The 57,671-nt window shown below is 41.4% G+C and carries 55 protein-coding genes, 8 tRNA genes and 1 rRNA gene (1 of these 64 running past the window's edge); 23 read left to right on the forward strand and 41 right to left on the reverse strand.

Annotated features, from left to right (window positions below; translation table 11 throughout):
* Positions 1 to 72: ribosomal RNA gene (locus ACSSVW_RS17250) — 16S ribosomal RNA — on the reverse strand; the annotation flags it as partial.
* Between the two features lie 610 nt (positions 73 to 682).
* On the opposite strand from ACSSVW_RS17250, the gene ACSSVW_RS17255 reads away from it, so the two are divergent.
* A complete protein-coding gene (locus tag ACSSVW_RS17255) occupies positions 683 to 2,101 on the forward strand; it encodes an alanine/glycine:cation symporter family protein (protein ID WP_036969309.1) in 1,419 nt (472 codons plus the stop codon).
* Positions 2,102 to 2,149: 48 nt separating this feature from the next.
* Here the strand turns inward: ACSSVW_RS17255 and ACSSVW_RS17260 are convergent, their stop codons facing one another.
* The 11 genes from ACSSVW_RS17260 to ACSSVW_RS17310 form a co-directional block, all read right to left on the reverse strand.
* Positions 2,150 to 2,581 carry a hypothetical protein gene (locus tag ACSSVW_RS17260; RefSeq protein ID WP_454179811.1) on the reverse strand — a complete coding sequence of 144 codons (432 nt, stop codon included), beginning with the start codon at positions 2,579 to 2,581 and terminating at the stop codon, positions 2,150 to 2,152.
* A gap of 181 nt (positions 2,582 to 2,762) precedes the next feature.
* A tRNA-Leu gene (locus ACSSVW_RS17265) sits at positions 2,763 to 2,849 on the reverse strand.
* Positions 2,850 to 2,883: 34 nt separating this feature from the next.
* A tRNA-Cys gene (locus tag ACSSVW_RS17270) sits at positions 2,884 to 2,957 on the reverse strand.
* Positions 2,958 to 2,975: 18 nt separating this feature from the next.
* A tRNA-Gly gene (locus tag ACSSVW_RS17275) sits at positions 2,976 to 3,051 on the reverse strand.
* Between the two features lie 46 nt (positions 3,052 to 3,097).
* Positions 3,098 to 3,184: transfer RNA gene (locus ACSSVW_RS17280), tRNA-Leu, on the reverse strand.
* Between the two features lie 34 nt (positions 3,185 to 3,218).
* Positions 3,219 to 3,292: transfer RNA gene (locus ACSSVW_RS17285), tRNA-Cys, on the reverse strand.
* A 12-nt stretch (positions 3,293 to 3,304) separates the two neighbouring features.
* Positions 3,305 to 3,380 (reverse strand) — tRNA-Gly (locus tag ACSSVW_RS17290).
* 140 nt (positions 3,381 to 3,520) lie between these two features.
* The gene (pgsA, locus tag ACSSVW_RS17295) at positions 3,521 to 4,066 is read right to left on the reverse strand and encodes a CDP-diacylglycerol--glycerol-3-phosphate 3-phosphatidyltransferase (protein ID WP_036969313.1); all 546 of its coding nucleotides are present in this window, start codon (positions 4,064 to 4,066) and stop codon (positions 3,521 to 3,523) included.
* Positions 4,067 to 4,107: 41 nt separating this feature from the next.
* The gene (gene uvrC / locus ACSSVW_RS17300; protein WP_065979584.1) at positions 4,108 to 5,931 is read right to left on the reverse strand and encodes an excinuclease ABC subunit UvrC; all 1,824 of its coding nucleotides are present in this window, start codon (positions 5,929 to 5,931) and stop codon (positions 4,108 to 4,110) included.
* A gap of 8 nt (positions 5,932 to 5,939) precedes the next feature.
* A complete protein-coding gene (uvrY, locus tag ACSSVW_RS17305; RefSeq protein WP_036971600.1) occupies positions 5,940 to 6,590 on the reverse strand; it encodes a UvrY/SirA/GacA family response regulator transcription factor in 651 nt (216 codons plus the stop codon).
* 108 nt (positions 6,591 to 6,698) lie between these two features.
* Positions 6,699 to 7,850: a dicarboxylate/amino acid:cation symporter gene (locus ACSSVW_RS17310; protein ID WP_036971603.1), complete on the reverse strand. Its 1,152-nt coding sequence runs from the start codon at positions 7,848 to 7,850 to the stop codon at positions 6,699 to 6,701.
* A 216-nt stretch (positions 7,851 to 8,066) separates the two neighbouring features.
* Between ACSSVW_RS17310 and ACSSVW_RS17315 the strand changes: the two genes are divergently transcribed.
* The 3 genes from ACSSVW_RS17315 (at position 8,067) to ACSSVW_RS17325 (ending at position 12,161) form a co-directional block, all read left to right on the forward strand.
* Positions 8,067 to 10,400: a DUF5916 domain-containing protein gene (locus ACSSVW_RS17315; protein ID WP_454179812.1), complete on the forward strand. Its 2,334-nt coding sequence runs from the start codon at positions 8,067 to 8,069 to the stop codon at positions 10,398 to 10,400.
* Positions 10,401 to 10,601: 201 nt separating this feature from the next.
* A complete protein-coding gene (gene cysK / locus ACSSVW_RS17320) occupies positions 10,602 to 11,570 on the forward strand; it encodes a cysteine synthase A (RefSeq protein ID WP_454179813.1) in 969 nt (322 codons plus the stop codon).
* A gap of 150 nt (positions 11,571 to 11,720) precedes the next feature.
* The gene (locus tag ACSSVW_RS17325; RefSeq protein ID WP_036969320.1) at positions 11,721 to 12,161 is read left to right on the forward strand and encodes a hypothetical protein; all 441 of its coding nucleotides are present in this window, start codon (positions 11,721 to 11,723) and stop codon (positions 12,159 to 12,161) included.
* Between the two features lie 49 nt (positions 12,162 to 12,210).
* Here the strand turns inward: ACSSVW_RS17325 and ACSSVW_RS17330 are convergent, their stop codons facing one another.
* Complete coding sequence (locus ACSSVW_RS17330; protein ID WP_454179814.1) at positions 12,211 to 14,490, reverse strand: acyl-CoA dehydrogenase; 2,280 nt, start codon at positions 14,488 to 14,490, stop codon at positions 12,211 to 12,213.
* Between the two features lie 208 nt (positions 14,491 to 14,698).
* Between ACSSVW_RS17330 and ACSSVW_RS17335 the strand changes: the two genes are divergently transcribed.
* Positions 14,699 to 16,543, forward strand: a complete 1,845-nt coding sequence (locus ACSSVW_RS17335) for a M2 family metallopeptidase (protein ID WP_454179815.1) — start codon at positions 14,699 to 14,701, stop codon at positions 16,541 to 16,543.
* Positions 16,544 to 16,600: 57 nt separating this feature from the next.
* On the opposite strand, the gene ACSSVW_RS17340 is transcribed toward ACSSVW_RS17335, so the two are convergent.
* The 11 genes from ACSSVW_RS17340 to ACSSVW_RS17390 form a co-directional block, all read right to left on the reverse strand.
* Positions 16,601 to 17,389: a putative porin gene (locus ACSSVW_RS17340; protein ID WP_454179816.1), complete on the reverse strand. Its 789-nt coding sequence runs from the start codon at positions 17,387 to 17,389 to the stop codon at positions 16,601 to 16,603.
* A 220-nt stretch (positions 17,390 to 17,609) separates the two neighbouring features.
* Positions 17,610 to 17,984, reverse strand: coding sequence for a PH domain-containing protein (locus tag ACSSVW_RS17345; RefSeq protein ID WP_036969326.1), 375 nt, complete (start codon positions 17,982 to 17,984; stop codon positions 17,610 to 17,612).
* Positions 17,985 to 17,986: 2 nt separating this feature from the next.
* Positions 17,987 to 18,895 carry an ABC transporter ATP-binding protein gene (locus ACSSVW_RS17350; RefSeq protein ID WP_065979344.1) on the reverse strand — a complete coding sequence of 303 codons (909 nt, stop codon included), beginning with the start codon at positions 18,893 to 18,895 and terminating at the stop codon, positions 17,987 to 17,989.
* The gene (locus ACSSVW_RS17355; RefSeq protein WP_036969330.1) at positions 18,892 to 19,710 is read right to left on the reverse strand and encodes an ABC transporter permease; all 819 of its coding nucleotides are present in this window, start codon (positions 19,708 to 19,710) and stop codon (positions 18,892 to 18,894) included. The genes ACSSVW_RS17350 and ACSSVW_RS17355 overlap by 4 nt, the downstream gene beginning before the upstream one ends.
* Positions 19,711 to 19,822: 112 nt before the next feature.
* Positions 19,823 to 21,001 (reverse strand): cystathionine beta-lyase, encoded by a 1,179-nt coding sequence (locus ACSSVW_RS17360; protein ID WP_454179818.1) that lies wholly within the window; start codon positions 20,999 to 21,001, stop codon positions 19,823 to 19,825.
* A 17-nt stretch (positions 21,002 to 21,018) separates the two neighbouring features.
* The gene (gene nudC, locus ACSSVW_RS17365; protein WP_075594117.1) at positions 21,019 to 21,936 is read right to left on the reverse strand and encodes an NAD(+) diphosphatase; all 918 of its coding nucleotides are present in this window, start codon (positions 21,934 to 21,936) and stop codon (positions 21,019 to 21,021) included.
* A 168-nt stretch (positions 21,937 to 22,104) separates the two neighbouring features.
* Complete coding sequence (gene nagB, locus ACSSVW_RS17370; RefSeq protein ID WP_075594118.1) at positions 22,105 to 22,899, reverse strand: glucosamine-6-phosphate deaminase; 795 nt, start codon at positions 22,897 to 22,899, stop codon at positions 22,105 to 22,107.
* Between the two features lie 215 nt (positions 22,900 to 23,114).
* Positions 23,115 to 24,245: a transmembrane glucosamine N-acetyltransferase NagX gene (nagX, locus tag ACSSVW_RS17375; RefSeq protein WP_454179820.1), complete on the reverse strand. Its 1,131-nt coding sequence runs from the start codon at positions 24,243 to 24,245 to the stop codon at positions 23,115 to 23,117.
* Between the two features lie 64 nt (positions 24,246 to 24,309).
* Positions 24,310 to 25,422: an N-acetylglucosamine-6-phosphate deacetylase gene (gene nagA / locus ACSSVW_RS17380; protein WP_036969341.1), complete on the reverse strand. Its 1,113-nt coding sequence runs from the start codon at positions 25,420 to 25,422 to the stop codon at positions 24,310 to 24,312.
* Positions 25,422 to 26,336, reverse strand: coding sequence for an N-acetylglucosamine kinase (gene nagK, locus ACSSVW_RS17385; RefSeq protein ID WP_036969344.1), 915 nt, complete (start codon positions 26,334 to 26,336; stop codon positions 25,422 to 25,424). The genes nagA and nagK overlap by 1 nt, the downstream gene beginning before the upstream one ends.
* 373 nt (positions 26,337 to 26,709) lie before the next feature.
* A complete protein-coding gene (locus ACSSVW_RS17390) occupies positions 26,710 to 27,204 on the reverse strand; it encodes a LabA-like NYN domain-containing protein (protein ID WP_081759726.1) in 495 nt (164 codons plus the stop codon).
* 156 nt (positions 27,205 to 27,360) lie between these two features.
* Here ACSSVW_RS17390 and ACSSVW_RS17395 point away from each other — a divergent pair, with 156 nt between their 5' ends.
* Together ACSSVW_RS17395 and ACSSVW_RS17400 are read left to right on the forward strand one after the other, a co-directional pair.
* Entirely contained in the window at positions 27,361 to 27,978 is a 618-nt protein-coding gene (locus tag ACSSVW_RS17395) for a hypothetical protein (RefSeq protein WP_074989714.1), read from the forward strand.
* The gene (locus tag ACSSVW_RS17400) at positions 27,975 to 28,721 is read left to right on the forward strand and encodes a DUF3307 domain-containing protein (RefSeq protein WP_180311495.1); all 747 of its coding nucleotides are present in this window, start codon (positions 27,975 to 27,977) and stop codon (positions 28,719 to 28,721) included. Before ACSSVW_RS17395 ends, ACSSVW_RS17400 begins: the two co-directional genes overlap by 4 nt.
* A 62-nt stretch (positions 28,722 to 28,783) precedes the next feature.
* Here the strand turns inward: ACSSVW_RS17400 and ACSSVW_RS17405 are convergent, their stop codons facing one another.
* Both ACSSVW_RS17405 and ACSSVW_RS17410 read right to left on the reverse strand, forming a co-directional pair.
* On the reverse strand, positions 28,784 to 30,190 hold the full coding sequence (locus ACSSVW_RS17405; RefSeq protein WP_065979349.1) for a DEAD/DEAH box helicase: 1,407 nt from the start codon (positions 30,188 to 30,190) through the stop codon (positions 28,784 to 28,786).
* A gap of 161 nt (positions 30,191 to 30,351) precedes the next feature.
* On the reverse strand, positions 30,352 to 31,194 hold the full coding sequence (locus ACSSVW_RS17410; RefSeq protein ID WP_036969353.1) for an isopenicillin N synthase family dioxygenase: 843 nt from the start codon (positions 31,192 to 31,194) through the stop codon (positions 30,352 to 30,354).
* Positions 31,195 to 31,430: 236 nt separating this feature from the next.
* On the opposite strand from ACSSVW_RS17410, the gene ACSSVW_RS17415 reads away from it, so the two are divergent.
* Complete coding sequence (locus tag ACSSVW_RS17415; protein ID WP_417698924.1) at positions 31,431 to 32,318, forward strand: MBL fold metallo-hydrolase; 888 nt, start codon at positions 31,431 to 31,433, stop codon at positions 32,316 to 32,318.
* A gap of 17 nt (positions 32,319 to 32,335) precedes the next feature.
* Here ACSSVW_RS17415 and ACSSVW_RS17420 read toward each other — a convergent pair whose 3' ends face one another.
* The 5 genes from ACSSVW_RS17420 to aspS form a co-directional block, all read right to left on the reverse strand.
* A complete protein-coding gene (locus tag ACSSVW_RS17420) occupies positions 32,336 to 33,043 on the reverse strand; it encodes an alpha/beta hydrolase (protein ID WP_454179823.1) in 708 nt (235 codons plus the stop codon).
* A gap of 27 nt (positions 33,044 to 33,070) precedes the next feature.
* Positions 33,071 to 33,655, reverse strand: a complete 585-nt coding sequence (locus tag ACSSVW_RS17425) for a GNAT family N-acetyltransferase (protein ID WP_074989717.1) — start codon at positions 33,653 to 33,655, stop codon at positions 33,071 to 33,073.
* 30 nt (positions 33,656 to 33,685) lie between these two features.
* Positions 33,686 to 34,288, reverse strand: a complete 603-nt coding sequence (locus tag ACSSVW_RS17430; protein WP_371915644.1) for a pentapeptide repeat-containing protein — start codon at positions 34,286 to 34,288, stop codon at positions 33,686 to 33,688.
* Positions 34,285 to 34,491, reverse strand: a complete 207-nt coding sequence (locus tag ACSSVW_RS17435; RefSeq protein WP_036969362.1) for a hypothetical protein — start codon at positions 34,489 to 34,491, stop codon at positions 34,285 to 34,287. Before ACSSVW_RS17435 ends, ACSSVW_RS17430 begins: the two co-directional genes overlap by 4 nt.
* Positions 34,492 to 34,598: 107 nt before the next feature.
* Positions 34,599 to 36,368: an aspartate--tRNA ligase gene (gene aspS / locus ACSSVW_RS17440; RefSeq protein WP_036969365.1), complete on the reverse strand. Its 1,770-nt coding sequence runs from the start codon at positions 36,366 to 36,368 to the stop codon at positions 34,599 to 34,601.
* Between the two features lie 227 nt (positions 36,369 to 36,595).
* On the opposite strand from aspS, the gene ACSSVW_RS17445 reads away from it, so the two are divergent.
* Together ACSSVW_RS17445 and ACSSVW_RS17450 are read left to right on the forward strand one after the other, a co-directional pair.
* Positions 36,596 to 37,444, forward strand: a complete 849-nt coding sequence (locus ACSSVW_RS17445; protein ID WP_065979353.1) for a DUF72 domain-containing protein — start codon at positions 36,596 to 36,598, stop codon at positions 37,442 to 37,444.
* A 13-nt stretch (positions 37,445 to 37,457) separates the two neighbouring features.
* Positions 37,458 to 37,952, forward strand: a complete 495-nt coding sequence (locus tag ACSSVW_RS17450) for a M48 metallopeptidase family protein (RefSeq protein ID WP_036969370.1) — start codon at positions 37,458 to 37,460, stop codon at positions 37,950 to 37,952.
* Positions 37,953 to 37,999: 47 nt separating this feature from the next.
* Here the strand turns inward: ACSSVW_RS17450 and ACSSVW_RS17455 are convergent, their stop codons facing one another.
* Both ACSSVW_RS17455 and ACSSVW_RS17460 read right to left on the reverse strand, forming a co-directional pair.
* A complete protein-coding gene (locus ACSSVW_RS17455; protein WP_065979354.1) occupies positions 38,000 to 38,395 on the reverse strand; it encodes a hypothetical protein in 396 nt (131 codons plus the stop codon).
* A gap of 132 nt (positions 38,396 to 38,527) precedes the next feature.
* Positions 38,528 to 39,544: a DUF5924 family protein gene (locus ACSSVW_RS17460; RefSeq protein WP_036969374.1), complete on the reverse strand. Its 1,017-nt coding sequence runs from the start codon at positions 39,542 to 39,544 to the stop codon at positions 38,528 to 38,530.
* Positions 39,545 to 39,792: 248 nt separating this feature from the next.
* Here ACSSVW_RS17460 and ACSSVW_RS17465 point away from each other — a divergent pair, with 248 nt between their 5' ends.
* On the forward strand, positions 39,793 to 40,185 hold the full coding sequence (locus ACSSVW_RS17465; RefSeq protein ID WP_454179824.1) for a hypothetical protein: 393 nt from the start codon (positions 39,793 to 39,795) through the stop codon (positions 40,183 to 40,185).
* A 46-nt stretch (positions 40,186 to 40,231) separates the two neighbouring features.
* Here ACSSVW_RS17465 and ACSSVW_RS17470 read toward each other — a convergent pair whose 3' ends face one another.
* The gene (locus tag ACSSVW_RS17470; protein ID WP_036969376.1) at positions 40,232 to 40,912 is read right to left on the reverse strand and encodes a DUF3334 family protein; all 681 of its coding nucleotides are present in this window, start codon (positions 40,910 to 40,912) and stop codon (positions 40,232 to 40,234) included.
* Between the two features lie 118 nt (positions 40,913 to 41,030).
* Here ACSSVW_RS17470 and cmoA point away from each other — a divergent pair, with 118 nt between their 5' ends.
* The 5 genes from cmoA to ACSSVW_RS17495 all read left to right on the forward strand — a co-directional run bounded on the left by cmoA (position 41,031) and on the right by ACSSVW_RS17495 (position 45,401).
* Entirely contained in the window at positions 41,031 to 41,756 is a 726-nt protein-coding gene (cmoA, locus tag ACSSVW_RS17475) for a carboxy-S-adenosyl-L-methionine synthase CmoA (RefSeq protein WP_036971611.1), read from the forward strand.
* A gap of 26 nt (positions 41,757 to 41,782) precedes the next feature.
* The gene (cmoB, locus tag ACSSVW_RS17480; RefSeq protein ID WP_036969378.1) at positions 41,783 to 42,751 is read left to right on the forward strand and encodes a tRNA 5-methoxyuridine(34)/uridine 5-oxyacetic acid(34) synthase CmoB; all 969 of its coding nucleotides are present in this window, start codon (positions 41,783 to 41,785) and stop codon (positions 42,749 to 42,751) included.
* A 193-nt stretch (positions 42,752 to 42,944) separates the two neighbouring features.
* Complete coding sequence (gene purM / locus ACSSVW_RS17485) at positions 42,945 to 43,997, forward strand: phosphoribosylformylglycinamidine cyclo-ligase (RefSeq protein ID WP_454179825.1); 1,053 nt, start codon at positions 42,945 to 42,947, stop codon at positions 43,995 to 43,997.
* The gene (purN, locus tag ACSSVW_RS17490; protein WP_065979357.1) at positions 43,997 to 44,644 is read left to right on the forward strand and encodes a phosphoribosylglycinamide formyltransferase; all 648 of its coding nucleotides are present in this window, start codon (positions 43,997 to 43,999) and stop codon (positions 44,642 to 44,644) included. Before purM ends, purN begins: the two co-directional genes overlap by 1 nt.
* Entirely contained in the window at positions 44,589 to 45,401 is an 813-nt protein-coding gene (locus ACSSVW_RS17495) for a DUF3108 domain-containing protein (protein WP_083422938.1), read from the forward strand. The genes purN and ACSSVW_RS17495 overlap by 56 nt, the downstream gene beginning before the upstream one ends.
* Before the next feature lie 19 nt (positions 45,402 to 45,420).
* On the opposite strand, the gene ACSSVW_RS17500 is transcribed toward ACSSVW_RS17495, so the two are convergent.
* Complete coding sequence (locus tag ACSSVW_RS17500; protein WP_036969389.1) at positions 45,421 to 46,185, reverse strand: class II glutamine amidotransferase; 765 nt, start codon at positions 46,183 to 46,185, stop codon at positions 45,421 to 45,423.
* Positions 46,186 to 46,521: 336 nt separating this feature from the next.
* Here ACSSVW_RS17500 and fadE point away from each other — a divergent pair, with 336 nt between their 5' ends.
* Positions 46,522 to 48,978, forward strand: a complete 2,457-nt coding sequence (fadE, locus tag ACSSVW_RS17505) for an acyl-CoA dehydrogenase FadE (protein WP_036969391.1) — start codon at positions 46,522 to 46,524, stop codon at positions 48,976 to 48,978.
* On the opposite strand, the gene ACSSVW_RS17510 is transcribed toward fadE, so the two are convergent.
* The gene (locus tag ACSSVW_RS17510) at positions 48,975 to 50,060 is read right to left on the reverse strand and encodes a DUF6136 family protein (RefSeq protein WP_454179826.1); all 1,086 of its coding nucleotides are present in this window, start codon (positions 50,058 to 50,060) and stop codon (positions 48,975 to 48,977) included. The genes fadE and ACSSVW_RS17510 overlap by 4 nt on opposite strands.
* Positions 50,061 to 50,068: 8 nt before the next feature.
* A complete protein-coding gene (locus ACSSVW_RS17515) occupies positions 50,069 to 50,659 on the reverse strand; it encodes an ATP-binding cassette domain-containing protein (RefSeq protein ID WP_036969395.1) in 591 nt (196 codons plus the stop codon).
* 147 nt (positions 50,660 to 50,806) lie between these two features.
* Between ACSSVW_RS17515 and ACSSVW_RS17520 the strand changes: the two genes are divergently transcribed.
* From ACSSVW_RS17520 to ACSSVW_RS17530, 3 genes are all read left to right on the forward strand, one after another.
* Positions 50,807 to 52,732, forward strand: a complete 1,926-nt coding sequence (locus ACSSVW_RS17520; protein ID WP_454179827.1) for a S9 family peptidase — start codon at positions 50,807 to 50,809, stop codon at positions 52,730 to 52,732.
* Between the two features lie 300 nt (positions 52,733 to 53,032).
* Positions 53,033 to 53,470 (forward strand): SulA-like leucine-rich domain-containing protein, encoded by a 438-nt coding sequence (locus ACSSVW_RS17525; protein WP_454179828.1) that lies wholly within the window; start codon positions 53,033 to 53,035, stop codon positions 53,468 to 53,470.
* A gap of 40 nt (positions 53,471 to 53,510) precedes the next feature.
* Positions 53,511 to 53,990 (forward strand): YchJ family protein, encoded by a 480-nt coding sequence (locus ACSSVW_RS17530; RefSeq protein WP_454179829.1) that lies wholly within the window; start codon positions 53,511 to 53,513, stop codon positions 53,988 to 53,990.
* A 171-nt stretch (positions 53,991 to 54,161) separates the two neighbouring features.
* Here the strand turns inward: ACSSVW_RS17530 and ACSSVW_RS17535 are convergent, their stop codons facing one another.
* Positions 54,162 to 54,461 (reverse strand): DUF6172 family protein, encoded by a 300-nt coding sequence (locus ACSSVW_RS17535; RefSeq protein ID WP_036969405.1) that lies wholly within the window; start codon positions 54,459 to 54,461, stop codon positions 54,162 to 54,164.
* A 158-nt stretch (positions 54,462 to 54,619) separates the two neighbouring features.
* Positions 54,620 to 55,135, reverse strand: coding sequence for a VC2046/SO_2500 family protein (locus tag ACSSVW_RS17540; protein WP_454179830.1), 516 nt, complete (start codon positions 55,133 to 55,135; stop codon positions 54,620 to 54,622).
* 112 nt (positions 55,136 to 55,247) lie between these two features.
* On the opposite strand from ACSSVW_RS17540, the gene ACSSVW_RS17545 reads away from it, so the two are divergent.
* Positions 55,248 to 55,332, forward strand: a tRNA-Tyr gene (locus ACSSVW_RS17545).
* Positions 55,333 to 55,380: 48 nt separating this feature from the next.
* A tRNA-Tyr gene (locus ACSSVW_RS17550) sits at positions 55,381 to 55,465 on the forward strand.
* Between the two features lie 313 nt (positions 55,466 to 55,778).
* On the opposite strand, the gene ACSSVW_RS17555 is transcribed toward ACSSVW_RS17550, so the two are convergent.
* On the reverse strand, positions 55,779 to 56,468 hold the full coding sequence (locus ACSSVW_RS17555; RefSeq protein ID WP_454179831.1) for a M48 family metallopeptidase: 690 nt from the start codon (positions 56,466 to 56,468) through the stop codon (positions 55,779 to 55,781).
* 98 nt (positions 56,469 to 56,566) lie between these two features.
* On the opposite strand from ACSSVW_RS17555, the gene ACSSVW_RS17560 reads away from it, so the two are divergent.
* Positions 56,567 to 57,547 carry an ion channel gene (locus ACSSVW_RS17560; RefSeq protein ID WP_036969411.1) on the forward strand — a complete coding sequence of 327 codons (981 nt, stop codon included), beginning with the start codon at positions 56,567 to 56,569 and terminating at the stop codon, positions 57,545 to 57,547.
* Here ACSSVW_RS17560 and ACSSVW_RS17565 read toward each other — a convergent pair.
* On the reverse strand, positions 57,544 to 57,671 hold the final stretch of the coding sequence (locus ACSSVW_RS17565; RefSeq protein WP_036969415.1) for a GGDEF domain-containing protein. Its footprint extends 943 nt past the window's final position; only the last 128 of its 1,071 coding nucleotides appear in the window; its start codon lies off the right edge, out of view; it ends in the stop codon at positions 57,544 to 57,546. The genes ACSSVW_RS17560 and ACSSVW_RS17565 overlap by 4 nt on opposite strands.

Here is a 57,671-nt window from a genome sequence, read left to right on the forward strand (position 1 = left end):
TTACCGCTCGACTTGCATGTGTTAGGCCTGCCGCCAGCGTTCAATCTGAGCCATGATCAAACTCTTCAATTAAAAGTTTTTTCTGTCCTTCCCATAAGGGAGCGGACATGCTCAATGAATTCTGAATTTATTTAACATCTTTCGATGTTGAATTGACTGTGCTGAAATAAGTAAACTTATTTCCGTTGGTCACTCAGTTCAATTGAGACTCTAAATTTGTTTGCGTTACTACCTAAGTAGCTTCGCTGTTAGAACTCAATCTGTACGAGTGCCCACACAGATGATTGCTTTATATTGTTAAAGAACGTTTCGAGTTGCTTTCGCGTCTCGAGGGATGCGTACAATACACCCTTAATTTTTCGAGTCAACACTTAATTTCAAACTTTCTTTCGAAGACTTAAAACCGAAGTTTTACTTAACTCTCTGCTACGTTGTTCAGCGTCTTTCGTTGCTGCCCGCCGTGTCAGTGAGGTCGCATTATAGGGAGATGGATTTTTTACGCAAGCACTTTTCTTACTATTTTTTAATTATTTTTAAATACGTTAGATACCCACTAAGTACCAACACCTTACCCACAAAACCCTGTGGATAACCCTGGTTTTTTAACAGAATTACTAAACTATCCCTCTATGTTGTGGTAAGTTGCGCCGCAGATTTTCCACTCGCTCACAAGGCATGTAAAATGACAGATATTATAAATAGTATAAGTGGCCTACTTTGGGGTCACATTCTGGTTTACCTATTAATAGCTGCGGGGCTATTTTTTACTCTTCGACTCGGTTTCATTCAATTCACCCAATTTCCCCATATGATCAAGGTTATGTTTCATAGCCGCCAAGGTTCAGGAGAAGGCATCTCCTCTTTTCAAGCTTTTTGTACTTCTTTAGCAGCTCGCGTTGGTACAGGTAATATGGCGGGTGTAGCAGTTGCACTTTATTTAGGGGGCGCAGGTGCTATTTTTTGGATGTGGTTGATTGCTTTAATTGGTATGGCAACCAGTTTTGCTGAAAGTACACTTGCGCAAGCTTATAAAACGGTCGATGAAGACGGTAACTTTCGAGGTGGTCCTGCTTATTATATGGAATACGGTTTAGGTAAACGTTGGATGGGCGTGATCTTTTCGCTGTGTTTGATCCTTGCCTTCGGCCTTGTATTTAATGCTGTACAATCTAACTCTATCGCTGCAGCGTTTGATGTCGCGTTTGGTATTCCAAAGTATATTGTCGGTATTACGCTTGTGCTTGGTTCAGGCATTATTATTTTTGGTGGTTTAAAGACAATTTCTCGATTCGCAGAGATGGTTGTTCCCTTTATGGCGCTTGCCTACTTACTCGTTGCACTTTATGTCTGTGCAATCAACTATGAATTATTACCTAATGTGTTTATGCATGTAATTAATAGTGCATTTGGACTTGAACAAGCAGGTGCAGGTGCTATTGGTTATGGCGTGATGCAAGCAATGATCCAAGGTATAAAACGTGGTTTGTTCTCAAATGAAGCAGGTATGGGTAGCGCCGCGAATGCTGCTGCAACAGCAACACCTAATCCGCCACACCCAGCTTCACAAGGTTATGTACAAATGCTTGGCGTCTTTGTTGATACCATTATTATATGTACAGCCACAGCGGCTCTTATTTTATTATCTCAACAATTAATCCCAGAATCAGGGGTTACGGGTATTGCACTGACACAAGCAGCACTTGAGGAGCATGTTGGAAGTTGGGGCGCAACCTTTGTTGCAATTGCGATTTTATTCTTTGCATTCACATCGATAGTTGCCAATTACTCATACGCTGAAACAAATCTATTATTTCTAGAACATAACCACGCTGCAGGTATGGTGATCTTCAGATTATTAGTGCTGGGTATGGTAATGTTTGGCGCACTTGGTGAGTTACCAATTGTCTGGACTCTCGCTGATATATCCATGGGCCTTATGGCTATCGTCAACGTTATTGCGTTATTTATGTTGTCAGGTGTCGTAATTTGGCTTGCTAAAGACTACAACACCCAACGTAAAGCGGGCAAGTTACCCACGTTTGATCCGTCACAAAACGAAAAATTAAATCAAACAATACCAAAAGGTGCTTGGCGTAAGTAAGCTTGATAGGTCTTTGCTTAATTTAGTGTCGTATTTTCAGGGAGCTGTTCAGCTCCCTTTTTTTGATTCTGCAAGCTTTTCAAAAACCGTGAGTAAGAATGTAACTTGCTGTTCGGTTAACGTTACTTTTAGCTTTTCTGTTAACTGAGCTTTGACTTTTGTTTTAAGGGCTTGCTTTTGTTCTGCCGAAAATAGCGGCTGAGTTTGTTGTTGGTAAGATTGCACTGCCGTGAGCACTTCCATCACCACTTCATTGTCAAAATCAACAAGTGCTGTTTTCGCTTTCTCGAGAGCTTGTTCTGTTTTATCAAATGCCGTTGAGACCTTTTTGACTAACACACTGACTTCATGAATCTTCAGTACGTCATTGATGTTAGACATGATAATCGCAACCGGAATAAGAACAAGCGCAATGGCGAAACATACACCAAACACTGCGCCTACCCAAAACTGATTTAAACCACGTTTAAATTGTTCCATTATCTGTCCTTGATACTTTATGAATAATACCACTGATAATGTAAGGAAATTTAACGCATACATTAATCAAGTAGCCATAAACAAACTATAAAGCTATTTTGGAAATAACAAAACTAATTAGAGTAAATAAGGAAATAGAAATAAATATGAAATAGAGTAGATATAAACTTTGAAGTATAAATGGTGCCCGGGGCCGGACTTGAACCGGCACGTCCTTACGAACGAGGGATTTTAAATCCCTTGTGTCTACCAATTCCACCACCCGGGCATCGGGTCGCTCTAAGAGCATGTGGAGTATTAAATGGAGGCGGAACCCGGAGTCGAACCGAGGTAGACGGATTTGCAATCCGCTGCATGGCCACTCTGCCATTCCGCCTTATCGCTTCCAAATAATTGGAGCGGCACACGAGGCTCGAACTCGTGACCTCAACCTTGGCAAGGTTGCGCTCTACCAACTGAGCTAGTGCCGCAAATTTAGTGTTTTATCCATACAATTTAAACTAAATAAAGTTTAAATGGTGCCCGGGGCCGGACTTGAACCGGCACGTCCTTACGAACGAGGGATTTTAAATCCCTTGTGTCTACCAATTCCACCACCCGGGCATCGGGTTGCTCAAAGAGCGTGTGGAGTGTTGAATGGAGGCGGAACCCGGAGTCGAACCGAGGTGGACGGATTTGCAATCCGCTGCATGGCCACTCTGCCATTCCGCCAAATTAGATAATTGGAGCGGCACACGAGGCTCGAACTCGTGACCTCAACCTTGGCAAGGTTGCGCTCTACCAACTGAGCTAGTGCCGCTTTTCTTTATCTTGTGGGCTATGCCCTCTCAACACGGACGCATTCTACAGAGATTATTAAACGCGTCAATATAAAAAATGCGAGTTTTAAACTGTTTGCTTATTTTTTATCTAAAATGGTGTGTAATTATACGTTTAGGATCAATTTTTGGTCAATTCTGACCAAGCAGCAAACAAATATTGCAGCATCGAACTCAATGTTAAGAACGTGGCAATATATAAAAGTCCATAACTTAAATAAATCATCCAGGTATCAAACTGCCAAATAAGTCCGATTATCGCCAACATTTGTGCAGCTGTTTTGAACTTGCCCATATTAGATACAGCAACGTTATCTCGTTTGCCCTGCTCTGCCATCCATTCGCGTAAGGCAGAAATAACTATTTCACGGCTAATGATAACAAGTGCGGGAATCGTCATATATAAATTCTGATAATGACTAGATAATGCCACTAATGCAGCACAGACCATTACTTTATCGGCAACAGGGTCTAAGAATGCACCAAAAGGTGTAGACTGATTTAAACGGCGTGCTAAATAGCCATCAAGAATATCAGTAATTGATGCAAGCCAAAAAACAAACGCGGCCGCGAAAAACGCCCATGAATAAGGTAAATAAAATATCACCAAAAAAATGGGGATAAGAAAAAGTCTAAAGGTTGTGAGTGTGTTTGGAATATTCCACATAACTACTTGGAGATGTCTTTTTTTCTATATTCGCATGAAGGCTACGCCTTGTCATGCAAATGATTAAATATCTTTTCAGCCATTTCAGGGCTGATCCCAGGAACTTGTTTTAGTTGTTCTATATTAGCAGCTTTTACCCCTTGCATGCCCCCTAAATATTTTAATAATGATTGTCGGCGCTTTTGCCCCACACCATTTATTTCTTCAAGTAATGATTGAGTCCGCTGTTTCTGACGCTTATTACGATGTCCTGCAATTGCGAAACGGTGTGATTCATCGCGAATATGTTGGATCAAATGAAGTGCCGGCGCATCTGAATCAAGCGGAATAGTCTTCCTACCGCCGTCAATCAATAAGGTTTCTAAACCGGGCTTACGGCTCGTGCCTTTTGCTACGCCAACTAACAGTGGCATTTTGCTATGGGGCCAATTTTCAAAATATTGCTCAGCACGCGATAATTGCCCCTTACCACCATCAATAAAGATAACATCTGGGATCTTGTCTTCATCAACAACTTTGTTATAACGCTTGTTTAACGCAAACTCCATGGCGGCATAGTCATCACCGCCAGTAATACCCGTCACATTAAAGCGACGATACTCTTTATTATTTGGCCCTTGTGAGTCAAACACGACACAACTTGCTACTGTGTTTTCACCCATTGTATGGCTGATATCAAAACACTCCATGCGATTAATGTCGTCAAGCCGAAGTGTTTCTTTTAATTGCGCATAACGCTTGTTAATTGAGTCTTGCGTGCTTTGTTTTACACTTATGCTGTTAAGCGCATTCTTATTTGCAAGCTTTAAGTATTGCGCTCTCTCACCTCGATTCGCTACTTTCAAGCTGACTTTACGTTCTGAAATTGTGGTAAGCGCATTACTCAATGGCTCACTTTCTTCAATAGCAAACGGCAAAATGATTTCTTTTGCAATTCGCCCTGTTGCACCCGGTGCTAAATAGTATTGCCCTAAGAAGGAGGTGAGAATTTCTTCTTGCCCTGAATCCTTAGGGACTTTCGGAAAATAAGTCTTACTGCCTAATACTTTATGATCGCGGATCATTAATAAATGTACGGCATTTAAACCGTTTAAATGTGCAAAGCCCACCACATCCATTTCAGCATGATTACCTGAAATAGATTGTTGCTCTTGCATTTTTCTAAGCAACAAAATTTGGTCACGTACTTTAGCGGCCAGTTCAAACTTTAGTGCTTTACTGGCCTGTTCCATTTTTGTAATCAAATCGGCAATAACTTCATGTGACTTGCCAAGTAGAAACTTACGAACAAAGTCGACTTCTTGACTGTACTCTTCATCAGATACTTTGTTGACACAAGGTGCAGAACAGCGTTTTAACTGATACTGAAGGCATGGGCGACTTCGTGCACGATAATAGGCATCTTCACATTGACGAACAGGAAAGATTTTTTGCATTAGCCGTAAGCTTTCTGATACCGCACCCGCACTTGGAAAAGGACCGAAGTACTCACCTTTAATTTTGCGACTACCACGATGAAACGCCAAACGGGGGTGTTTATGATTTGTCAGTAAAATATACGGATACGATTTGTCATCTCGCAGTAAAATATTGTAGCGAGGCTGATATTTTTTTATAAGGTTGTTTTCGAGAAGAAGAGCCTCAGTTTCTGTATTCGTCAGGGTAACTTCAATGCCACAGATATTGCTAACTAATACACGCGTTTTACTGTCTGTTACATTGCTGCGAAAATAACTTGTAACACGCTTTTTGAGGTTCTTTGCCTTACCGACATAGATAACTTGCCCTTCACTATCAAGCATTCGGTATACACCGGGTTCGCTTGATAGTGTTTTAAGAAAACGGGCGGAATCGAAATCAGACATTGAGCAAATTAATGCGAGCTATCAATGTCGATCATTTTATGACGTATCGCCAAATGGGTTAACTCAACATCGCCACCCACATTTAGCTTTTCAAACATACGATAGCGATAGCTATTGACTGTTTTAGAGCTGAGGTTTAAACGCTCTGCGATATCTTGTGCTTTTTCACCTTTGGTGATCATAAGCATAATTTGCAGTTCACGCTCAGATAAACTTTGGAAAGGGTTTTCATCAGTACGACCGCTAACTTGCGCAAGAGCAATCTGCTGGGCAATTTCAGGCGCAATATAACGCTGACCCGCATTAACAGCACGAATGGCATTAACCATTTCATCAGACCCAGCCCCTTTGGTTAGATAACCATGGGCACCAATTTGCATTACTTTACTTGGGAATGGATCTTCACAATGTACAGTAAGCACAATAATTTTTACATCAGGGCAGTAACGACAAATTTTCTTCGTCGCTTCTAAGCCGCCAATACCTGGCATATTCATGTCCATTAACACGATATCAGGTGAGTTTTGACGGCAAAATTGCACCGCTTCTTCACCGGTTTTAGCTTCACCCACCACTTTAAAACCACGAACATCATCAAGTATACGTCTGATCCCTGTCCGTACAAGCTCATGGTCATCAACTAAAAGTACATTAATCAATGGAACACCCTCAAATAACCCAAATACATGCTTTTGCACTATTTAATGTGCCACATTAGCACAGAAGAAGTGAAACGATAAATCAAAATATCGTTTCACTCGTTAATTTTACGCAGCGGCTTTCTCGCTAAAGCGATCAACCCACAACGCAATGATACCATCGCCTGTTACATTACAGGCAGTACCAAAACTGTCTTGCGCTAAATAAAGGGCAATCATTAATGCCACTGCACCTTCATTAAAACCGAGCATACTTGTTAACAAGCCTAACGCAGACATCACTGCACCGCCTGGTGCACCTGGTGCTGCAATCATTACAACGCCTAACATCATAATAAATGGCAACATACCAAACAACGACGGCACATCCATATTAGGTGATAAAAACATGACAGCCATCGCACAGGTAACGATTGTAATCGTCGAACCAGATAAATGAATGGTTGCACATAGAGGCACAGTAAAGTTTGCAACATCTTCTTTTACATTGTTGGCTTTACTAGAGCGTAACGAAACTGGAATCGTCGCCGCGCTCGACATTGTACCTAAAGCAGTAAAATAAGCTGGCAGCATATTTTTTACAAGCTCTAATGGGTTACGCTTTAATAATAAACCAGTTGTTACATATAAAACGGTTAGCCATAACCAATGCATTATAAGTGCGGCAAGTAACACAATACCGAAGGTTTGAAGGGTATCAACGACGGTACCAGCCACTGTCATTTCAGCAAACACACCAGCAATATAAAATGGTAATGCTGGAATAATTACTTTCGCCAACAAGCCATCAATAACATCGCGACCTTGATCTGACACTTTCTTTAAAGTATCTAGCTGCAACTGGCTCATACCAATACCAAACACAAATGCGGTTGCAAGCGCGGTCATCACACCCATTAACGGCGGAATTTCTAAATCAATAAAGCTACCCACTTCTGTGGCAACTTCAGCTTCAAATGTTAAGCCACCATCAAATAATGGGATCATGGCACTTACGAGTAAAAATGCCAATGTGCCAGCAATGATGGTAGAGCCATAGGCAAAGCCAACTGTTTTGCCAAGTAAGTGGCCCGAGCCTTTTGGCAAACCAGCAATACCTGATGCAATAAAAAATAAAATAATCAGCGGAATCGTAAAGGTGATCAACTGACCAATAATTTCTTTTGCTGTATAAAGGAGTTCAACACCCGTTAGTGGCACATACAAGCCCACTAAAATACCGGCAACAATACCGGCAATTAATTTAAGAATTAACTTCATAACGATCACTTCTTTTTTTTGGTGGTAACCTTTTACCACGTTTTGATTTACTTTTGTTATAAAACAGCCAAATTTGTGTTTGATTGCCTAATTTACCACCACGATTATCCTGAATCTAATTTGAACGTAAATATATGCACCCTATCGCGTTGCATTTGTTAACAAACTCGTAAATTAATAACATGCGCGCAGTTTTGAATACCAAAAATAGTACTTATGTATAAATCAATTTTAAGTGTGGCCCTTTTGTGTACGCCTTTTACAAGCTTGGCGACTAGCCTACCCATTCAACTTCCATTTATTGCTGAACCTGCAACAGTTGATGGTCAACTGGATGAACCTAGTTGGCAGCAAGCCAGAAAAATAGTAATCGATAATGTCACTTGGCCTTACGAGAATGCTAAGAGCCCAGTTACTACCTTTGCCTATGTCTATGAAGATGGCGAAACCTTATACATAGGTTTTGAAGCAAACGATCCGAACCCTGAACTTATTCGCGCTTTTTACCGTGACCGTGATGCTGCATGGAATGATGACCTAGTCGGCCTAAAAATAGATTCATATAATAATTCGCAGCTTGCTTATCAATTTTTTATTAATCCATTAGGTGTGCAACAAGACTCCATTGAAAATGAGCTTACAAAACATGAAAGCTCTTCATGGGATGGTATTTGGGATAGCGAAGGCGTTATTCATGACCGTGGTTATACCGTTGAAGTGGCTATTCCACTTCGCGTACTTAACTTCGATGACAGCATTAAAACCAAAACCATGGCTATGGAGTTTGTCAGATTCTTACCACGCAGCGAACGTTTGCGTATTTCTAATATGAAAATTGACCACGGCAATAACTGCTGGATTTGCCAAATGCCAAGCTATCAAGGTTTTGAAGAAGCCAAACAAGGGAATAACGTGGCCGTGATCCCCTCTATTGTATTAGGCAAAAATGAAACCCGAGAGATAGAGAATGCTCATATTGATGAATGGGAAAGTGAAAACACCACCGAAGCAAGCTTAGATTTGAAATGGGGTATAACACCGGATATCACATTAAATGCCACTATTAATCCTGACTTTTCACAAGTTGAGGCCGATGTAGCGCAGTTAAGTGTTAACAACAACTTTAGCTTGTTCTTTCCTGAAAAGCGGGCATTTTTTCTTGATAATGCAGACTACTTTGCTTCAACACTCAATTTAATCCACACCCGTAATATTGCTCAACCTGATTACGGCACAAAAATTACGGGTAGCAAAAATGGTCACACTTTCGCAGGCTTTATAGCCAACGACAATCAAACAAATGTGCTAATCCCTGGCAACTTGGGCTCGTCGCTTGTCTCTCTAGATAGTAAAAGTGAGAACGGTGCTTTGCGCTATCGATACGATTTTGAATCAGGTTTGTCATTAGGCTCCACAGCCACACACCGTCAGAGTGATGACTACAAAAACACGGTGTACAGCATCGACAGCAAATATAAACCAACGGTAAACGACACGTTTCTCGTACAAGTCCTGAAGTCGGAAACTCAGTACAGTCAAACATTTATCGATGAGCTTTGCGATGGCAATAACTGCACACAGCCAGAACAAGTGACATGTGAAATCAATCGCGACTGTGATTATAACGAAGGAGTTTTACGGGTACTCAACCAACAGGAGCAATCAGGGAACGGTTACTTTGTAAAATACCAACACGACGAAAAATATTGGCGTGCGTTTGCAGACTATAATTACCGCGATGCCGACTTACGCGCTGATTTAGGTTTTATCTCACAAGTTGATTTTAAAAAATTCACCACCGGTGGTGAATACCGCTGGTATGGCGATAAAGGTAATTGGTGGAATCGAGCTAACCTTTATGCCGATTGGGATATTACACATAACGAGAATAACGAACTACTTGAGAAGGAAGCGCAGTCAAGTTTTTCAGTCAGTGGCCCATTACAAAGCTTCTTTGAGTTATCAGTTGAACATCGAAACCGCAGAGGGCTTCGTCATGACAAGTCACGACTAGACATAGATGACAACACGGATCTATTTAGCGAAAACGGCATTGGCTTTTACAGTGACTTTAAGCCACAGGCAGGTTTGTTTGCCTCTCTATATATGTATACCGGAAATGCAGTCGATTTAGCGAATAACCGTGTTGGTGAAAAGCTGCATATTCGTCCTGTTCTAAATATGAACTTAGGTAAGCACTTTGAAGTACGATTACGTCATACATACGAACAACTAGAAGCTGATGGTAGCGATGTTTTCACTGCTAATTTAAGCGATGTACGTTTGACTTACCAATTTAACGTCAATAGCTTTTTACGTCTCGCTGTTATTTACACAGACCTAGAGCGCAATCAAGCTAACTATCAAGACGACGTAGACAGCCAATACAAAAAGCTCGCCACACAATTACTGTATTCATACAAATTGAACCCACAAACAGTCTTTTTTGCTGGCTATTCTGATAATGGCTACCAAGATGATGAACTGTCATCTATCACCCAAGAACAACGAACCTTATTTGCTAAGTTCAGCTACGCTTGGTTATTGTAGACTCATTAAGGGCACTCAAACGAAGTGCCCTTCTTTCCTTTAGTTTTAAAGCTTATTCCTAAATGCTATAAGCCTATTCGCTATATGTTATAGCCAAACTTTACTTTCGTTTTTTATTAGGCGAAGTAAAGTGTGACTATTACAGATCGATAGCCTAAGCTATTTGATCCCGATTGAATAAATTGCTTCCAAGGGAACATTATGTCTAACATTTTTGAAGATAATTCATTAACGATTGGTAACACACCAATTGTAAAGCTTAACCGCGTTACCACAGGTAATGTGTTTGCTAAAATAGAATCACGTAACCCGAGCTTCAGTGTTAAATGCCGTATCGGCGCTTCAATGATCTGGGAAGCTGAAAAGTCTGGCGTTTTAACAAAAGACAAAGAGTTAATTGAACCTACATCTGGTAATACAGGTATTGCATTAGCATTCGTAGCCGCTTCTCGTGGTTACAAATTAACTCTGACTATGCCAAATACAATGAGCTTAGAACGTCGTAAGCTATTAAAAGCATTGGGTGCAAACCTTGTGTTAACCGATGGTGCTAAGGGGATGAATGGCGCAATTGAAAAAGCGAAAGAAATTCAAGCGAGCGAGCCTGAAAAGTACATTCTTTTACAACAATTCGAAAATCCAGCCAACCCTAAAATCCACTTTGAAACCACGGGCCCTGAGATCTATGATGCAATGGATGGAAAAATCGATATCTTCGTAGCTGGTGTAGGCACGGGCGGTACAATCACTGGCGTGAGTCGTTACCTTAAGCTTGAAAAAGGCCTAAATGTGCAATCTGTTGCTGTTGAGCCAACAAACTCACCTGTTATCAGCCAAACGCTTGCTGGTGAAGAAATCAAACCAGGTCCTCATAAAATTCAAGGTATCGGAGCCGGCTTCATCCCGGGCAACTTAGACTTAGAAGTTGTCGATTCAGCGGAGCAAGTATCAAATGAAGATGCGATTGCAATGGCACATGAATTGATGAAAAACGAAGGGATTTTAGTCGGGATTTCTTCTGGTGCAGCGGTTGTTGCAGCTAAACGTTTAGCTGAAAAACCAGAAAATGCAGGCAAAAATGTTGTCGTTATTTTACCAAGTGCAACAGAGCGTTACTTATCTAGCCCATTGTTTGCAGAAGAATTTAGCGACAAAGAATTAGTACAGTAATCACACACTCAAAATCAAAAAAAAGGATGCATGTGCATCCTTTTTTATTACATAAAATTCAATATTATCCAATAAATTTACTGAGTTAACTTTACATCACTGCCATTTCGTCACACACTTAAAGTTATCTTGAACTGCCAAACAATAACAATGAAAAAAATACTCTTTATTTGTGCTCTATTAAGTGGCGTGCTGCTGTTCGGTTGCGGCTCTGAAGATTCTCCAAAAGGTGAAAAGAACACACCAGGAAACACGGCAACCTTATATTTCGATGCCCTTTATAATCAAAAAGATTTCGATCTTGCAATGCAATATGCCACCCCTAAAATGGCGCGCATTATGAAATCTTACGGCACAGCAAGCCAATTTGCACGTAACCTTATTAATATGCAATACGATGAAGTCGTGATTGAAGTCGATATGACAAATATGAGTCTACGCGAACAGTACGGTGATAAAGCGAATATAAACCTAATATTTACCGGCTACTTTAATGGTAAGAAAATAGATGATATGCGCAGTGTTCAAATGATACGTAAAAAGAGCAATTGGTATATCGAAAAAATTAATCCAGACCCATTTGCACGATAAATAACGTTTAAAAAAGCCTTGCTCTTGCAAGGCTTTTTTATGCTATGAGCTACAGCTCACCGGGGGCAAAGTTATCAACAGCAATGGCTCGTTTTCGCAGCGCATTTGCTTCATTCATTCGCTCAACAACCGTGTCGTTAATCAAGTTTTTCTCTGCCGCTGCCGCTATCGCATCTTCAAGCTCTAAATTACGGCCAATGGTGCCCTCTTTTTGCCACTTGCGCAGCTGCTTGAAGTCTTCATGAGTATCAATCATCGCCATAAAGGCATTTTCCATCACACCCGTACCCGCATTCTCATCTACATAGCACAAGTGTGTTAACCTATCTCTGAACACCCCAGGCTTACTCATGTGCTCACACATAGTTTGCGCCAGCTCATCACTTGGGCGGTGATAATGGTTGCCTAATGGAAACACAATACGTTTAAGTAAAAAGTTCACTACAGGGTTTGAGAAGTTTTTGAAAAAGCCATCAAATGCTTGGCCAATACTAAACAGTGAATGTTCTACTGCGTATTGAACAAACGGTAAATCGGCCTGTTGACGCCCTTCATCTTCGTAACGTTTAAGTACACAAGAAGCTAAATACAGGTGGCTTAGAACATCGCCTAAGCGTGCTGAAATCATTTCTTTGCGCTTTAACTCGCCGCCTAAAACTAACATCGCTACATCGGTGCAAAACGCTAAGCCTCGGCTCATGCGCCCTAATTGCTTATAATACACAGAAGTAGCACCACTCACAGGCGCTTTGGCAAAATAACTACGCGTTAAACCGTGTACAAAAGCCATCCCCGCATTACTGCCAGCAAACAAAATATGCTGTAGTAGTAGCGCGTCGAACTCTTTTAACGCTAAGTCGTGATCTTCCATTGCAGCAGCTTCCATTTCTTCAAGTACAAATGGATGACAGCGGGTTGCGCCCTGACCAAAAATCATTAAATTACGGGTAAGAATATTAGCGCCTTCTACCGTAATAGACACTGGGATCCCCATATAACCATGAGCTAGATAGTTATTAGGCCCGACTTGAATTCCCTTGCCTGAATGAATATCCATTGCGTCGTTCATAACTGTACGACCCATTTCTGTCATATGGTATTTGGCAATTGCAGTGACTACCGAAGGGCTCAATTTTAAATCAATGGCTCCTGCGGTCATGAGTCGAGCAGACTCAAGCGTGTAAGTTAACCCGCCGATGCGTGCCAAAGCCTCTTGCACTCCTTCAAATTGACCAATAGAGACACCAAACTGTTGACGAACAGTGGCATAGGCAGATGTCATCCGTGAAGCTAAATGCCCGGTTGCTGTGCTTAAGGCAGGTAACGAAATACCGCGGCCTGCGCTTAAGCATTCAACCAACATACGCCAACCTCGTCCTGCACCCTGCTTTCCACCAATAATCCAATCAAGCGGAATAAATACATCTTTACCGTACGTGGTGCCATTCATAAACGCCATATTCAATGGATAGTGGCGCTCACCTGTTTGCACGCCTTCGTGGTCGGTTGGAATTAACGCACACGTAATGCCCAGCTCTTTTTTATCACCGAGTAAACCATCGGGGTCATACATTTTAAACGCGAGCCCCAACACGGTCGCAATCGGTGCAAGCGTAATGTATCGTTTCGACCAGTTAAGTTTTAAACCAATGACTTCTTCGCCATTAAACTCACCTTTACACACGACACCCGTATCAGGAATACTCCCTGCATCTGAGCCGGCCTCAGGTCCTGTTAATGCAAAGCATGGCACATCATCACCTTTTGCAAGGCTTGGTAACCAACGCTCTTGCTGCTCTTTTGTACCGTAATGAAGCAGTAATTCTCCCGGTCCTAAGCTATTAGGAACCATAACCGTCACAGCGGCTGTTAGACTCTTAGTGGCAATTTTAGACACAATGGTCGAGTTAGCAATTGCCGAAAATTCACGACCACCAAACTTCTCTGGAATGATCAGTGCAAAGAAACCTTCTTTTTTCAGGTAATCCCATACTTCTTTAGGCAGGTCTTTATCTTTTTGAACAATTTGATAATCGTCGAGCATTGCCAGCAAGGTTTCTACTTGCTCAGCTAAAAATGTACGTTCTTTTTCGCTCAACTCAGGCTTGGGAAAGCGATGTAGCTTTTGCCAATCAGGGTTACCACTAAATAACTCACCATCCCACCAAACATCACCCGCTTCCATTGCTTCGCGTTCTGTTTGAGATAAAGGCGGTAATACCCTTTTAAACATACTAAATGTAGGTCGCGTGATCAGGTTTATGCGAATATCTTTCACAGCAAAAATCACAATCACAGCAACCAGTAACAGAATAATTACAGTAGTCATTGTGCAATCCTTTTATTTTAATCAACTGCCTCAAGTATGACTGATCGTGCCATAAATACAACGTGTCAAATCGTAACGGTGACTCAATTCGGCTCTTCGCTTGTTCTTTTTTTCGACACTGCTATTATGCCACTACCATACTAAAACTACTGACACATCAGAGCTCAGCCAGTAGTTCGATAACAATAACATTCTTTAGGGAAAAACTATGAAGACTCCATTTAAGCTCAGTGTAAGTGCTGTAATGGTCGCAAGTGCGTTGGCACTTTCTGGCTGTAACGACGAAGCGCCTACTGCGAAAACAACGACCACGCAAACACCACCCCAAGCAACAGCACAAGATGCAGATAAATTTATCGCAGAAACAGAAAAAGAATTAAGTGCACTGTTTTTAGAATCGAGCCGTGCTGAATGGATTTACGCAAACTTCATTACTCATGACAGTGCTGAGTTATCAGCAGAAGTTAATCGAAAAATGACTGAATCGGTTGTGCGACTCGCTAACGAAGCAGCCAAGTTTGACAGTATAGAGCTTGATTACGATGCGCGCCGAAAACTCGATAAACTAAAGCTAGCTCTCACATTGCCTGCACCTCAAGATGCAGAAAAAACTGCTAAGTTATCACAGCTTGTGGCTGAACTCGGCGGTATTTATGGTAAAGGGAAATATTGTAAAGAAGAGGGAAGTTGTTTAAGCCTAGGTGAAATGACCGCTAAAATGGCCACCAGCCGAGACTACAACGAACTACTCGATTTATGGCAAGGTTGGCGACAAGTATCAAAACCTATGCGCCCGTTGTATGAACAACAGGTTGTGCTAACCAATGAAGGCGCTAAAGAGCTAGGTTACGCAGATACAGGTGCAATGTGGCGAAGCAAGTACGATATGCCTGCTGATGATTTTGCCAAAGAACTCGATCGTATTTGGGGTCAAGTTAAACCACTTTACGAATCGCTTCATTGTCACGTTCGTGCAAAACTGGGTGAACAATATGGTGAAGATAAAGTACCCCAAGACCAACCAATCCCAGCACATCTATTAGGCAACATGTGGGCACAAACGTGGGGCAATATCTATGATGTTGTTGCGCCTGAAAACGCAGATCCTGGTTACGATGTGACAGCATTGCTTGCTGAACACGATTACGATGAACTAAAAATGGTTCGCGGTGCAGAAAAATTCTTTACATCAATGGGATTCGCACCACTTCCTGACACGTTCTATGAACGTTCATTATTTATAAAGCCTCGTGATCGTGATGTGTTGTGTCATGCCTCTGCATGGAACATCGATAGTAAAGACGATTTACGAATTAAAATGTGTATTCAACGCACAGGCGAAGAATTCTCAACTATTCACCACGAGTTAGGGCATAACTTTTATCAACGTGCCTACAACACTCAACCGGTTTATTATCAAGAAAGTGCGAACGATGGTTTCCATGAAGCAATTGGCGACACCATTGCCCTCTCGGTAACGCCGGGTTACTTGAAAGAAATAGGCCTGTTAAATGAAGTGCCTGATGAGTCTAAAGATATTGGGCTATTAATGAAAATGGCTCTTGAGAAAGTCGCCTTCATTCCATTCGGCCTGCTTGTCGACCAATGGCGCTGGAAGGTATTCTCTGGCGAAGTAACACCTGAAAACTATAATAAAGCATGGTGGGAGTTACGTGAGAAATATCAAGGTGTGCAAGCGCCAATCGCTCGAAGTGAATCAGACTTTGATCCCGGTGCAAAATACCATGTTCCAGGTAATGTGCCTTATACACGTTATTTCTTAGCTCATATTTTACAGTTTGATTTCCACAGAAGCCTTTGTGAAATTGCGGGCAACGAAGAAGCCATTCATCGCTGTTCTGTGTATAACTCTAAAGAGGCTGGTGAGAAACTAAATGCAATGCTTGAAATGGGCTCGAGTCGTCCATGGCAAGAAGCACTTGCCACCATTACCGGTAAAGAGCAAATGGATGCCACTGCAATCTTAGATTACTTTGCACCATTACAAAAATACCTTGATGAACAAAATAAAGACCGTGAGTGCGGTTGGTAAACAACCTAAAGCAAAAAGCCCGCATATGCGGGCTTTTTCATATAATCAAATAAATGATTAGAACTGCAGGCTAACGTTTGCGAAGTATGCATCGTAATCTGAGTCATCCCAGTTGTTTGCATAACCCACTTTTAAGCCCACATTTTTGTTGAAATAATGTTGAGCACCAAAGCTGTAATCATCTTCTTTGTTAAATGTAACAAATGCCGATGTTGCTTTTGAGAAATAGTAGTTAGAACCTAACTCCCATGAACTACCTGCATTATCAGTATCAGAGATAGTCCCTTCAACCGTTAAGTAATTACCTTGTTTAAGGTCCATGAAGTACTTCGCATTCACTGCGCGATAATCAAAGTCATCATCCGCTGTTAATGTGAAGCCCACGTAATCTGTGCTGTTTAGCTGGTGATTGTACTTAAGATCAAACATCACCGAATTTTCACCGTCTTCAACGTCGATGAATGTCGCTTTTAACAGTAGGTTCGGATTAAAGAAATAACCCGCAGATACGTTAAATACATCTGTGCTCGAACCATAGTCATAATTGCTATAGCCCGCACCAAATACGAAATCTTTTACAAAGTACTCACCGCCAAGACCCGTCACATCACCAAAGTCATCATCAGCATACGAACCATACACGTTGGTTGTTTTGTTGATGTATTCAAATTGATCATACGGACCTAATGTCGTCTTTGGAGCAAAGTAGTAAGTTGAATCAACACTCACAGTGTCGTTGCCATCGGTGTCCATATACCCTAAATGGCTAATTGATTGATAACTATCCGCAGCAGTCGCGGCAGTTGACAGAAGCATACTTGAAATAATAACTGCTAACTTTTTCATAAACAGATTTCCCTATTAACATTGTTTTATTGCTATTAAAAACTAGCCTGTTGGCTAATGTGGGCACATGCTAACGTGAGAAAACTGAACAACAACTTAACTAAGCGTTTGTTTTTACTATACTAATTGTAATAAAGTGTCGGCAAATGTAAAGAAAAAGTTGGCTTAAACGGATGTTCAAAGCCCCCTTTTTCCAGAAAAGAACAAGCAGTTCAGTACCTTATATAGAGAATTGGCTTATAATTTTATAAACTTCATTAATGTTATCTCCGGCTTTAAAGTCTTTAGTGATTGGTGTTGGATCTGACCCAACCCAAATTTTCAACTCCGCATCTAAATCAAAATGACCGGCACTTTCCTTACTAAACTTGGTGATTTTTGAATAAGCAATACTCAAAATTTCCATTTTAGAACCAGTAACACCTTGTTTATCAATAAGGATTAGTCTTTTATTGGTAAAGATAAACATATCGCGTACAACCTTGTAGGCTTTTTGTACGCTTTCTCCTTCAATTAATGTATTGGCAATTAAATGCTCTAAGTCACTGTTATCGACTTCGCTTGCATTCCCCATTAACCCACTTAATAGACCCATGATTAGCTCTCCTTATTAAATATTTGATTTTCAAGTGTATGACCATTAACCAATTGGCGATAGTGCCAACCTTGTTGATAACAAAAATGAAGAAGATTGATATCAAATGGGTCAGCGCCTTTTTCAAACTCTATAACATATTCTTTTGATTGACTCATATAGACATGGTTGACCTCTGGCAAACTTGATAGTTTGGTCTCTACCCCGTCGTATAATTGACTCAGTTGCAAAGTGATATAATGTTTGTTGTCCTGACTTGTTGAACGAGCTTGATGCTCGCTTAACACACCTTGGTCTAAATGCAGCACTTGAGAGCATAAACGCTCGAGTTCAGTTAAATCATGCGAGCTCAAAATAAAAGTCGCTTCATTGCTAAGTGTACTGACAAGCTCGCGCACTTCACGCGCATGAATCGGATCAAGGCCAGCGGTTGCTTCATCTAGCATCACGATTTCAGGTGTGCCTATTAATGCTTGCGCAATTGTGACGCGCTTGCGCATGCCATGCGATAAATCATCAGGGCGCTGTTTAGCTACCTCAGCCAAACCAACCAGCTCAAGTACGCGTGCGGTTTCTTTGTTGCGTACCGCATTGCTTAAGCCTTGTAATTGACCATAAAAATTAAGTTGATGGGCAATGCTAAAGCGCGGGTCCAGTTGAGCATCTTGTGGTAATGCAGTGAGCTTACCAAACAAGGCCGCACTGCCCGGTTTATGTCCCATTACCGATAAACTTCCTGCGCTAGGTAAAATGTAACCACAGAGCAAACTAAATAGCGTTGTTTTACCGGCTCCATTTGGCCCAACCAATGCCACTGGTGCCCCTTTACTAATTTCGAAACTGACATTATCGAGCGCGCGTTTGCTGCCATAATTTTTCGATAGACCTTCGCCACGAATTAATACGGTCATAATGAACTCCTTGCAAAAATACGCTCAGCCACAACTAACAAAACAGCTGTCTGCAGCAAAGGTAAACCGACACCTAACATCAGCCCTGCCCTTTGCCCTGCCATAAGGTCAATTTGATAACCTGGAAACAGATAATTTAACACCTCAAAAATAGGCCATTGCCAGCTTAAAAGACCAATAATAATGTTCCCTGCTGCAAAAAATAAAATAGCCAAAACAAAGGATAATCGCGCAGAACGTGCAAACGTATTTAAAAAACTCATTAACGCGATAAATGGCATAACGGTGATCACTAAATGCAGTAATAAAACAACACTGCGGCTAAGCCCAGATACAAATAAGCTTGGCTCTCGGTACGCTAACATAGAAACAGTGGCCATTAAGGTCACAAATAAAAGTACGGTGAGTATTAATAACTGCCCTAAAAAGCGACCTATAATTATTTCGCTACGCGTCGCTCTCAAGGATAAAAAGCGCAGTGTGCCGCGTTGTTTATCTCCCACGGTTTGGTCACTGCATAAAAATAAACAAAAACCAGGAAAACTAAACAAAGCAATAAGCCAATACACCGCAAGCTCTGATTCTGGCCAATCGAGAAGTTTACTAATTCCGATAGCACCAAACATTTGCCTCGCAAAATCGGCAAAATCTGGCGAACTTATTAAGCTAACAGATTGCGCTATGGGGTAGCGTAAAATTAATAACCAACAAATGGCAAATGCGGCAACGGCTAGTAACCCTCTTTTGGTTAAAAAGAGTCTTACAAGCTCAAATTGTGCAATTTGCGCAAGGCGTTTAGGATGTAACTGCGTCACTCATAATCCTTAATGAATTTTAATATTTAATTTACACTAAGGTGAAACAGCTTGAATTACCAGAAAAAAAGAGCCGATAAACGGCTCTTATGTAACAAAGTATATTTTTAAGTTAGAGGTGCTGCTCATAAATGGCGAGTGCTTGATCTAAATCGGCTAGCAAATCAGCCACATCTTCTAGGCCTATATGTAAACGTATCACAGGGCCTTGCGTCCAACCTGTTTCAGAACGCAGTCCTTTCATGGTTAAATTTGCCGTAACGAGGCTTTCATATCCTCCCCATGAAAAGCCCATTTTAAAATGCTGTAAGCTATCTAGAAATGCATCAATGGCTTGCTGATTACCTGCTTTCATTACAAATGAAAACAAGCCATTACTGCCATCAAAGTCACGCTTAAAGAATTCATGCCCTGGGCATGTTTCGAATGCAGGATGGCGTACATGATCAACCAATGGGTGGGTTTCAAGCCATGTTGCAACGTCAATTGCAGCTTGCTCATGTTGTTTTAATCTCACAGCCATCGTACGAAGGCCGCGCAATGCTAAATACGCATCATCTGCTGAGGTACATTGACCCAATAAATATGAGTTTTCTCTTAATGTTGGCCAATATTTTTTGTTTGAAACCGCCACACCCATCATTACATCGGAGTGACCAACAATGTACTTTGTTGCAGCTTGAATACTGATATCAACACCGTGCTCAAGTGGGCGATAATGCAAACCGTTCCCCCACGTATTATCAAGCATGGTCATCACACCACATTCGTTTGCTTTAGCAACCATCGCTGGCACATCTTGAATTTCCATGGTGATTGATCCCGGCGATTCTAAAAATAGCACGCGGGTGTTGTCTTTTATAAGCGCACTAATGCCCGCGCCAATGCCTGGCGGGTAGTAAGTGGTTTCTATGCCCAAGCCCGCCAGTATTTTATCGCAAAAGTCGCGTGTCGGCTCATAAGCCGTGTCGACCATTAAAATATGATCACCCGTTTTTACAAACGACAATAAAGCGTTACTAATAGCCGCAGCGCCTGATGGATAAAGCGCACAGCCTTCGCCACCTTCAAGTTCAGCGATGGCTTCTTGTAATGCAAAGTGTGTTGTTGTTCCTCGTCTGCCATAAAAAAGTGTTTTATCACCCCGTTTTTTTGCTGCTTCTTTTAACTCTGCAACTGAGTCGAATACCACCGTTGACGCACGTTGCACTACCGGGTTAACAACGCCTTGCGTATAGGCTTTCTTACGCCCTGCAGAGACGAGTTGGGTATTTCTATTTATCTTTTTCATTTTTTTTCCAATCTGCTTTACAGGTTGCGCCAGTGCTCAACCAAAAATCGTGAAATAGAATCTTGTCGTGTTAGCTTAAGGTGATTGCCTTGTTCATGCCATTGCCCAAATTCATTAAGTTCAGCACGACTAAACCATCTCGCATCGTCTAATTCGTCTTTATCAACTAAGATATCTTCTGACACGGCGGTTGCCATAAAACCAAACATTATAGAGGAAGGAAATGGCCACGGTTGAGAAGCAATGTATTGAATGTCTGTCACCTCAATCCCCGCTTCTTCCATTACTTCGCGTGCAACGGCTTGTTCTAACGTTTCGCCAGGATCAACAAATCCAGCAAGCGTTGAATAAACCCCTTCGGGCCAGCTGGCTTGGCGACCTAGTAAACAGCGCTCAACGCCATCAGCAAAGGTTTTTGTTACAATCATAATAACGGCAGGATCAGTGCGCGGGAATGTTTGATGTTGGCAGGTTTGATTTTCACATAAGCGTGAATGACCCGCTTCAACCATGTTATTTTCATGACCACATCGACCACAAAAACGATGCGTTGCATGCCAAAAGCATAAACCTCTGGCAAGGGCTGCAATAGAGCCTTGTTTAAGTTCAACTTGAGGGCCTAACTTGCGAATATCAACAAATTCAGCACCATCAAGTACGGGGGCTATTACCGATTCTGGAACGTCACTTACATCCAATGCAAAATGAGCAATGTCCTGCTCATCAAGGCCAAGCAAAATGCCTTTTGATAAGTCTAAATGATCCACTTGCGATAACCGTAAATAACATACTTGCGGCGTATCTTTTACGAATAAACTTTGATTTTTATTAACCAATAACCAGCGGCTTTGCGAATTTATTTGTGCCTTCAGCCACTTAGGATCTTTGCGACGATTTGATGCACGGTCCAATGGCATTTGAGAGTAATTCAGCATGACGTTCCTTTGAAATAATTTACATCTTCTACTCTAACCATTTAAAGAAACTACGTTTTAGTATCCTAAAAAGGTTCGTCTACGAAATTACCATAAGCTGATGATAAACCCAATTTATAACGGGCATAAAAAAAGCCCAAATGGGCTTTTTTATGCTCTCTCACAATTTTACAAGCTCGCTAGGTGTGCCTGTAATTTTTGGTTTTCAGCCTCTATGTGCTGATAAAACGCCAAATCTTCTAATTTACTTGCGGCAGCTTTATCGATAATAATCACTGCATCTTTGTGTAGCTGCAATGCTGATGCTGGGCATTTCGCCATTAATGGGCCTTCAACCATCGCATGTACAGCATCGGCTTTACTTTCACCTGTAGCTAGCAGCACCACTTTTTTAGCGTCGAGAATGGTGCCAATCCCCATCGTAATTGATAAATGAGGCTGGTATTCGCCCTCAGCAAAAAAACGCGCGTTATCATCTATCGTTGCTTTAGTCAGTGTTTTAACACGTGTGCGTGATGCAAGCCCTGACGACGGCTCATTAAAGCCAATGTGACCGTTACGACCAATGCCCAGTAATTGCACATCGATGCCGCCCGCATCGACAATTTTTTGCTCGTAGTCTTTACACGCAACCAAAGGATTCTCTGCATCCCCTGGCGGCACATGCGTATTGGTTTTATCGATATCAATATGATTAAACAGCTGCTCATTCATAAAGTATCGGTAACTTTGTGGATGCTCACCTGTTAAACCTAAGTATTCATCTAAATTAAATGTTGTCGCTTGGCTAAAGGAAATATCACCCGCTTTATTTTTAGTAATGAGTTCTTGATATAACGCAACAGGTGTTGAACCCGTTGCTAGACCAAGTACTGACGCTGGCTTTTTTAATAATTGTTTTGCAAAGATGTCAGCACCATAGGCTGCGACTTGTGCGGCATCATCAAGAATCACTATTTGCATATCGATTAGCTCTAATTTTAAGTTGGAAAAAAATGGGATCTAAAACCCAACCACACGTGCAATCTAATTGGGTTTTAGATCAAGCCACTGCCAGGATACGGTACAGTGACTACAACCATTATGACAACGCTGTCATTATCACTTTTAGATTTAAGTTTGTAAAGTAAAAGTGAATAAAAAATAACTGTTTTCGACAAAAAAATGGGGCTATTTTGTCATACACTCACAAAAATTTTGCGGCGGTACATCCAATGTAACACCAGCATTTGAACGGCCAGTAATGCAATAACACTCATTAAAGGCTGCCATATTTCTGGTGTTGAGCGGATCACTCCACCAAACACACTTTGGCTTACATAACCCCAATTCACCAAACTTGATGCCAAATAAATAATAATTGAATTAGCACCAATGATCACAAATGGATACGCTGCTCGCTGGCCTGGCAGAATATCCACCAGCGCGTAAAACACAGCAAGTAACATCGCACTCCAGCCAACAGTGACCAATACAAACGAACTCGTCCATAATTCTTTATTTACCGGAAAATGTAAGTCCCATAACCAGCCTAAACACACACAGATAACCCCTGAGGCAAACAGTATCACCGACATTTTCCATTCACCCATTTGCTGAGCTCGGGCAATAAGTTGGCCTGCAAACACACCGATTAAAGCATTAACAATCGCTGGAACATTCGACAGCACGCCTTCTGGGTCAACGACACGGTTTTGATAGCTAATGCCTGGTAATAAATGTGCATCAAACCATGCATTCCAACTCCCCGCTGCAGATAAGTCCCCTGCACTGCCACCGGGTACCGGCACAAAGCACAAAAGCACCCAATAACCGACTAAAATAGACAATACCGTGATAACTTGAGTACGCAGACTCGTGTGCCACACTAGCATGGCACAAAAAAACCACGCGATCGCAATGCGGCCAAGTACACTGGCATAACGGATTTCATCAAGCGCCACAGGCATGCCTGTGCCCCAACCATGATTATACAAAATCCCTAATAGGCACAATAGCAACAAACGTTTAGCTGCCTTACGGTAATACACTTTACGCTCATCCCAACTTAAGTGGTCAATGCGCTTCGGTGCAAGCCCCATAGCAACGCCTGATAAGAAAATAAATAACGGGAAAATTAAGTCATAAAAAGTAAAGCCATGCCAGGCACTGTGCACAGTATGTGCTTCAAATACTTTCCAGCCAGTCCAGCCTGTTAACACAAATAGCGCTGCGAATATCGACTGACCACCTAATATCCAAAACATGTCCATGCCACGAAGCGCATCTAATGAGGCTAAACGTTTTTTTGTAGGGTGTGTTGTTGTCATGTTATTACCTCGAATACAAAAAGCCCCGCGATACAACGGCGGGGGTTTTTACCAGGGAAGTTAATTACAGCGCTTTACCAGCAATAAAAGTAGCTGTCACACATTGATGCTCATCAAGTACGACAAAATCGGCATCATAGCCTTCTAGTAAGCGGCCTTTTTTCTTTAAACCGAGGTACTGTGCAGGATACAGTGACGCCATGCGTAATGTTTCCGCTAAACTAACATCTAAGGTATTCACGGTGTTTCGCACCGCGCTTGCCATGTCTAATACACTGCCCGCCAACTCGCCCGTCGTTGAATTTAAACGATCACCTGTTCGAATTACTTTTCGACCATCAAAAAAATCAAATTCCATATCATTTGTACCCACAGGTGGCATCGCATCTGTGACTAACATGATTTTCCCACGTTGCTTGGTACGAATTGCCAACTTGGCTGATGATGGGTGTACATGGTGACCATCAACAATCAATCCGCACCAGCTGTTATCATCCCAAAGCGCTGCACCAACAACACCAGGCTCTCGAGAAGTAAACGCTGACATAGCATTAAATAAGTGTGTAAACCCATCGGCTCCCGCAGCAAGTGCTGCATTCGTTGTCGCAAAATCAGCATTCGTGTGACCAATAGATACTTTTACACCACATTCGATTAAACGAGCAATGTCGTCGGTACTGACACTTTCAGGTGCCAAGGTCACCATTTTTATACCCAAGTCTTGACGTGCATAAATCGCAAATTCTTGTTCTGTTATTGGTCGAATGAATTGCTCACTGTGCGTGCCTTTTTTAGGGAATGATAAATGTGGGCCTTCAAAGTGTATTCCTAGTACCCCAGGTACCCCCTCAGCAAGTGCTTTGGCTGTTGCATCAGCCGCCATCGCCATTACTTCAACTTTATCGGTGATCAAGGTGGGCATCAGTGCCGTAGTGCCAAACTGACCATGTGCTTTCGCTATTCGGTCTAAGCATTCTGTTGTTTGCTCAGCATTAAAGAAGGCACCGCCTCCTCCATTCACTTGTACATCAATGAAACCCGGAGCGACTAAGCCATCTAATTCAATCGCATTATCAACAGCATCAACAAATGTCATCACCCCATTTGCAACACTAAAAAAAACATTTTCTAAAAACTCGTCACCGGTAAACAATGACGTAGCATGATAAGTAGCCATTACAGAGCAACCTCTTGATTTTGTTCGAGCACTGATTGTTGTGCGAAATACACAGCGCCCATTTCTGGTGGCTGAATAGGCGCTTCTACGCGTTTTGCTATCTCAGTATCAAGCCATTTATTAAGGGGCTCTGCTAGGCCGCCAATCATCGATAACCGAGGAGGCTTATTTTCAAGTAAACGGTGCGCTAATTTACTCACATAATCAGCACCATCTTGAACGATAGCAGTGGCAACCGCATCGCCATTATTAGCAGCGTCAAACACATAGCGCGCTAGTTTTGCATAACTACTTGAAGGCTGTCCCGACATTTGCTCAACAATACCCATCGCATTTTCAGCAGAAAAATGTTCAGTAATCACTCTCGTTAAGCTCGTTGAAGGCCCTAAGCCATCTAAATTAAGTAATGCGGCTTTAATTGCTTCTAAGCCCATCCATGCGCCACTTCCTTTGTCACCTAACGCAAAACCGTGGCCACCAAAGTTAGTCGTGCGACCGTTTACGCATGAAAAACCACATGAGCCAGTGCCTGTGATAATAACAGCGCCATCACTGCCCTCATGTGCCCCTATACACGCGGTGTGTAAGTCGGTCGTTAAGAACATTTGTTTGAATGGATGATCCCATTCCATAATTTTATCGTAAAGGCTCGGAAGATTTACACCCGCTAATCCTAAACCAGCATAAAGTTGATGAACCGTTTCAAGGGGTAATCCCGCGTCTCGAAGCGCAAGCTGTGTGGAAACCATGATTGATTCAAGTGTGCGTTCCAAACCATGTAATGGATTCGCTGGACCACCCAGGCCGGTTCCTAATACACCCTGTTTAACAGAGTAGATAGTTGCTCGACATTTCGTTCCGCCACCATCAATACCAATAAACAACTGGTCCTCACTCACACTCTTCGCCATCATTTAACGACCCCTAACCTTCGTTTAGTTTTTGTCTCAATCGCACTTTTTTTCTTATCTGAATGCGAAATCATCTCGACCCATGTTGATTTAATGTTACACAACAAATGACAGCGTTGTCATTATATTTTTTATAAAAATTAGCATTAGTTTCATATTTATTCATAATCCACTGAATTAAATAGCTTTATTTAAAGGTAAGAAATTTTAATTCTCCACCAAGGATGGCTGATAACGCTTTCATTCACACCTTTTTTGGCATAAATCTGGTTTTGACAAACCACGTTTCCTTTATTTGTAATCAGTGTAACTCATGTTAGCTTAGCTGAAATAATACTTTATTTAAATATTTTATTTATTATGGAATAATTTTTCTTCATTTACCGAGCAACAAAGAATCATCAATACAATGAAACTCAGCAGCAGCGTGTTTAAGCACATCGGCAGTAAGGTATTCAGCGCCATACACATCGCAAGGAATGTGGTAGTTGTGTGCTAGGTGGCCAAGCAATAAGGCAAAGTCACCATCGCCGGAGAGCAAAATCATTTTATCGAGTTGTTTTGCATGCTCAAGCATATCAATGGTGATACCAACATCCCAATCCCCTTTTGCGCTCCCGTCGCGGCGTTGAATAAAAGGTTTAAGTTTTACCTCAAAGCCAATCGCACGGAGAATATTTTGAAACTGAGACTGTTTCTCATCACCGCGATAAATTGCATACGCAATCGCGCAATCAATCTGATATCGTTCGCTCATTTTCGCCCAGAAGGCATTGTAATCAAAATTCTTTTTATAGCTCTCTCTGCAGGTATAATAAATATTCTGCACATCAACAAAAATGCCGACTTTTGGCTTATCAACTGCTTGCATACTGATTCTATTCTTAGTGGTTTGATCACACTGTAGCATATCTTGGTTGAAATTTACGAAAGAGTAACCTAAATTGGTTACATAAAACAAAGTAACCGAATTTGGTTACTTATCGCGATGTAACTGAATTAAGTTACTTTAAAAAGGAAATCCATAATGATAGCGGTGATCAGTGGTGATTTAATTAAGTCACAAAAAATCCCCCAGCAAGAATACGACGCGATGCTGTATCAGCTTGATCAGAGTCTACGCTTTATTGCTAATCGGTTCGACGCTGACTATACCATTTACCGCGGCGATGCTATGCAACTGCATCTAGCGACGCCTGATACAGTATGTTGTGCGGCGATACTTTTATACTTGCAAATGAAAGCCGCTAATTATGAGCTCAGACAAAGCCTGGCCATTGGAAAGGTTGATAATCCACGGGCTGATATAAAAACAGCCACAGGCAGTGCCTATACTCTATCTGGGCGGGGGTTAGATAATATGGGCCATCAACGACTCATTTTACAAATAGACAATCAGCCCCTTGACGAGGGTTTTTTACTCAATATTGAACTAATTGAAGTATTACTTGAAAAAATGAGTCAAAAACAAGCAAATGCGTTGTTTTATTATTTAACAGCAGAACACAACAATCATGCCGAACTTGCTAAAGAACTCGCAACAAGCCGAGCCAATGTCACAAAACTTTTAAATTTAGCTCACTACCAATTAATTGAACGTTTTATGCAGTACAGCCAAACCACACTCAAAGGAATGACAACATGAGTTTTTCATTACTTATCGTAAGCTTAGTTTTAGCGCATTTAATTGCCGACTTTTACTGGCAACCCATGAGCTGGGTGCATGACAGAAATACACGCCACTTTCGTGCCAGTAAACTTTACTTACACGTGCTCACCCACGGTGTTAGCTCATTTTTGGTGCTATTACTTTGGGAGTTTAATTATGGTTGGCAAGCGCTTTCAAGCGTCGTTATCGCCACGGCAGTAATTATGGTTACACACTATGTAATCGACCTTGCTAAATCTTACTCAAGTAAAGGCGTGGTTCCTTTTATTGTCGACCAACTTGCACATTTAGTTATCTTGTTGTTACTGGCTATATGGTTAAGCGACAACGATGAGTTTTTTACACATAGCTGGGAATGGTTGATGCAACCGGCAACATTATGGGTGCTGTGTGGCTATTTATTGGTTTTAAATCCAACAGCGGTGTTTATTCGCATGATGTTAGAGCGCATCACATCTGGCTTTAGCGCCACTGGCAGTTTACCAGCCGCAGGACAAAGTATCGGCATGCTTGAGCGCGTATTAATGCTAACATTTATCTTACTGGACCAATTTGCAGGCGTTGGCTTTTTACTTGCAGCAAAATCCGTATTCCGCTTTGGTGATTTAAGTGCCAGTAAAGATAAAAAACTGACTGAATACGTTATGCTCGGTACCTTACTCAGTGTCAGCATGACTTTATTCATTGGCTTAGCGGTTAATTACCTCAAAGCAGTGTGACTTTGCAGACCCATAAAAAAACGCGCCAAAATAGGCGCGCTTTTTATTAATCAACCGATAAATTAGCTGTTATTTGAGCCACCGTTTTTAGGGCGACGTTTGCGTTGAGCATTCCCCCCTACAGACTGACGCTTAGCCCATGGGCTTTGTGTTTGCTCGTCACTTCCTTTAGTGGCATTAGATTTTTTTCCCGAACCACCACGGCGTGGACCTATGCCACTGCCATTGCTATTTGGTTTTTTACTATCCGACTTCGGCTTAGAAAACGGCTGTTTGGCTTTTTTCGGCTTTTTAGGTTTAATTGGGCGTGCATCAAGCTCTCTTTCAGGCACGGGATTGCTTGGTTCAAACCCCGCTTCAGTCGCGCGCGGGATCAATTCACCAATAAAACGTTCAATACCGTATAGATCAATGGCATCCTCGGCTGTCACAAACGAAATAGCATGCCCAGAAGCACCTGCACGACCAGTTCGACCAATTCGGTGTACATAATCTTCGTACACATTCGGCAAGTCGTAATTGATAACGTGCGGCAGCTCAACAATATCAAGCCCTCGGGCTACGATATCTGTGGCAACTAATACACGTACTTCGCCATTTTTAAAACCTTCAAGCGCTTTAACACGCGCACCTTGCGATTTATTACCATGAATAGCCGCGCCCACAATGTCATCACGCTCTAACTGTTTAACCAAACGGTTAGCACCATGTTTGGTACGGCTAAAAACTAATACCTGTTGCCAATTGTTGGTACGAATCAAATGGCTCAATAGGGCTGTTTTTCTTGACTTATCAACCGCGTAAACCGATTGTGACACAGTTTTTGCGGTGGTGTTTTTAGCTGCTACAGAAATCTCGACTGGGTCGTTAATAAGTCCCTTTGCTAAGGCACGTATTTCATCAGAGAACGTCGCTGAAAACATCAAATTTTGACGCTGAGTAGGTAACTTCGCAATGATACGTTTAATATCGTGAATAAAGCCCATATCAAGCATACGGTCAGCTTCATCAAGCACTAACACTTCTAAGGTATCAAACTGGAGCGCATTCTGATTATGTAAATCCAGTAAGCGTCCCGGTGTTGCAACTAAAATATCAACACCTTTACGAAGGCGCATCATTTGCGGGTTAATTTTAACGCCACCATACACCACAAACGAACTAATATTAGAATGCTTAGCATATTCTTCTACGTTTTCGCTCACTTGTAATGCAAGCTCACGTGTAGGTGCAAGCACAAGCGCGCGCACGCGATTTCCACTTGCCTTTTTGCCTTTGGCTAAACGCTCGATTAACGGTAAAGTAAAACCTGCTGTTTTGCCTGTACCGGTTTGCGCCGCGGCCATCACGTCTCTACCCGCTATAATCGCAGGGATCGCTTGTGTTTGAATAGGCGTAGGTGTTTCATAGCCTTTTTCTAAAACTGCATTAACTAAAGACTGTGATAATCCTAAGCCATCAAAACTCATAGTGTCTCTCAAATTCAAAAAGTCAGCTGAATTGCCGAAGTGCGCGCATTATACCTATGATAGCCAATAATGCATGGAATTATTTTATAACGGCGATTTATTGGTATGTGTATTAAAGACGAAAAAAGCGGCCTGAGCCGCTTCTTTCTAGTCGTTTGCTTTTACTTAACGCCTAGCTCACGTAAACGTTCTTGTAAATAACTATCGGCAGTATAGCGCTCAGACAATACAACATCTGGACGCGGGTGAAGGAATAACGGTAACGAAATGCGTGATTTCGTTGACGCTTTACCCGTTGGGTTGATCACACGGTGAATAGTCGATGGGAAGTAACCACCTGACGCTTCTTGTAACATGTCACCAATATTGATGATCAGGTTACCAAAATCACACGGAACATCTAACCAACCGCCATCTGTTGTTTGTACTTGCAAACCTGGTTCGTTGGCTGCTGGTAAAACCGTTAATAAGTTAATATCGCCATGTGCAGCGGCGCGAATCGCACCCGGCTCTTCATCACCCGTCATGGGAGGGTAATGTAAAATACGTAGAAGTGTTTGCTCAGAGTCTGCAATCATATCTTTAAGATCGATAGAAAACTTAGCACGCACGTCTTCTGGTGCTTCTGCTTGAACCCAGCTTAAAAGTGTGGCTGCAAACTCATTGGCTAAGCGATAGTACTCACGAATTTCTTCTTCTAATTGTGCGGGCACTCGGCCTTTAGGATAAACGTGGTAGTACTCTTTAATATCTTTTACGGTAAAGCCTTTTGCAACTTCAGACACAGACGGCGGGAAATAACCATCTTGTGTTTCTTTTGAGAATAAAAACGCATGCTTTTGCTCAGAATTAAAGAATTCTTGCCAATTTTTATAGATTGATTCAACTAATGACTGAGGAATTGGGTGATTTTTTAATACACCGAAACCTGTGTTTCTTAGTGACTCAACAAATTGAGCGGCCGCATCGCTCGCTTTATAATCAACGGTAGGTAAATGTTGCATTGTCTTTTCCAGTGAATAAGGTTCTAGAAGTCTGTGCTAAGCATAGCATTTCTTCATTATAGCGCTTCGCGAGGATAGAGAAACGCAGTTAAAAATATAAGGACTTATGTCCTCCCCTACAGGCTGAGTTCCTGAAATTTGACACAGATCAACTAAACTTTATCGACTATAATACACACGCTAGAACGCACTTTAATGTGCTTATTTAGATACGTTTCAACGTAAAAGGATTGTTTATGTTCGCCAGGCTTCACCTTGTACTTTTCAGCTTACTAATGCTACTCGGTCAATATACCTTTGCAGTAGAACAGACAAGCTATAAGGTTGAAAATATTAAAGACAATATATACCGCTTTAGTGCCGGCCATTACCACAGCGCCTTTATGATCGTTGATAAGGTTGCATTAGTGACCGACCCACTCAATAGTGATGCCGCAAAATATTTAAAAAGTTATATAAAGAAAACGTTTAACGCCGACATTAAATACATGGTGTACAGCCATAGCCATGTTGACCATGCCATGGGCGGTAATGAACTCATTGATAAAAACACCACCGTCGTTTCTCATAAGTTTGCCGCTGACGACCTAAGATTGAATAAAGTGCCGACAGCCCTGCCTGATCTGACATTTAGCGATACATTAACGTTGAACCTAGGTGAGAGTTACGTTGTGCTCAATTACTACGGGCCAAATAATGGCCGAGGTAATGTCAGTATGCGTTTTATGCCAGCTAATGTACTTTACGTTGTTGATTGGATTGTACTTGGCCGCATGCCTTATAAAAACCTCATAGGGTACGATATTAACGGAATGCTCTCTTCCACAAAGGCCATTCTTAATGAGCCACCTTTTGCTGTGTTTATAGGTGGGCACGCTGATACAGGCAACCGCGATGATGTGGTGTCTTACTTACACTATATTGAAGACTTACATGCAGCCGTTCGCGATGGCATGTTAGCAGGCAAAAAACTCTCAACCTTACAAAAAGAAATTACTTTAGAGAAATACAGCCATTTAAAAATGTACCAGCAATGGCTACCACTGAATATTGAGGGTGTGTATAACAACCTTGTCGAGATGGGTTATTTTAATTTTCGCAGCGATATTGATGCCCAGTTTTAACTGAATATCAAAAATAATTAATAGCGTGATAAAAACGCATCGAGCTCTTTGCGCATACGCTCGACCAGTACTTTTGGACCACCATCATACATATCATTATGGCGAGAACCTGCCATTGTTACTTGTGTAACAGGGTATAAAGCCAACTCTTGCTGTGTGAGCAATACGTTGTCATCTGCAGGGTAGTCACTGCCGCGTAGCGTAAGCACAGCAATGTTTTTATTACGTGGTATCAGCATACGACGATGATCAAGGGTGATCACTTTACTCACTTTCGCTGGGTAAATAGCGGCATACAAGGCTGCAATATCGCCGCCATTTGAATGCCCAAACAAGGTTAACTGGTTAAAATCATACGCAGGATAACGCCCTTTAAGTTCATTCACTAAAAACATCAGCGTTTCTACACCGCGATGCCAATTTTCCATCCGCGTCGTCATGTAAGGCGGCTCAGGATTTAAACTTGGGTCACCGTTTAATTCATGCGCAACTTCAACCGTTAAATAGCCATGCTGATGAAAAACCTGCTGCGCAAATTGATAATCTGTATGCGCCATACCGTAACCTGCGCCAATAAAAACAACGGGGCACTTTTTCTGCGCGGTGCATTTACTATCGGTAGGCGTTATCGTCACTGGAATATGGCGCGATCGTTGGCTATCAAACAAAACCTCAGTTTCAGTAGCAATGGCTCGCTGTCCAAAAAGTGTAAACGCTAATAACAAAGTTATTTTTCTTATAGTCAACACTTTCTACTGCTCTAATTTATATTCTAAACTGCGTTTAACCATCGGCCACTCGCCATCAATAATTGAAAACACCACCGTGTCACGCACATGCCCATCGGCCATTACTTGGTGGTTTCGAAGTACACCGTCTTGTTTAGCCCCTAAACGTGCAATAGCATTGCGTGATGCCATATTATGCCAATGAGTACGAAACTCTACAGCAATCACATGCAGCGTTTCAAAAGCATAATTAAGCAGTAACTTTTTGCATTCGGTATTGACGGCTGTGCGCTGAAAGCGCTTGGCATACCAGGTATAACCAATTTCTAAACGGCGGTTTTTAGTATCAATATTACAAAAACGGCTTGAACCGATAACCTCGCCACTTTGCTGGTCTATAACTGCAAATGGTAATGCTCGGCCCTGAGCTTGTTGCTCAAATGCCATGGTTAAATAGTCATCAACTCGCTCTTCATTGGGCACAGAGGTAAACCATAATTTCCACAACTCACCATCTGCGGCTGCATTTACAAGTGCATCACGATGCGCTGGTGTTAATGGCACTAATTTAATAAATTTTCCTTCCAAGGAGGTGGGACTTAAATTCATGGCTTTCCTTAATCCTATTAGTAATGGTACTTAATCCACCAGCTCTATATCGAGCCCGGCGAGTAAGTCCAAAGCTGCATAACGCTCGAATTTAGCTTTACTTATATTATTAGCGGTTATATCAATAGCAAAATGGCTGGCGCCAATAAAATTAGCTTTACTGAGATTAGTTTGTTGAAACACGCTGTCACGAAAATCAGTATCAGTAAAATCAGCAGATGATAAATCCGCATGCCTAAAATCAACATCTTTGGCAAAACAGCTGCGCATTTTTAAGGCCTTTAAACTGAGTTCAAAAAAGCTGCTATGGCTAAGTTCACAGCCAATAAAACTCACAGGGGCACGGGTGGCAAGCAGCGGCCAATCAACATCTGTAAAGCGTACACTGGTTAATTTACACGCTTTAAAGCTCACCTCTTCAAGTGAGGTATACTTGAGCCCAAGCGCCGCTAAATTACAGTTTTTAAACTCGCATTCTATAAACCGACAGTTTTCAAACTGACTGTGGCTAAAGTCGCAATCGATAAATTCGCATTGCTCAAATTCGCAATGCGAAAATGTTTGCCCTGCTAGGTTTACTTCAAAGGTGTGTTCAAAGGTGTGTTCAAAATAAAGCGAATGGCTTGTGATCACGCGCTCGTCTCAATATCTTTTTTAAGCGCCAGTACAGCAATAAATACCAGACCAAATAAAGGCATTAAACCTAACAAACCACCGATAATAGCGACAATGATAGGGGTTGTCGTTTTACGTTTACCGAGGTAATAACTCATTACAGCAAAAAACGGAACTAAAATAAGCATTAAGTAATTAATAAAGCTGGCGTTTATATTCATACCCACTCCTTGAAATACACCATATAAAAATTAATTTAAACACAAAAAAGCCCTAAGGGGTACACCTTAGGGCTTTCATTAAAGCTTATAATTCAGTTTATTAAGAATTACTCAGCGTCTTTTGCAACCACATTAATCGCAAGCTCTGTTAACGAATCCGCATTAGCTTTGCTTGGTGCATCTGTTAATAAACATGATGCTTGCGTTGTTTTAGGGAATGCAATTACGTCACGAATGTTATCAGTGCCACATAGCAACATCACTAAGCGGTCAAGACCAAACGCAAGACCTGCATGCGGTGGTGTACCGTATTTTAGGGCGTCAAGTAAGAAACCGAACTTGTCTTGTTGCTCTTGCGCATCAATACCTAAAATTCTAAACGCTGTTTCTTGCATGTCGGCGTTGTGAATACGTACTGAGCCACCACCTACTTCATAGCCATTCAATACCATGTCGTATGCATCAGAGATTGCAGCGGCAGGGTTTGCCTCAAGCTCTGCTGGCGAAATTTCTTTTGGAGCCGTGAATGGGTGGTGAACCGCATGTAATGTACCTTCGTCGTCTTCTTCGAACATTGGGAAGTCAACAACCCATAGCGGTTTCCAGCTATCAAGGTTTGTAATACCTAAATCAACACCAATCTTAAGACGAAGTGCACCCATTGCTTCGTTAACCACGTTGCGTTTGTCTGCACCAAATAGAATGATATCGCCCGATTGCGCATTAGTACGCTCAAGTAATTGGTTAATCACGTCTTCATTTAAGAACTTAGCGATTGGTGATTGTACACCTTCAACACCCGCAGCACGGTCGTTAACCTTCATCCATGCAAGGCCTTTCGCCCCATAAATACCGATGAATTTCGTGTAGTCGTCAATCTGCTTGCGAGAAAGCTCTGCACCGCCAGGTACAGTTAACACGGCAACACGGCCTTTTTCGTCGTTTGCAGGGCCTGAGAAAACTTTAAATTCAACGTCTTTGACTAAGTCAGCAACATCAACAAGTTGCATTGGGTTACGTAAATCTGGCTTATCTGAACCGTATAAACGCATTGCTTCGCTGTAAGGCATGACAGGGAAGTCACCTAAATCAACGTCAAGCAGTGATTGCCACATTTCACGGATCATTTTCTCTGTCATCGCACGAACTTCATTAGAGCTCATGAATGACGTTTCTAAATCGATTTGTGTGAATTCTGGCTGACGGTCAGCACGTAAATCTTCGTCACGGAAACATTTAACAATTTGATAGTAACGGTCAAAACCCGACATCATTAGTAATTGTTTAAATAACTGTGGCGACTGAGGCAATGCATAAAAGCTGCCTTTGTGCACACGGCTTGGTACTAAGTAGTCACGCGCACCTTCTGGTGTTGCTTTTGTAAGTACGGGTGTTTCGATATCTAAGAAACCATTGTCATCTAAGAAACGACGCACAAAGCTGCTCGCTTTTGCACGTAGTTTAATACGGTCACTCATTTCAAGACGACGTAAATCTAAGTAGCGGTATTTTAAACGGCGCTCTTCAGAGTTTTGCTGATTAAAATCAAGAGGTAATGGCTCTGAACGGTTGATGATAGTTAAGCTTGTGCCTAAAATTTCAACTTCACCTGTTGCCATGTCTTTATTTACTTGGCTTTCAGGGCGTGCGCGAACAACACCTTTTAACTGCACACAAAACTCTTGGCGTAGTTTATTCGCAGTGTCCATTAATCCTTCTACTTCAGGATCAAAAACCACTTGAACGAGCCCTTCTCTGTCACGCAAATCGACGAAAATAAGTCCACCAAGGTCACGGCGTTTATTGATCCAACCACATAGTTCAACTTCTTGATCTACGTGAGATTTATTTAGCTGTCCGCAATATATAGAGCGCATAGTATTCCTGTCAGTTAAAGACTTATAGCCGCCTGCTCTTAAGAGTTCGCTATTTTGAGAGCAAAAGCCACTATACAAAGTAATCATTTAAGGCTGAGCATTATACCCAAACCATCTCAAAATGCGAGTGCCAGCAGTGCGCCAAGAAGCCTAAATATGCGCACTGACTTCTGAGCATTCATTTCTTTTGTTACACTACGCGCAGTTTAAATTTATTGGTTGATTTAATGCTGTACTTAGGTTGTCCGCAGTGGTCTAGCACCGCATGGAAAGGAAATTTACTCTCTAGTCACTGTAAAAGTGCCGACATGCTCAACGAGTACGCGCACACCTTCAACTCGGTTGAGGGCAATACCAGCTTTTATGCTGACCCAAGTCACGAATCATTATTACGCTGGTGCGATGCTGTACCCAACGACTTTAAATTCACCTTTAAATTTCACCGACGCTTTAGCCATGAATTACAACTCACCAATATAAACAATGAGCTAAATGCATGGCTGACCCTGTTTGAACCTATTTTTGCCAAAACTGGGCAAATTATGTTGCAGTTACCAAGTGCCTTTGGCCCTAATGCTCTGCCCCTGCTGACTAATTTTATTGCCCAGTTACCCAAACACCTCAATTATGGTGTTGAAGTACGCCATCCCGCGTTTTTTCAAAAAGGTGATGCTGAAATTCGCCTTAATCAGCTACTAATTGAAAACAACATTAATCGTATAAGTATGGATACACGGGCTTTATTTGCAGTGCCCGCAGAAACAGATGCATTGATTGATGCGCAAAAGAAAAAGCCTTATTTGCCTGTCCATGCTATAGCAACGGGCAGTAACCCGATGCTGCGCTTTGTGATTGCAAGCCTTAACCATGAATACAAATCGTATTACCAACCTTGGCTTAAAAAAATAAAACAATGGCTTGAAGAAGGTAAATCACCGTATGTGTTTTTTCATACCGCCGATAACCGCGAATCGCCACTATTGGCGAGGCAATTTTGCCAAGATTTAGGTTATAATCACCCGGTGCTCGCGCCTTTTGCAGGTGAGCGAGAAGCCAGCCAAAGCAGTTTATTTTAATTTCAGAGTGCATATGAAAGACTACAGCCGTTATTTTCAAGGTTACCCGCCCCATATCGTTGACCAAGTATTACAGCTTTTTAGTAATGACAAAGCCGCACAGTATTTAAAAGGTAAATACCCTGACGCGCATAACATCACCAGTGATAAAGCCTTATACAATTATGCAACCGAGCTTAAAAAACGTTACCTTAAAAACGCCCTGCCTTTTGGTCGTGCCGCGTTTAAAAAACAAGGCGATATGGTCACCAATGCGTTAGGTACGCATACTTTTCGTATGCAAGGCAAAACGCGTAAGCACGACCTAGCCATTAACAGCGACTTACTATGCGCACCAGAGCCGTTATTAAAAGCATTGGTTGTTCACGAACTTGCACATTTTAAAGAAAAAGATCATAACAAAGCGTTTTATCAACTCTGTTGCCACATGGAGCCGCAATACCATCAACTCGAGCTTGATTTAAGAATATTCAGTGTGCTGGTAGGTGAAGGGAAAAACCCTTATTAATGCTATAAGTAAAAATAATATGAGATCTAATACCAAAAATAGACTGTTTACTTAAGCTTTTTTATAACATCATCACTAAAGAGCATTAAAATCAATGCACCTTCGCAAAGAGTAAGTAAATAACCAATAGATGCATCAAAATACATTGTGACATATAGCCCAAGAATGTAAGGGCTAACAAGAAAGTTAAAGGCAGTCAGTGAACAAAATAACCACTTTGCTAATTTTTTGTATAAATAAAGACCAAGTAGACTTAATACATATACCATTGAGTAAATGTATGGAAACGAGCTTTGAGGATCGATAATTCCACCTGTTCCTGCAGCCGATAATAAGTAAGAGATGTCTTCAGAGTAAATATATTGCCAAATATACGGTAAGAAAAAAAACGTCGTGTATAAAACTGCTGTAACCAGCACAGTAAACTGAAAATACCTAGTCATGCTTTTCTTACCAAAAATTTTAAACTTAATACTTACAATAATTAAGTTATTGGTTCATAGCAACATGTTCCTCATAAACGTTCAATCAAAATTGCCCCTCTCTCATTTCGGCTAAAAACTGAAAGCTGACAGCTAAACTTCAGTTACCTCAAACCTTCTCTGACCTATCAGCTGCCCTGATTCGGTAACCACTTTAACGACCCATTTTCCTGCGGCATTTGCAGGGAAATTCGTTTTGTGGCTCCATGCTCTATAGCCTTCTTTACGACCGCCGGAAATATCCAGGGCTATGCGTTCAACTTCTTTACGATTATGCACCCAAACATGGAAGACTTTTTCATTTAAACCTCTTGGGGCTTTAACTGCGCTAAAGCTGTATAGACCTTTTTGATGTAAATCATACTCGGTTAACTTTTGTATAGGCTCTATTGGTTTACGGGCTTGTTCATCAAGCTGATACGACACGCTCATATCGGTTAAACGCAGTGCCGCAGGCGGCACAAAGCTACGTAATTGCCAAAGCCCGGCACTTAAAGCGCAAAGCAATAGCACCAACAGCGGGAAACGCCACCATTTTGCATTCGGCATCAAATTGCCAAGACTTGGAATTGTTAAAATAACAGCCGTGATCAGCGCAATTTCAAAACTTTGACTGGTCGTTAATTTTAATAAAATAGGTAAGGTAACCGACAACACGACAAACAAGGAAAAGCTATGAAACACACTAAACCAGACACTGTGCCTTGCGAGCTTTTTGTAATAGAGGGGATCAACAACAGAAACGAACGCACAAAGAATGATTAAGGCGGTAAACGCAGCCTGACCATGATCCCAGGTTGTCACCGCTAAGAAAAATGGTAAAGCAAAGAACAGGCTTTCTTGCTGCACAACTTGCAGCGCAAAGCGCACCACGTTGGGCGACACCGCCACACCAAAACGCTCCTCTACTTTATCTCTTAGCCAGTTATCTATTAACAACCACAACCAAGTGACTAATAACAAAATAGAGATAAGTTGCGAAAACGATTCTTTTCGCTCAACAAATACATAGCTTGCCACACCACTGCAAAACGCTAACACCGCCATTAACCCTGGGCGCTTTTGCATCATGAAAACAAATTTAGTTATAACGTTTTTTAAGTAATTCATGCAGTCATCAAATCCTTTTTAGGCCTTATGAGTAAAGCATAAATTGGATGAATGTAGGCTTTAAAACGAGCTTTTAGTTCAAAGCTGTAAGATATTTAGATAAAGTTAACGAGCATCGAGTATTTTTTCTAAAAGGAACAAATGAAATGTTATATAGAGTCTTGATAATACTTTTATTACTTTTTAAGTGTACAAATGCGAATGCTTTTGACGATTATAACTTTTTAAATGGTGAATGGACTTGCAAGATGAAATCAGTATTAGAAAACGATGCAATACTTGAAGTTGATAGCCACATAACTACTTCAATTAAAAATTTAAACTCATACGCAAAAAGCTTTTTTAAAATTTATTTTAAGCAAAACCCTGATTTGGCCTCTATTATCTCTATTGAATCGTCAGAAAAAATGGATTTTGAGGGTGATATCATGATCAGCTTTGATTCTAAAACCCATAAAACAGATTTAATCAAAGATGAGCTAAATATCTTTTCACCAGAATCTGTGAAAAGCTTTACTCGAGGGCCTTCAGTGACTGTTAAATCAAAAATTCAAAAGATAGACGATGAGACTATTACGTTAATTGGGATCCCTGCTAAAGATGTTATCAATTGCTTTAAAGCACAAAAAAGCGCGGTCTAAACCGCGCCTCTGTTTTATCTAACAGCTGAAAGCCCAAGTTGTTGAGTTACAACCCTAATTCGGCCATAAAATCATCATCGGCATCGTCTGCTTGTGATGCTGCTTTTTGCTTTTCAGCTTTTTGTTTTGCTTCGTTTTCAATGATGTCATCAGGGTCAACCGCTTCTGAAATATCAAAGTCATGAAGCTTGATAAACTCAGTTTTATCCATCGCAAGCTCAAGATAGAAGATATTTTGCTTCGATGTAGTGAATGTCACGCGGCGTGCTTGTGGTCTATCCATAGTGGTATCAACCGAAATCTGTACTTGCTTGTTGATTGCCATCATCTTAGGTTGGTTTTGGGTGATAGACGTATGCAATTGGTCGCGTACCTTAGAAGTAAAGTCGCCCACGATTTGGTTCATCAGCTCACCAAGTACGTTGGCAACGTCGTCTGATAAATGGCTATTGGCTATTTCTTCTTCTGGCATACCCATACTGCGCATATAATCATGGTAAATTTCCATCGCCGCTTGTGCCGTGAAGTTTGTTACCACCAGGCCTGTAAAACCACCATCGAACAATACAAAACAACCTATATCTGGGCGCATGCAGGTACGGGTAATTTTTTGTACCATAGCCGAATAGCTAATTTTATTGCCACTTGCTGACGATAATACGCCGGTAACTGAATGACACAGAGTTGATAAGATATCTTCTGTACTAATCACTTTGCTTTTAGTCATTAAACTTCTCTTTCTTGTACTTGTTATTGATAATTCTAGCCAAGCTACTGAATTTATCACTGACTATCCAGCTAAAAATGCTAAAATAGCGGTATTATTTTTTAAAGAGACTGTTCACGTGACGCAAAAAGACAGTATTTATGCCACTGAGCAAGCGGTTAAAGACTTTAGTTTTGACCAACATGTAGTTGAAGTATTCCCAGATATGATCCAGCGTTCGGTGCCGGGTTATGCCACTATTGTTAGTACCATGGGAAAACTAGCTGGTGAGTACGCACAAAGTAACTCAAACCTATATGACTTAGGCTGCTCGTTAGGCGCTGTAACATTAAGCATGCGCCGCAATATTCGTACAGATAACTGTAATATCATTGCGGTAGATAACTCACAAGCCATGGTTGAGCGTTGTAAACTGCATTTACAAGGCTTTCGTTCTGAAGTACCCGTTACAGTTACCCTTGGTGATATTAACGATTTAGCCATTGAAAATGCTTCTGTTGTAGCAATGAACTTTACCCTGCAGTTTATTCCGCCTGAAAAGCGCCACGCAGTGCTTGAGAAAATCTATGCTAATTTAAAGCCCGGTGGCGTGTTGCTGCTTAGCGAAAAAATTAAAGGTGAAAATGAGCAATGCAATAATTTGCTGATTGATTTACACCATGATTTTAAACGTCACAACGGTTACTCAGAACTTGAGATCAGCCAAAAACGCACAGCGATTGAAAATGTTATGCGCCCTGATCATTTGAGTACTCATTTAGCACGCCTCACTGAGATTGGCTTTAGCCAAACCCAAGTATGGTACCAATGTTTTAATTTCTGCTCGATGATTGCCATCAAGTAACAGCACAACGATATAAAGAGTATTTCATGTCTCAATGGTTTAACCAATTTTACGCTGCAATAGCACAAAGCCCGCTCAGTCATTGGCTCGAAACCTTGCCTGCTCAACTTAAGCATTGGGAGCAAGAAGCAAGTCATGGTGATTTACCCAAATGGCAAAAGGTATTAAAAAACTTACCAGAAATCAGTACGGATCATGTAAACCTGCAAGATAAAGTACAGATAGGCACAGGCGATGAGTTATCAGAAGGTCAACAAAAGCAGCTCACCCATTTATTAAAACGCATGATGCCTTGGCGTAAAGGCCCATTTAGCTTACACGGTATCGACATTGATACTGAATGGCGCAGCGATTGGAAATGGGATCGTTTGTTGCCGCATATTGAGCCATTAAAAGGCCGTACAGTACTTGATATTGGCTGTGGTTCTGGTTACCACTTATGGCGTATGCGTGGTGAAGGTGCCAACTTTGTGGTGGGCATTGACCCCTCTGATCTATTTTTATGCCAGTTTCAAGCGATTAAACATTACCACCAAGATGACAATGTTCACTTATTACCACTCGGTGTTGAAGCACTGCCAGAGCTTAAAGCGTTTGATACCGTGTTTTCGATGGGGGTGTTATATCATCGTCGCTCGCCTATCGACTTTTTAGCCCAATTAAAAGCACAGCTTCGTCCTGGGGGCGAATTAGTGTTAGAAACGCTGGTTGTCGAAGGTGACGAACACACGGTACTTGTGCCCACCGATCGTTACGCAAAAATGCGCAACGTGTGGTTTATTCCAAGTACGGCAGCATTAAAGCTGTGGATGGAGCGCGTTGGTTTTAAAGATGTCCAAGTTAAAGATTGTGCAATCACCACACTTGAAGAACAACGCAAAACCCAGTGGATGGAAAACGAGTCACTGGTTGACTTTTTAGACCCCACCGACACCAGCAAAACGATTGAGGGCTACCCTGCTCCTCTGCGGGCTATTTTAACGGCGAAAGCCTAACCTATTTTACCCCTCTTTATTTAGGCGCCAGAACACACTGGCGCCTCTATCCTTACACCTTCATTCTCATTTTGCGGACAACTGTCCTTGTCAAGTCGGTTAAAGTGATTTTTCAACTAGCCGCGCCAGTGCAATTGTTGTAAAATACGCGCGTTTCTAAGCAACCCACATGCAACTTTTTTGAGGAAAACCTGTGAGCGAACAAAAACAGTCTCTTAGCTATAAAGACGCGGGCGTAGATATCGATGCCGGTAATGCACTTGTTGAGCGTATTAAAGGCGTCGTTAAAAAAACCAAACGTCCTGAAGTAATGGGCGGTATCGGTGGTTTTGGCGCACTTTGCGAACTACCAACTGGCTATAAAGAGCCTGTCCTGGTTGCTGGCACAGACGGTGTTGGTACAAAACTACGTTTAGCAATCGATCTTAAAAAGCACGATACAGTGGGTATCGACCTTGTTGCTATGTGTGTGAACGACCTTATTGTACAAGGTGCTGAGCCACTATTTTTCCTTGATTACTATGCAACGGGTAAATTAGACGTCGACACTGCAGCTGATGTTGTAACAGGTATCGGTAAAGGCTGTGAGCTTTCTGGCTGTGCGTTAATCGGCGGTGAGACTGCTGAAATGCCAGGTATGTATGAAGGTGAAGACTACGATATGGCTGGTTTCTGCACCGGTGTTGTAGAAAAGTCAAAAATTATCGATGGCACTAAAGTGGCTGCTGGCGACCAATTAATCGCTCTAGCATCAAGTGGTCCTCATTCAAACGGCTTCTCATTAATTCGTAAAGTACTTGAAGTATCAGGTGCTGACACAAGCGCTGATCTAGCCGGCAAAACACTGGGCGATCACCTTTTAGAGCCAACTCGTATCTACGTTAAACAACTTCTTGAGTTATTTAAGCAGGTTGACGTTCACGCGTTATCGCACATCACAGGCGGTGGTTTCTGGGAAAATATCCCACGTGTTTTACCTGAATCTGCAAAAGCAGTGATCAAAGGTGACAGCTGGGAATGGCCTGTAATTTTCAACTGGTTACAAGAAAATGGCAACATCACAACTCACGAAATGTACCGTACATTTAACTGTGGTGTTGGCATGGTATTAGTTGTTCCAGCCGATAAACTTGAGCAAAGCTTAGCGATTCTAAAAGATCTTGGCGAAAATGCATGGCATATCGGTGAAATCCAAGATGCAAAAGCTGGCGAAGAGCAAGTTGAAATTTTAGGTGGCCGTGATTAATGGCCCCTTGTCGTCTTGTTGTATTAATTTCTGGTAGTGGTTCGAATCTTCAGGCCATCATTGATGCCTGTGGACGTGGTGAAATTAACGCCGATATCGCCGCTGTAATTAGTAATAAAGCCGACGCCTATGGCCTTGAACGAGCAAAGAATGCAGGTATACAAACACGTGTACTTAGCCATAAAGACTTTGACTCGCGCGAGGCCTATGATGCAGAGTTAATGGACATTATTGACAGTTTTGAACCAAATCTGGTTGTATTAGCTGGTTTTATGCGTATTCTAACACCTAACTTAGTGCAAAAATTTAAAGGAAAAATGTTGAACATTCATCCTTCTTTGTTGCCTAAGTACCAAGGGCTGAATACCCATCAAAGAGCTATAGACGCAAAAGATGATGTTCATGGCGTTAGTGTTCACTTTGTGACAGAAGAGCTAGACGGTGGTCCCGTTGTGCTTCAAGCCAAAGTGCCGGTACTCGAAAACGATACCGCAGAAACACTCGCACAACGTGTTCATCAGCAAGAACATATAATCTATCCTTTGGTGGTCAAGTGGTTCAGTGAACAACGACTCAAGATGGAAGCAGATTATGCAGTTTTTGACGAAAAACAACTTCCTGCACACGGCGCGCACTACCCAGAATAAAAATCGAAGTGCCCTACTCGCGTGTGTGGGCACTTTATTACTTCCTACCAGTGTTTTAGCTGGCGATCTCACTCAATACCAAGCCAAATACGATGTACTTCGTAAAGGTGAAACCCATGGTAAAGCAGTACGCGAACTTAAAAAAACAGCCAACGATAGCTATGTGCTAACTTATCATAGTGAAATCGAATGGATGATATTTTCTGATTCACGAAAAGAAACCTCAAAATTTACCTATCAAGATCAAAAAGTATCGCCTTTAAGCTACACAATGGAGCGCTCTGGTACAGGACCTGATAAAGAGTACACATTAAAATTTGATGCTGCACAAAAGCAAGTGAACAGTAATCAAAGTAAATACCCGCTAAAATTTGATTGGTCAGATGATTTTCAAGACTCTCTGTCGTACCAAGTTCAAGTGCGCGAAGAGTTAAAGCAAGGTAAAACCCAGCTTTCATACCCATTAGTAGATAAAAAAGGAAATCTGCGTAGCTACGACTTTGAAGTCATTGGCACCGAAATGATTTCTTTACCAATCGGTAATATTGAAGCCATTAAAGTAAAACGCTTATACGATAACGATAAACGTCAAGCTCTTGCTTGGTTTGCTCCCGAAATGGATTACATGTTAGTGCGTATGTGGAAAGGCGAAAAAGGCGTGGAACAGTTTGAAGTACAACTTAACTCATTCACAGTAACAGCACCTGTGAGTACGCCGACTGCGGTTAAGCAAGAAATGAGTAACGAAGCGCCGTAAAAGCGCTTCGATTTTATCGTTATATTTTCTCACCCATTTTAAATAGCACAAACTCACCTGGTTCCATTTTTTGCCAGCGCTCATCGTGGGTAAGTGGTCGGGTTGCAATGACAGTAACCACATCATTCGGTGTGGTTTCTTTTTGAAAATCAACCACCATATCAGCATCAATTAATGTGGCTTTGCCAAACGGCGCACGACGGGTGATCCAATGCAGATTATTAGTACAATAAGCCAACACATACACGCCATCCGTTAATAGCATATTAAACACCCCCTTTTCTCGCAGAGTATGGGCGAGTTTTGCGGCATAACGGAAAACCGACGCCATGTTGGATGGGCGCTTAGGGTACTTTTCACGAATTTTATCGAGTAGCCAGCAAAAAGCCAATTCACTGTCGGTGTTGCCAACTGGCCGATAGTAATCAGGCTTTAAGTCATGATAATTAGACAACTGACCATTATGTGCGTAAGTAATTTCGCGGCCCCATAATTCACGCGTGAATGGGTGTGTATTTTCAAGACACACGCGGCCACGATTGCCCTGACGAATATGACTAATAACCGAAATACTCTTTATAGGATACGCTTTAACAAGCTTCGCAATCTCAGATTGGCAGCTTGGCTCAGGATCTTTAAACGTACGGCAGCCTTTTCCTTCATAAAAAGTAATGCCCCAGCCATCTTTATGTGGTCCGGTGTTACCGCCACGTTCTAATAAGCCTGAAAAACTAAAACAAATATCCGTTGGTACATTGGCAGACATGCCAAGCAACTCACACATAGAACTCTTTACCTATAAAACTAAATGAAGGAATGGCATTAATAGCGAAGCTGTGCCAGCAGTTATTGTTAAACATAGCGACACTATTAGCAACTACCCTATTTGTATTTTATTAACTATCTGGTTGAACACGCTAAATTTTTACTTTTATCAACATTATTATTTATTAAATCGCAATAATAAACCCGAATGCCAATCTGGTTGTCTGCTCATCATGGTTTACACTGTAAAAAAATGAACAGGTAAAATTAGTTTTATCCGTGTCCCCCTCTTGATAATTAGCGTTTCTAGCGCTACTCTAAGAGAGGTGGTCTGACCTCTATTAAGGAATAATCAATGACTCTCTTATTTTTACTTGGTTTACTCGTGCTGCTTAGTATTGCGAGTTACCACAGAGCAAGCTGGAATACCTGCTTAGGTATTGCCATTGCGACCTTACTTGTTGGCACTTTTGCTGGCGCGTTTGGCGCAATTAGTTGGCTACTATTCTTATTAATTGCTGTGCCACTTTCTGTGACTAGCATTCGTCAACAATACATTATCAAGCCTATTTTTGCTGCATTTAAAAAAGTCACTCCGACAATGTCGGATACAGAAAAATCAGCAATCGATGCCGGTACAACATGGTGGGAAGCGGATCTATTCTGCGGCCGTCCTGACTGGAATAAATTACATCAATACCCAGTACCCAAACTAACCATTGAAGAGCAAGCCTTTATTGATGGTCCTGTTGAAGAAGTATGTGGCATGCTTGATGATTGGCACGCAACTCATGAATTAACCGATTTACCACAAGATGTTTGGCAATATCTAAAAGATAATAAATTCTTTGCCATGATCATCAAAAAAGAATACGGCGGTTTAGAGTTTTCTGCGTTTGCACAATCATGCGTACTGCAAAAGCTTACGAGTAAATCAACACTACTTTCTTCAATTGTCGGTGTGCCTAACTCGTTAGGTCCAGGTGAGCTGCTTCAGCACTATGGTACTAAAGAGCAAAAAGATCATTACTTACCACGCTTAGCAAGTGGTCAAGAAATTCCATGTTTCGCCCTAACCTCACCTGAAGCCGGTTCAGACGCGAGCGCTATTCCTGACTACGGTGTTGTATGTAAAGGTCAGTGGAATGGTGAAGAAGTGGTAGGTATTAGCCTAACATGGAATAAACGTTACATTACCCTAGCACCTGTTGCGACAGTGCTTGGTCTTGCTTTTAAATTACAAGATCCAGACGGGTTATTAGGTGATGACAAAGAACCTGGTATTACTTGTGCGCTCATCCCAACAGACACCCCAGGGGTTGAAATTGGTCGTCGTCACTTCCCGCTAAATGTTCCATTCCAAAATGGTCCTACTCGCGGTAAAGACATTTTCGTTCCACTAGATTACATCATTGGTGGCCCTAAAATGGCTGGCCAAGGCTGGCGTATGTTGGTTGAATGCTTATCGGTAGGCCGCGCAATCACCTTGCCGTCTAATTCAACGGGTGGTATCAAAACCATCGCACTTGCTACTGGTTCATACAGTCGTATTCGTCGTCAATTCCGTTTACCTATCGGTCAAATGGAAGGGGTTGAAGAGTCACTCGCAAAACTTGCAGGTTATGCCTACAGCTCTGATGCCGCAGTCAGCATGTCGACCGGTGCCGTTGACCTTGGTGAAAAGCCGTCAGTGGTATCAGCTATTATTAAATACCACTTAACAGAACAAATGCGTGAAGCAACCATTCACGGCATGGATGTTCACGGTGGTAAAGGCATTATGCTTGGTCCAAACAATTATTTAGGCCGTGGTTACCAAGGTGCGCCAATTGCAATAACAGTTGAAGGTGCAAACATTCTTACGCGTAACATGATCATTTATGGTCAAGGTGCAATTCGTTGTCATCCGTTCGTACTTACTGAACTAGGTGCATGCTCGATTGAAGACCGCGAAGAAGCACTTGCAGTATTCGACAAAGCACTTATGGGTCATATTGGTTTTACCATTTCGAACCTAGTACGTACTAAGTGGTTAGCATTCACCGGTGCGCGCTTTACAAGTACGCCGTACAAAGATGAAACCGCAGAGTTTTACCGCGTAGCGTCACGTTTTAGTGCTTCACTTGCATTAATGTCTGACATCAGCATGGCTGTATTTGGTGGTTCATTAAAACGTAAAGAGCGTATCTCAGCACGTTTAGGTGACTTACTAAGCTACTTATACCTAGTGTCTGCAACACTTAAACGTTACAACGACGAAGGCCGTAAAAAAGAAGATTTTGCGCTTGTTCAATGGAGCTGCCAAGATCACCTTTATCACTGCCAACGTGCACTGGCTGACTTAATTAATAACATGCCATCTGCTGCGCTTCGTGCGATGCTTAAAATCATGTTATTCCCATTTGGTCGCCCGGTACGCAAGCCAACAGATAAGCTTGAGCACAAACTCGCACACTTATTACAAGTACCTAGCGAAACACGTAACCGTTTAGCAAGTTATGTATACCTTAAAAATGAGCCACTTAACTTAGTAGGCCGTCAAGAGCAAACGCTTAAAGACGTACTAGAAGTTGAACCATTATTTGATAAAGTATGCCGCGAAAAAGGCGTAAAACTGCCTTTCTTCCAACTTGATAAAGTGGCACAAATGGGCCTTGAAGCAGGCATTTTAAGCCAAGCCGAAGCTGATAAACTAGCTGCTGTTGAAAAAGCTCGTCTCGATGTAATTAACGTAGACGATTTTGACCCAGCCGACCTCGTTGCAGGTAAAGCTGCACGTAGCGGAAATAACAGCAAAGCTGATGCAGCTTAAGCAATTAACGCTATTCCAATTGTTATAACACACCAAACCAGCGCAAAATGCGCTGGTTTTTTTTGCGCTAAAAGCTGCTGTAAAAAGCACCACACAGCAGCCAAAGCGACCAGCGGCCATTGTAAAACATTTAACAAAAGCATTGCCGCCAATGTCGCTGCACTATAAAACAGTAAACTGGGTATAAAATGACTTAAATAAAACCGTCTGTACTGACCATTTGTTTGAAAAAACACTCGGTATTTTTGAAGCACTGCAAAGCAATCAAACTGTAATGAACTACCTAGTAATACACAGTTTGCCAACACCATAACCTGTATCGCATGATTAAAGTCGCTACGAATTTCAACTAGTTGCACTGCGGCTAATAGGCTTGCAGTAAACAAAGCACTTCGCCAAATTACACTCCAGCTGTGCTCCAAAAAGTAACTAATCCAAAATGAAGTGAGTGAACTAACCACACGTTTGTGACTGAGGTTCATGTTAGGAAAAAATAAACTCCCCATAAAACCAATTAAAAAGCCGCTATGGTAGTGTAAGGAATCTAAACTAAACGGTAAAAGAACCAAAATACTACACGCTAAAAAACCATAAAACAGCGTATAAGGTCTATAAATTACCATTAAACCGCACAGCCACTGCAACAGCATAAATAGAATAAAATGAGGAACCTGCAACCATTGCTGAAGACGAAGGTCAACGGCTATCAAAAAGCTTGCCATTAACCACACATTACTGAGTAGTAAAAGCTTACAGTCGATTAAAATTAGCCAAGCAGGCTTAAAGATATGTGCTTGAAAAGCTCTATTTTCTGAGTTTGTTATAGCAGGAGCAACAGCCCATAACATAACGGCTTGCAGTGCCAGATAGAGCAAAGCTAACTGGGCGCTAAAACGGGCATGTTCATGGCTATCTACAATTTTACCCAGCCCCAAAAATAACAACAGCGCGATGCCTAAAACCGCAGGCCCAAGCACTAACGCAAACAACAAACCAAAGTTTTTAAGCTGCGCCAGTAAGTTCTTAAGTGCTGTTGTATATGCTAAATAGCGGTAGCTCATAAATGCATTATAACGTGACAAGCTCTCTATCATAATGGCGTACACTCAAAGCCTTGGTGTAAAAACACATCTGGCTCGTGGCTGGTTAAAATGATTTGCCCATCGGGTTTATCACTTAAATAGTTATCAAGCAAATTTAGTAAATAATGGATACTTGCTTGGTCAAGTGCTGCACTCGGCTCATCTAAAAGCAAATAAGGCGCCCGCTTCATAAACGTGATTATAAGCTGGCATTTTTTTTGATTGCCTGTCGATAATGCACTAAAACGGGTGTGTAAGTGTTCGCTGAACTTAAATCCGTTAATAAGGTCAATTGGCGCAGGCACATTTAAGGCTTTACAGGTCAGTTGAATAATTTGCTGAGCCGTTAAAAAATCAGGTAAACAAATGCGATCGCTGGCAATAGCCACATACTTTTGTGGTGAACTATGCTGTTTATTAGCATACATTATTTGCCCCGACTGTGGTTTTTCAAGGCCAGCAATTATCATCAGTAACGTGGTTTTGCCACTCCCATTGCTCGCCTGTAAGCACATTTTCTTACTGTTAAATTGCTTATTATAATTTTCGAACACGGTTGCTGTAGCAAAACGCTTATTGAGATTTTTTATTTCTATCATTGCCATTCCTTTGCGAAATTTAAATTGTAACACAGCAATGTCCCTAAAAAGTTACATGCTTTGTAACAATTATTTAGCTGCAAAACTTGCGTTTATATATTGAACAAGTAAGACTCAATAACGGAAAAATAATAAGGAATAATTAAAATGAAACCGAGTTTTCAACTAGCAGCCATTGCGTGTGCATTAAGCCTTGCATTAGCAGGATGTTCACAATCAAACCAAACGACCACCAGCGCAATTAGTCAGCAACAAGAACACACTATTAAACAGTATGACGCTGAAACATTTTTTGATACCACTTCAATTATGGGCAGCAGCTTTTCACCTAAAGGTGACAAAATCCTTGTTAGCAGTGATGAAAGCGGCATCTATAGCCTCTATGAAATTGATATTAAAACAGCGAACAAAACACGTTTAACAAACTTTGAAGACAGCACCTATGCTGTTCGCTATTTTCCAAATGATGAGCGCGTATTATTTACCAAGGACTCAGGCGGGAACGAGCGCTATCATATTTATGTACGTGAGACAGACGGCACTGTCAAAGACCTGACTCCTGGCGATGAAACTCGTGCCAGCTTTGCGGGCTTTACAGACGATGGCAAACACTTTTTTATAACGAGTAATCAACGCGATCCTAAGTTTATGGATTTATATCGCGTAGACAGTTCACGCTATGAAATAACACCTGTTTATCAAAATACTCTTGGTCTAGATGTCGGGGCGATTAGCCCTGATGGCCGCTTTATTGCTTTATCAAAAAATAACTCTAATAAAGACAGTGATGTGTTCATTCTCGATACAATGAAAAAAACGCTCAAACCTGAGCTAATCACTCGTCATGATAATGAAGCGCAATATGGCCCTGAAACATTCTCAAAAGACAGCAAGTCTCTGTATTACTCGACCGATGCAAAAGGTGAATTTTCACAGGTTTGGCGCTATGACTTAACGACAGGTGAGCACAGCCCCGCCCTAAAAGATGACTGGGATGTCAGCTTTATTTACTTCTCAAAATCGGGGCGTTACCAAGTAAGTGGGGTTAATGCTGATGCCAGTACTAAAGTGACAATCATTGACACAAAAACCAATAGACAAATCGATATGCCTGCCTTGCCCCCGGGCAATTTACGTGGTGTAAGCTTTTCAGCTGATGAAAAGAGCATGGCGTTTTACCTAAATTCAGATACCTCGCCAAGTAACTTATTTGTTTGGCAATTAGGCGAAACGAAAGCAAAAAAACTGACCCATACTTTAAGCGATGCAATTGATCAAAATGATCTCGTTGAAAGCACGATTGTGCGTTTTAAAAGCTTTGACGGTTTAGAAATCCCTGGCGTTTTATATAAGCCCAAACAGGCTAATAGTAATAATAAAGTGCCTGCTCTAGTGTGGGTGCATGGTGGTCCGGGCGGCCAGAGGCGCACAGGTTACAGCGCAATGCAGCAGCACTTAGTTAATCATGGCTATGCTATATTTGCTGTAAACAATCGCGGTAGCTCTGGCTATGGTAAAACTTTTTTCCATTTAGATGATAAAAAGCATGGCACAGACGATTTGCAAGATATTGTCTACGGGAAAAAGCACTTACAGAGCTTAGACTGGGTTGATGCTGATAAAATTGGCATTATGGGTGGCAGTTACGGTGGCTTTATGACGGCAGCGGCGCTGGCTTTCGAACCTGAAGAATTTAAAGTAGGTATTAATATTTTTGGCGTAACTAACTGGGTAAGAACATTAAACTCTATACCACCTTGGTGGGAAAGCTTTAAAAAGGCACTGTACGATGAAATGGGTGACCCTGCAACTGATGGCGAACGCCATCGAGCGATATCTCCCCTCTTCCATGCTAAAAACATTACGAAACCACTGATGGTTATTCAAGGTGCAAACGACCCTCGTGTATTGCAAGTTGAGAGTGATGAGCTTGTTGCCGCAGTAAAAGCGAATGGTGTCCCCGTAGAATACGTGTTGTTCGATGACGAAGGTCATGGTTTTACTAAAAAAGAAAACCGTATCAAAGCATCAAACGCGTACCTTGAGTTTTTAAATACGTACTTGAAAAACTAAATTTTAGAAGCCGGTGTACACCGGCTTCTTTATCAAAACACCTGTATAAACCTCAAATATCCTGCATACAAACTACTGTATAAACTTCGATATAAAACACTATATATATTATTTCATCCATTTTTCACAAAATATCACACTGCAAAGAAACAAAATAACCAATTGTTTTTAAATATTTAATTTTTTAAAATTATTAAAAGCTGAATAATTGGTTAAAAAAATAGCAAAAAACACTTGCGCAAAAACACTGTATAAACTACTGTATACACATACTGTATAAACAACCAGTGAGTGAAAGTTATGTTACAGCCAATTACCTTAAGAACCGTTAAAAGCTATCAACAAGATAACGACAAAGCGTCGGTTAATTTAATTCAAATTGAAGACGAAATTTCAGCAACATTTGAGCTATTAAAGGTATTACATCACTATAACAGTCAAAGTGCATGGACATTGTTAATTGCACCTGATCATGTGCCAAGTAAAGCATTACTCGATTCATGTTCAATCGACACCAGTAAACTGTTAGTGATCAGACAAAAGCACCTTGTGAATCTTGAATATGTGTTAAGTTCGGCGCTGCACAACGGTAACTTTGCCGCAGTGATCACCTGGACAGATATTGTCAGCAACAATCAACTAGATTCTATGACTCTTAATTTAGAACATGCATCTGCAAAGTTTTACTGCTTCAACAAAAGCAACCCATTAAACAATTTAGTACCGCAGCCACAATAGGCTTGCTAAAATAGCAATTTATTGTTTTAGGTAAGTTGTTATGACATCACTCACACACTCCCTTTGTCCTTGTGGCAGCAAACAAGATTACTCGCTTTGCTGCCAACCTTTGCACACAGGCGATAGCCAAGCGCAAACGCCGGAACAACTTATGCGTTCTCGCTTTAGTGCTTATGCCTTAAAAGATGCAAAATATGTCTTTACAACATACGCACAAAGCCAACAAACCGCTAACCCTGTTAGCGAAATCAAAGATTTTGCTAATAGCTGTCGTTTTACCAAGCTAAGCGTTTTAGATACTGAATATAACGAGCAAGAAGGTTTTGTAGAATTTAAAGCAAATTACTTTTACCAAAACTTGTATTGTGAGTTACACGAGAAATCGCGTTTTATTAAAGAAGATGGACTATGGCGTTACCTTGATGGTGAAATAACGCCCGTTGCTGATATTAAAATTGGCCGTAATGATGAATGCCCTTGCGGTAGCGGCAAAAAATATAAAAAGTGTCACGCAATTTAAATCACGGCTATTCACTTTTTATATAGCCAATCTAAACCTTGACTAGCCATTGTAGGGAAAGCCGTTGCGTGGTGGGCATGTGATATAAATCAACACAAAATAATGTCATTGTATTTCAGACAATAAAAATGGGCCTCAAGGCCCATTCTTAAATTCTATGAATTATAACGACTATTCTTCGTCAAATTCTTGTAACTGGCGTTGTGCTGGACGCGCTAGAATCTCGACATAAAACGATGTAAGCCCTTTTGCTTCAATATCGCTAATGCATTTATTAATTTCCGCCACATGAACGACTTTCGCGTCGTCAGCTGACTCTCCAAATTTACAATCAAATGCCCAGTAATCGGCATCTTCTGGGAGAGTTTTATTACGCTCACGTTTTAAATACTTCTTCACTTCGTGCTTAGCTGCATCAACCATGCGAGGGTATTTAATTTTCTCATGGTTAAGCGTGAATGTTTTCTTCATTATAGTCCTAATAACTTGGTTCAATGATAATGGCACAAAGCCATTTGGGCGCATTATAACAAGCACATAAAAAATTAGCTGTACTTTTTACTGATTTGCACCAATTTACCTATCTTTGTAAGTGTAGCGTACAAGGCGAGTATGACAATTTCAATTAATTAAGCAGTTGCCAATTGCAAAGGCTGATGAATCGCCTCGTCCGTTAAGCTGTCATAAAACGCAGCTGCATCCATTTGCATACGCTCTGTGGGTGCGTTTTTATCGTAATAGCGTTTTCTGACTGCTGGCTCACAGTTATCGATGACTTCTAACGGCACATGATTTTTATCATCGCGGATAGCAAGCGGCTCAGGACTGAGACAATTACGTAGGCGAATATCTGACAAGCCACCTTGTAAAAGTCGCAGCCCATTATTCTGCCCGATTAACATATCATATTGTTCAGGCGCTAATGGTTGTTTTGGGCCTGCCCCTAACTCATTTCTGAGTACGTGTTCTGAACTCTGAGTATCGGTTAATTCTGTTTTCGGTAAATGAAACTGGCTAAAATCAAGCGCATCATGAGACAGCATCGCCAATAATAAGGCAAACTCACCTTGGCGGTGTTCATGAACACTTTTGTTAAGACGATTATCAAGTTGACTCTCGCTGAGCAACAAACCATCAATTTGCATAGACTTTGGCCGAATAGTTTCAAGATTAACCAGTTATCGGCATTAATCTATTTTTCTTTAGTTTTTTTCTTTACTTAAAGAGCCAGTTTGCTATTATCAGCGCCGTTGCATTGGAGGGGTTCCCGAGCGGCCAAAGGGATCAGACTGTAAATCTGACGGCTCAGCCTTCGCTGGTTCGAATCCAGCTCCCTCCACCACTTTTCTACGCTCAGTTAAGTGGGGCCAAATGCAATAAAAATTAGTGTGGAGGGGTTCCCGAGCGGCCAAAGGGATCAGACTGTAAATCTGACGGCTCAGCCTTCGCTGGTTCGAATCCAGCTCCCTCCACCACTTTCCTTCTCTGCTAATTCACTATTCTATTTTTCATATTATTATTTACTTCTCTTTTCCTAAATCGTTAAACTAAAAATACAGCTATTTTCAATTGAATTATCCTTTTGTTATACCATTCCGCTTAATTATGTGGTCTATTTTGAGGCAATAAAACCGCGTTGATAACAAGGCAAAAATGTAGTTATTTAGTTGTTCTCAGCAATTGCTCCTGCATTGCTCTGCATCCATGCAGTCGTAAATCAGACATTTTTAACACAGGTAACGACTGGTTTAATCACTCAAAATGATTAAGTATTCTTGCGGATTGGTATTAGAGCCAGCGTAAAAATGGACCATTCACTTTCAGCCAATTGCTTGCGTTTTTATGTTCGGGATAAAACTCACTCACCCGTTGCCAAAATGCCGCACTGTGATCCATATGCTTTAAATGAGCAAGTTCATGAACAACAACATAATCAATAACCCATAGGGGCGCACTGGCTAAGTGCAAATTAAAGGTTAACTCTCTTTGGCGATTACAACTGCCCCATCGCCGCTTGTAATGTTGAATTTTAAGACGTGTTGGTAACGCTTCTCTCATTTGAATACAGTAGTTTTGTATACGCATCTCAAGGTAGGTTTCTAACTTGTCATGTAAAAACTCTTCCATCAATGCAAGATACTTTGCGTCTGTGAGTTTAACGCGCGGTGAAATAGCAAGGGTTAATTCATGAGTATCAGTGTCTTGATACCATTGGCTGCAATTTTCTTGCTTAAATACAAGGGGAATTACCTGATCAAATAGCTTGATTTGCGAATTTTTAATGGGAAATTGACACTGCTCAGCGTGTAATGATTGTTTAGTAACTTGCTCTGCAACCCAATGCTGCTTTGTTTTTAACCACGCTTCAATATCTTTACGCGGGACAAAGTGAGGTGCATACACAGTCAACTGCTGCTCAGCGACTTTAATCGCGACAGTTTTTCTACGTTTACTGCGTTTTAACGTGTACTCAAACAAAATAAGCCAATGTAATTAATAAAATCTTTGTATTATATTTTACCCCGTAAAATACCTGCTAATCTATAAAGATGACTCATAAATAAGTTTTTATTCTTATGCCTGATAAACCGTGTTGTAGCTACATTTCACCAACAGGTAACACGTGTCAAGAAACCGATATGGGTTCTGGGTATTGCTTTTGGCATGATAATAAATTTGATAAATCAGGCTTAGAGCTGACTCAAAAACTTGAACGATATGCAAAAAAGGGCGGGTTACTTCAGGGTCTGCAATTACAACGTGCAAATTTAGTGGGTCTAAATTTAATAAAGAAAGATGATGAAGAAGGTTATGATCTTTCTTACTGCAATTTTTATCGAGCCAATTTGTCGGGGGCACATCTTTTCAACAATAAAATTGCCAATGCATCCTTAATGAAAGCGAACCTTCATAGCGCCAGCTTACACTACTGCGATTTACGAAATACCAACCTACTTGGGGTTAAACTCAGTGATAGCCGCATTGATAATATCGATTTAGGCGAACAATTACTACAAGAAGCCGAGGCGTTTAAAGCTCGTCGAAATAGGCAATACTCGACTGCGCGCGACTTATTTGAACAATCCGAAGAAATATACAGAAATTTACGTAAAGCGTCTGAACACCAAGGGCTTTTCGAGCTCGCAGGTAACTTTACCTATAAAGAATTAAGAATGCGCCACGCACAGTACCCGAAAGGATCAACGAAACAAATTACTTCCAGCTTTATTGACATGTTATGTGGTTATGGTGAAAAACCTGAAAATGTCATTCGCTTTAGTCTGTCTCTTATCGTTTGTTGCGCAATATGTTACTTTTTATTTGGTGTCAGCTATCAAGATTCATTGCTTAGATTTAGTTTTGATAATTCGTTCGATGATAACGTATCAGCACTTTTAAACAGCATTTACTTTAGCGTTGTTACTTTTACAACGCTAGGCTATGGCGATATTACCCCCATTGGATTATCAAGGCTCATAGCAGCGATTGAAGCATTTTGTGGCAGCTTTTCGCTAGCGCTGTTTGTGGTGGTGTTTGTAAAGCGTATGACACGTTAATGGATTATGTGAGAACCTTGATGCTTTTTAGCCTCGTACATTTTCCGATCAGCACGATTTATAAGCTCCTCAGCACCGACGGTGCTGTCTAAAGGCGCTGAAATAATGCCAAAACTCAAATGTA

The sequence above is a fragment of the Pseudoalteromonas sp. MBR-15 genome (genome assembly GCF_053628915.1).

Bases quoted from the DNA above. Each gene is read 5' to 3' on its own strand.
- ACSSVW_RS17515 (WP_036969395.1), bottom strand. From the start codon at position 50,659: ATGATAGAAATAAAAAATCTCAATAAGCGTTTTGCTACAGCAACCGTG.
- ACSSVW_RS17345 (WP_036969326.1), bottom strand. From the start codon at position 17,984: ATGGGTCTATTAAGTGGGTTAATGGGGAATGCAAGCGAAGTCGATAAC.
- nudC (WP_075594117.1), bottom strand. From the start codon at position 21,936: ATGCTGAATTACTCTCAAATGCCATTGGACCGTGCATCAAATCGTCGC.
- ACSSVW_RS17400 (WP_180311495.1), top strand. From the start codon at position 27,975: ATGAGTTTTTCATTACTTATCGTAAGCTTAGTTTTAGCGCATTTAATT.
- ACSSVW_RS17335 (WP_454179815.1), top strand. From the start codon at position 14,699: ATGAAGACTCCATTTAAGCTCAGTGTAAGTGCTGTAATGGTCGCAAGT.
- ACSSVW_RS17260 (WP_454179811.1), bottom strand. From the start codon at position 2,581: ATGGAACAATTTAAACGTGGTTTAAATCAGTTTTGGGTAGGCGCAGTG.
- ACSSVW_RS17560 (WP_036969411.1), top strand. From the start codon at position 56,567: ATGCCTGATAAACCGTGTTGTAGCTACATTTCACCAACAGGTAACACG.
- cmoB (WP_036969378.1), top strand. From the start codon at position 41,783: ATGTCTCAATGGTTTAACCAATTTTACGCTGCAATAGCACAAAGCCCG.
- ACSSVW_RS17500 (WP_036969389.1), bottom strand. From the start codon at position 46,185: ATGTGTGAGTTGCTTGGCATGTCTGCCAATGTACCAACGGATATTTGT.
- ACSSVW_RS17255 (WP_036969309.1), top strand. From the start codon at position 683: ATGACAGATATTATAAATAGTATAAGTGGCCTACTTTGGGGTCACATT.
- ACSSVW_RS17405 (WP_065979349.1), bottom strand. From the start codon at position 30,190: ATGAGTTTTGATGGCTTAGGATTATCACAGTCTTTAGTTAATGCAGTT.
- pgsA (WP_036969313.1), bottom strand. From the start codon at position 4,066: ATGTGGAATATTCCAAACACACTCACAACCTTTAGACTTTTTCTTATC.
- ACSSVW_RS17470 (WP_036969376.1), bottom strand. From the start codon at position 40,912: ATGACTAAAAGCAAAGTGATTAGTACAGAAGATATCTTATCAACTCTG.
- ACSSVW_RS17350 (WP_065979344.1), bottom strand. From the start codon at position 18,895: ATGACCGTATTAATTCGTGGCGAAGGTCTATCGAAAAATTATGGCAGC.
- ACSSVW_RS17340 (WP_454179816.1), bottom strand. From the start codon at position 17,389: ATGAAAAAGTTAGCAGTTATTATTTCAAGTATGCTTCTGTCAACTGCC.
- nagB (WP_075594118.1), bottom strand. From the start codon at position 22,899: ATGCAAATAGTGATTCTTGATGATGCCGCACAAGTCGCAGCCTATGGT.
- ACSSVW_RS17435 (WP_036969362.1), bottom strand. From the start codon at position 34,491: ATGAATATAAACGCCAGCTTTATTAATTACTTAATGCTTATTTTAGTT.
- nagX (WP_454179820.1), bottom strand. From the start codon at position 24,245: ATGACAACAACACACCCTACAAAAAAACGTTTAGCCTCATTAGATGCG.
- ACSSVW_RS17540 (WP_454179830.1), bottom strand. From the start codon at position 55,135: ATGCAAATTGATGGTTTGTTGCTCAGCGAGAGTCAACTTGATAATCGT.
- ACSSVW_RS17390 (WP_081759726.1), bottom strand. From the start codon at position 27,204: ATGCAAGCAGTTGATAAGCCAAAAGTCGGCATTTTTGTTGATGTGCAG.
- ACSSVW_RS17495 (WP_083422938.1), top strand. From the start codon at position 44,589: ATGCAGTTTTTGACGAAAAACAACTTCCTGCACACGGCGCGCACTACC.
- ACSSVW_RS17410 (WP_036969353.1), bottom strand. From the start codon at position 31,194: ATGCAACATTTACCTACCGTTGATTATAAAGCGAGCGATGCGGCCGCT.
- aspS (WP_036969365.1), bottom strand. From the start codon at position 36,368: ATGCGCTCTATATATTGCGGACAGCTAAATAAATCTCACGTAGATCAA.
- ACSSVW_RS17450 (WP_036969370.1), top strand. From the start codon at position 37,458: ATGAAAGACTACAGCCGTTATTTTCAAGGTTACCCGCCCCATATCGTT.
- ACSSVW_RS17465 (WP_454179824.1), top strand. From the start codon at position 39,793: ATGAAATCAGTATTAGAAAACGATGCAATACTTGAAGTTGATAGCCAC.
- ACSSVW_RS17455 (WP_065979354.1), bottom strand. From the start codon at position 38,395: ATGACTAGGTATTTTCAGTTTACTGTGCTGGTTACAGCAGTTTTATAC.
- ACSSVW_RS17325 (WP_036969320.1), top strand. From the start codon at position 11,721: ATGAAAAAAATACTCTTTATTTGTGCTCTATTAAGTGGCGTGCTGCTG.
- cysK (WP_454179813.1), top strand. From the start codon at position 10,602: ATGTCTAACATTTTTGAAGATAATTCATTAACGATTGGTAACACACCA.
- ACSSVW_RS17535 (WP_036969405.1), bottom strand. From the start codon at position 54,461: ATGAAGAAAACATTCACGCTTAACCATGAGAAAATTAAATACCCTCGC.
- fadE (WP_036969391.1), top strand. From the start codon at position 46,522: ATGACTCTCTTATTTTTACTTGGTTTACTCGTGCTGCTTAGTATTGCG.
- nagA (WP_036969341.1), bottom strand. From the start codon at position 25,422: ATGGCTACTTATCATGCTACGTCATTGTTTACCGGTGACGAGTTTTTA.
- ACSSVW_RS17330 (WP_454179814.1), bottom strand. From the start codon at position 14,490: ATGACTACTGTAATTATTCTGTTACTGGTTGCTGTGATTGTGATTTTT.
- ACSSVW_RS17315 (WP_454179812.1), top strand. From the start codon at position 8,067: ATGTATAAATCAATTTTAAGTGTGGCCCTTTTGTGTACGCCTTTTACA.
- uvrC (WP_065979584.1), bottom strand. From the start codon at position 5,931: ATGTCTGATTTCGATTCCGCCCGTTTTCTTAAAACACTATCAAGCGAA.
- ACSSVW_RS17360 (WP_454179818.1), bottom strand. From the start codon at position 21,001: ATGAAAAAGATAAATAGAAATACCCAACTCGTCTCTGCAGGGCGTAAG.
- ACSSVW_RS17395 (WP_074989714.1), top strand. From the start codon at position 27,361: ATGATAGCGGTGATCAGTGGTGATTTAATTAAGTCACAAAAAATCCCC.
- nagK (WP_036969344.1), bottom strand. From the start codon at position 26,336: ATGATGGCGAAGAGTGTGAGTGAGGACCAGTTGTTTATTGGTATTGAT.
- ACSSVW_RS17530 (WP_454179829.1), top strand. From the start codon at position 53,511: ATGACATCACTCACACACTCCCTTTGTCCTTGTGGCAGCAAACAAGAT.
- ACSSVW_RS17460 (WP_036969374.1), bottom strand. From the start codon at position 39,544: ATGAATTACTTAAAAAACGTTATAACTAAATTTGTTTTCATGATGCAA.
- ACSSVW_RS17415 (WP_417698924.1), top strand. From the start codon at position 31,431: ATGTTCGCCAGGCTTCACCTTGTACTTTTCAGCTTACTAATGCTACTC.
- ACSSVW_RS17425 (WP_074989717.1), bottom strand. From the start codon at position 33,655: ATGAATTTAAGTCCCACCTCCTTGGAAGGAAAATTTATTAAATTAGTG.
- ACSSVW_RS17525 (WP_454179828.1), top strand. From the start codon at position 53,033: ATGTTACAGCCAATTACCTTAAGAACCGTTAAAAGCTATCAACAAGAT.
- ACSSVW_RS17520 (WP_454179827.1), top strand. From the start codon at position 50,807: ATGAAACCGAGTTTTCAACTAGCAGCCATTGCGTGTGCATTAAGCCTT.
- purN (WP_065979357.1), top strand. From the start codon at position 43,997: ATGGCCCCTTGTCGTCTTGTTGTATTAATTTCTGGTAGTGGTTCGAAT.
- ACSSVW_RS17310 (WP_036971603.1), bottom strand. From the start codon at position 7,850: ATGAAGTTAATTCTTAAATTAATTGCCGGTATTGTTGCCGGTATTTTA.
- ACSSVW_RS17445 (WP_065979353.1), top strand. From the start codon at position 36,596: ATGCTGTACTTAGGTTGTCCGCAGTGGTCTAGCACCGCATGGAAAGGA.